Raw genomic sequence first — 56345 nt, 5'->3', positions numbered from 1 at the left:
GCAGCCGAACAGGAAGGCGAACACATAGACGTGCCAGAGCTGCACCAGGCCGGAGACGGTGAGAAGGCCAAGCACCAGCGCCAGCACGCCCATCGTCGCCTGCGTCGCGATCAGGATCCGTCGCTGGTTGAAATGGTCGGCCGCAAATCCTGTCCACGGCATCAGCAGGAGCTGTGGTCCGAACTGGAGCGCCATCACCATGCCCACAGCCGACGCATTGTGCTGCGTGAGCTCGGTGAGAACGAGCCAGTCCTGGGCGGCGCGCTGCATCCACGTCCCGGTATTGGACACCAGCGCGCCGGCGGCCCAGACGCGATAATTGAAGTTCCGTAGTGAGCGAAACGTGCCTGCGGCCGCCACGCTCACGAACCTGTTGGCGTGTTGCCGCCGTGGAACCGGCCGAAGTGTCGCGCGCAAAACAGGCTTAGCAAGAGGGCGCCGAGTCCGAGCGCGGCGACATCGCGCGTGTCCAGCAGCGCGAACTCCCCGACACGACAGACCAGAAGATATCCGACGATGATGTTGAAGAAGCCCCAGAGCACGTTGATTGTTGACGAGGATAACCCTTCTCCTCGTGGCTGCGCGAACGGGCTCTGGAACGGCTCGCCTCTCAGGCCGCTGACGAGATGCGGAATGGCGTTGGCCAGAAAGGCGCCGCCAAAGAAATAGGAAACCAGATGAAGCCAGTTCATGCCTGCGCGCTCCGTGTTGCCAGCAAGTCGATGATCGCTTGCGTCGAGCCGCTCTCGCCGAGCCGCGGAAAGACGTTTGCGATGCTGTAGTCGTGGGCCTCCGGACGCGGATCGGTCATGGCGTCGGTGGCAAGGGTGACATTGAAGCCCGCCTCATAGGCCTGGCGCGCGGTGGACTCGACGCCGGTGCCTGTGGCTACGCCGGCGACCACGACCTGCGTGACGCCGCGCGATCGCAGCTGGTTCTCGAGATCGGTGCTGGCGAATGCGCCCCATGTCCGCTTGGTCACGGTGATATCGGCGAGCTGTCGATCAAGCTCCGGAATGAGAGCGGTCCATCCGTCGGGGAACGGACCGCCGGCACGCGGCCGCTCGGTGCGGCCCGGCGCTCCGCCATCGACGTTGACCAGCACGACCGGCAGGCGGTGTCGCCGGAATGCAGCGGCTAGCGTGCAGGAGCGCTCCACGACGTCGCCCATGGAATGGACGGAAGGTAAGCCGACGATGCCGCGTTGCAGGTCGACGACAATGAGGGCGGTGATCGGGTCGAGCGTCGTGAGAGCCATGATTTACGTCCTTCCGGCAGCCGAATGTTCCGCGCCGCGGATGCAGCGGGGCCGCGTCAATCGTCGACAAGCCGGTTGAGCAAGGAGACGGCGGCGGCCAGCTCATCCTGCTCGCGCAATGAAAGCCGGGCCGAAATGGTGCGCGAGAGCCAATCCTGCCGCGCGGCGCGACCGACCCGGATCCAGTCGCGGCACGCCTTTGTCAGCGACAGAATGGTTTGACGGCCGTCCTCCGGATCGGGGGCGCCGTTGACAAGACCCGCGGCCTGAAGCGCGGCGACCGCGGTGCTCATCGATTGCGGACGCATCTTTTCCGATCGCGCCAGGCTCGACACCGTCGCAGGGCCGTCCTTTTCCAGACGCAGCAAAATGGACACCTGTGAGGGTGTCAGGTCGCCTTGAGTTGCCTGTTCCCGTAGTCGGCGCTTCAGCTTTCCGACCAGCGAACGCAAATCTTCAGCGAGCGCGCCCGCGCGGGCGGACGGGCGTTGGTCCGAAGAATTGATCATGCCGGATCGAATACAGATATGAAGATAAACTGTAAAGATTATCTGTGCAGATGATCTGAACAAAATCGCGTGAATTGAGAATACCGACCGCCGCAATGACGACATGGAGAAGTTGTGCGGGCTCCTGGATCGCTGGGTGATTGTGTGGCATGGCGCCGCATCGCCGTGGGCCGGCTAAAGATGCCGCCTCGCCGGCGATGCGTGATCAGCATCGACAATGTGCAGGCGTGCTTATTTCGCGGAAGTTCCAACTGCGACGTGCTGGTTTCTGCTCATGAAAGCATCGCAACTTGAATGGTTGCCTCGTCATGCGATCGCGACCGCTCTTAGAACGATTCAACACTAGAGCGATTCAAATCCGTCTGTGGTTCTCTTCATTCGCAGCGACTGCTAGATGCGCCAGCTTCAATGCTGTCTCTGACTTGGAAGTGAATCGAAAGTGCGTGCCTCTGTGGATGGCCAGCGCGACCGCTGTCATCGAAATCGTGCCGGCAAGAGCCGTGCAGGTCTTTTCATCGGAGCGGCGGTGCTGCTCGCCGAATACCCCTCCAACAGCACGACCGCGCAGGCGCAATCGGCGCTGCCGCCGGTAACGGTCGATGCGCCGACGCAGCCGCCGAAACCGACGCGCGCATCGGAGCAGTCCCAACGCCGTGCGCAAACAGCTGCACGCCAGCGCAGCCGGAATGCCGCCGCGCCGGCAGCTCCGACGCCGTCGGAACGCGCCGCCGCTGAAGCCGCTGCTCAACAAGCCGCAAAGCTCGGCTATCGCGCGACGCCGAGTTCGACCACGCTACGCTCGGGTGCCTCGCCGCTCAACACCTCGCAAGCCGTCAACGTCGTGCCCGAGCAGGTTCTGAAGGACCAGCTGCCGCGCAACATCGACGATGCGCTCATCAACGTCTCCGGCATCACCCAGACCAACACCCTTGCCGGCAGCCAGGACGCGGTCATCCGCCGCGGATTCGGCGACAACCGAGACGGCTCGATCATGCGCAACGGCATGCCGCTGGTGCAGGGCCGCAGCCTCAATCCCGCAGTCGAAAGCGTCGAGGTGCTGAAGGGGCCCGCTTCGCTGCTCTACGGCATCATGGACCCCGGCGGCATCGTCAACACGATCAGCAAGCGCCCGGAGCTCTATCAGCACGGTTCGGTCACGCTGCTCGGCTCGGCCTTCAGTGCCTCCAAGACTGGTGCCGACGGCTTGCTCGACGTCACTGGTCCGATCGGTGATCAGGGCCTTGCCTATCGCTTCATCGGCTATGGTGTCAGCGAGGATTACTGGCGGAATTTCGGCCGCCACCGCGAGATGTTGGTCGCGCCGTCGCTGGCCTGGTACGGCCAGGACACCACGGTTCAGCTCAACTACGAGCATCGCGAGTTCATCTATCCGTTCGACCGCGGCACGGCGTTCAATCCGGCGACGAAAGCGCCGCTGGCGGTTCCCGCGACGCGCCGGCTCGACGAGCCCTTCAACAACACGTGGGGCACGTCGGACTTGATGCAGGCTTCGGTCGAGCACCGCTTCAACCAGGACTGGAAGCTCTACGCCGGCTACAGCTACAACACCGAAACCTTCAGCGCCAACCAGCTCCGCATCACCGGTATCAACTTCACGACCGGCGCCGAGACGCGCAGCAATGACGGCACGGGAAGCTCGCTCAGCAATGTCAGCTACGGAACGTCCTACATGTCCGGCGGCTTCTGGCTCGGCAACATGCGCAATGACGTGGTGTTCGGCGGCGACGGTCAGTATCGCACGATCTACCGTGACATTTTGATCCGGCAGGCAACTCCCGTCTTCAATGTCTACAATCCCGTCTACGGATTGATCGGGCCGGGGACGACGGCGTCGAACTCCGACAGCGCCCAGACAGACAAGCTCGGTCAGTGGTCGATGTTCTTCCAGGACACGTTGCATCTGACCGAACGCTTCGCGTTGGTCGGCGGCGTGCGCTACATGGACTACGACCAGATCGCCGGGCGCGGGAAGCCCTTCGTCACCAATACCAACGTGTCCCAAGACAAGGTGCTTCCGCTTGGAGGTGCCATCTTCAAGCTCACTGACCAGATCTCGCTTTATGCGAGCTACACCGAATCGCTGAAGCCGAATTCGACCATTGCGCCGATCGGCGTCGTGATCGGCTCGAACGTTGCGCCTGAAGAAGGCGTGTCATACGAGACTGGCGTGAAGTTCGATCTGAACAAGCGCATCTCCGGTACGCTGGCGCTCTACGATCTCGACAAGAAGAACGTGCAGACGACGGTCACCAACAGCGCGAATGTCGTGGAAATCCACACCGTCGGCCGCGCACACTCGCGGGGCGTCGAGTTGGATGTCACCGGCAGGCTCACCGACAGCTGGGCCTTGATCGGCAGCTATGGCTATACCGACGCGCGGGTGACGGCGTCCGAAGATTCGACGCTGCTCGGCAGGAAGCTGCAAAACGTCGCCCTGAACACGGCCTCGCTCTATCTGGTCTATGACTTCGGCACCGCTTTGCCGGGCCAGCTCCGCCTCGGTGGCGGCGCGCGCTATGTCGGCGACCGTCCCGGCGATGCCACCAACACCTTCGTCTTGCCGTCCTACGTGGTCGCCGATATCTTCGCGACCTATGAGACGAAATACGGACAGTTCCCGGTGATCTATCAGTTCAACGTCAAGAATCTGTTCGACACCGTCTACTATCCCTCCGCCGTGAATAATCTGAACGTCGCGATCGGTGACGCGCGGCGTTTCTCGCTGGCGGCCACGGTGAAGTTCTAGGCATGACGGCGCAGCGCAAGGCCATCGCGATCCTGGTCGCGCTGGCGTCTGCCTGTGTCGTGACGGCGAGCCGCGCCGACGAGATTACGCTCTATTCGACCAGGGAGGCTAACCTGGTCGAGCCTGCGATCGCGGCGTTCACGAAAGACAGCGGCATCAAGGTCAAGGTGGTCTTCATCGAAGACAGCCTCGTCAAGCGCCTCGCATCGGAAGGCGAGGCGTCGCCTGCCGATGTTCTGATGACGATAGGGCTCGACAAGACCAGCCAGCTCGCCGGTCGGGGCTTTACCCAGGCCTTCGCATCGCCGCTGCTTGATCAGGCCGTTCCGCCGAACTTGCGCAACGGCAGCGCGCAATGGCTTGCGCTGACCGTCCGCCCGCGCGTCGTGATGGCGCGCCAGGACAGCGCGCTCGCCGCGATCGATTATGAAGACCTCACCGATCCGAAATGGCGTGGCAAGCTCTGCATGCGCGCGGGCCTGCATCAGAACAATGTCGCGCTGGTCGCGGCCTATCTCGTCCATCACGGCGAGGCCGCAACGGAGACTTGGCTCGCCGGCCTGAAGGCCAATCTTGCGCACAAGCCGGCGGGCAAGGACAACGACGTGATCCGCCAGATCGCGCAAGGAGCGTGCGAGATCGGGATTGGTAACATCGTCGCGCTGGCCCAATTGCGTGACGGACGGGAAGGCGCCGACTGGCGCGCCTGGGCCACGGCGGTCAAGGCAGTCCCGACGGTCTTCAAGGGTGGTGGCACACATGCCAATCTCACCGGCGCAGCCATGGCGAAGCGCGCGCCGCATCCGGCGGCCGCGCAAAAACTCCTCGAATTCCTGGTCACGCCGGCTGCGCAGCGGATCTTTGCTGATGCCGAGCTTGAATATCCTGTGCTCGCCACGGCAGAGCGGGCTCCGATTCTCGCCGATATCGGCCCATTTACGCCGGATGCTATGCCGATCGATCAGGTCGCCGCGCAACAGCAGGCGGCGATCGCCCTCATCAAGAAGGTCGGCTTTGATGAGTAGGCTGGGGCACAAGATCAAGGCCGTTCTGCATCAGGTCCACTCCATTGCCGGCCTCGTGCTCGCATTGCTGCTGTCTCTGATCGCTCTCACGGGAACGATCATGAGTTTTGAGGATGAGATCCTCGACCATCTGAATGCCGGGATCATGCAGGTCGCGCCGCGAACGACACCGGCACTGATGCCGGACGAGCTGGTCGCACGGCTGAAGGCCGGCAAGGTCTCCGCCGTCACGCTTTCGAGCGATCCGTCCGCGGCCGTGCATGTTCGCTTCGGTCGCGACGAGCAGGGCGCACGGCCGTCCTCGCTCTATATCGATCCCTACGACGCGCATGTGCTCGGCACGCCGCGAGGCGAGGAGTTTTTTGCGACCGTGCGCAGGCTGCATCGCTGGCTGCTCATTCCCGGCGATGCAAAGGGCTGGGGCCGCCAGATTACCGGTGTTGCCGCGCTCGGCCTGATCGTCATGCTGATCTCGGGCCTCGTGCTGCGCTGGCCGCGCCGCGCAAGCAGCGTGAAGATGTGGCTGAAGCCGAATCTCGGGCTCAGCGGGCGCGGGCTGCATCGCTCTCTGCACGCAGTCCTCGGCACCTGGGTGCTGCCGATCTATCTGGTGATGACGCTGACCGGGCTCTGGTATTCGTTCGACTGGTACAAGGACGGCGTCGTCTGGCTGCTGTCGCGTCCACAGGTGGGCGTAGCGAAGATGCAGCCCAAGGCGCCGCGCGCGGCCGGCGGCCGCGAGACGGTTCAGCCGATCGGATTCGATCGCGCGTGGTCAACCCTCCTGCACGAAGAGGGCAGCCGTTTCTCCCGAGCCTTGCTGACGCTGCCGGCCGGTCCGGGCACGGTGATCCGGATCCGGTCGTGGGGGAAAGACAGCACGCTCGATACCACGCGCGACGAATTCCGCATTGACGCCGTCACCGGTCAGGTGGTCTCTGCGGAGCGCTACGCCGACAAGTCGCTCGGCGAGAAGATCATCGCAAACCTGCTCGATATCCACCGTGGCGCGATCCTTGGCTGGCCCGGCAAGCTTGCGTTCATGATCGCGGCGATGCTGATGCCGCTGTTCGCCGTCACCGGCGTGCTGTTGTACCTGTCGCGCCGCAAACTGCAGCCATCACGCCAGCGCGCACTGCTCAGTGATAATGCCGCCGATCGCGCGGGCGAACGGCAGGTTGCAGCCCTCGGCGATACCAAGGGCGAGCTCGACGGCATTGAGCTGCGGCAGGTCCGCTAGATCGCCTGCGTGGCGCAGCGATTTGCGCTCGCCCAGCCTGATCGGCAGGGCGGCGTAACCGAGGCCGGCCTTGACCGCACCGACCAGCGCGGAGAGGCTTCGCGCTTCGCAGGCGATGGTCCATTCCCGTCCCATCAGGTGCAGGCTGCGCAGCGCCTCGTCGCGATAGGCGCAGCCGTCTGCAAATGCCACCAGCGGAACGGCATCGTTGGATTGGTGTGACGTGGCGATCTTGCCGAACCACGCCATCGGCTCGAACGTGATCGCAGCGTCTGCGGCGTTCGACGGTGCGCGCTTGAAGGCGAGATCGAGCCGGCCGTGATCGATGTCCTCGGCGAGCCGTGCCGATAAATCGGTGCGCACGGATAGCCGTGCCCTGGGGAAGCGCGACCGGATATCGCCGAAAGCCGACGCGAAATCGCGCTCGAGAAAGTCCGCAGGCATGCCGAGCCTGATCCGCTCATCCGAGGTCGGGAAGCAGGTCGCGGCCACGGGCTGAGCCGCAATGCAGCGGGGCGGCTAGCCAAGGCCGCCGCAATCGTTCAAAAGCCATGGCCTGTCCTCGTCTAGGTTCATGCCATGAAGCTTCCGACCGTTACCCCCGCCGATATCCGCCGCGCGCTGCTGTTGCGTGAGGAGATCGCGCTGCTCGATCTCAGATATGAGGCGGCCTTTGCTACCGGACATCCGCTGTTCGCGGCCAACATGGCCGCGAACCGGATCGCGATCGAGGCCGAGGTGAGGCTGCCGCGCAAGGACGTGCCGGTCGTGCTCTATGATGACGGCGAAGGGCTGGTCGTGGCCGGCGCCGAACACTTTGCGACGCTCGGCTACTCCAATGTCCGCGCGCTCGACGGCGGGCTGAAGGCCTGGCGCGCGGCCGGCTATGAGGTGTTCGAGGACGTCAATTCCTATTCAAAAGCGTTCGGCGAGATGGTCGAAGCGCGCCGCCACACACCCTCGCTCAGCGCTGACGAAGTGGCAAAGCTGATCGCGGACAAGGCCAACATCGCCATCCTCGACGTTCGCCGCTTCGATGAATATGCGACCATGAACATCCCGGGCTCGGTCAGCGTGCCCGGTGCGGAGCTGGTGCTGCGGGCAGGGCAGGCCGCGCCCGATCCCGACACCACCATCATTGTCAATTGCGCCGGCCGCACGCGCTCGATCATCGGCACCCAGTCGCTGATCAACGCCGGCGTGCCCAACAAGGTGCGGGCGCTGCGCAACGGCACGATCGGCTGGACGCTGGCGCGGCACGCGCTCGATCACGGCGCCGAGCGGCGCGGCGCGATCGGACCGTTCGAAGGCGGTCCGGCCAATGCTCGCGACGTCGCCTATCGCGCCGGCGTCCGCCATATCGGCGCCAACGAGATGTCGGCACTTGTGGCGCAGACCGATCGCACGCTCTATCGCTTCGACGTGCGCGACGCGGAGGAACATGCCGCCGGTCATCTCCCGGGCTTCCGCCACTATCCCGGCGGCCAGCTCGTCCAGGAGACCGATATGGCAGCACCTGTGCGCGGCGCGCGCATTGTCCTGAGCGACGACAAGGGCGTGCGCGCCGACATGACGGCATCATGGCTCGCGCAGATGGACTGGGAGGTCTATGTGCTGGAAGGCGGTTATGACGGCACGCGCGAGGTCAGCCCGCCGCTTGTCCTGCCGAAGCCCGATCCGGCCCACCGCTACCGCCGTCCCTATGAGGGCACCAATGTCGACGACCGCGCGATGCAGGCCTATCTCGACTGGGAATACGGCCTCGTCGACCAGCTCCGCCACGACGGCACGCACGGGTTCTATGTGATCTGAGTGCGGTGGCGTTAGTGCACCGGAGTTGTACGGAGCGGTCGGGTCGGGCCTTGCCACGCCGCACGAATGGTGGTCGATTTTAACCCGAATCAGTTTGCGTTCTGCCCAGATATCCTGGGTCCCCGGGATCCCGCCGCGACGGACGCAAATGGCTCAAGACGCCGACACGATCGAACGACCAGTTTTGGCGCAGGGCGCCGCCGCAAGCGCCGCGTTTCTGCGCAGCCTGCCGGCGCCGGGACCATCGATGGGGTCTGCCGCCTACGCCGCCCAACGCGAGCGCGCACTCGCCTTCGATCCGCGGCGGCGTGCCAACTACGAAAAATACCTGCGCGCGCGGACTGATCGCAGCATCGTCGACTTTTTGCCGATCAAGCTCGACATCGAGAATGTCAGCCGCTGCAATTTCCGTTGCACGATGTGCCAGGTCAGCGATTGGCACAAAGGCCAGCGCGCCGGCGACATGTCGCTCGAAAGTTTCAAGGTGCTGCTCGACCAGCAATACGGGCTGATCGAAATCAAGCTCCAGGGCATGGGCGAACCCCTGATGCAGGGCGATGCCTATCTCGCCATGCTGCGCCACGCACGCGAGCGCGAGATCTGGGTCCGAACCACCACCAATGCCTCGCTGCTGCATCTCCGCGAAAACTATCGCCGGCTGATCGACGCCGATCCGAACGAAGTGCAGATCTCGATCGACGGCGCCGACGAAGCGACGTTCGAAGGCATCCGGCGCGGCTCGGTGTTTTCTCGGGTCATCGCCAATTGCAAGCTGATCAACGCCTATTCCCGCCAAATCGGCGTTGATCGCACCAAGATGTGGGTGGTGGTGCAGCAGTCCAACCGGCATCAACTGCCTGCTTTCGTCGAGCTCGCCGCCGAAGCCGGCTTCACCAGCCTCGCCTTCTCGCTCGACCTCACCAATTGGGGTCAGGACAAATGGGGTGAGGCGCTACGCGACATCGTCGCCGAGGGTGCCTTCACCGAGGAGCTCTGCGACCGGTTGATGGCGCGGGGGCGTGAGCTCGGGGTGCGCGTGGCGTTCTGGAACGTCACCGACAAATATAATTGGCGCCAGACTGACAAGCTCTGCCCCTGGCCGTTCGAGCGGCTCTATGTCTCCTCCGACATGCGTGTCGTACCCTGCTGCACCATCGCCAATCCCGAGGTTGTCGATCTCGGCAATGCCGAGGATCTCGTCGCGATCTGGCACGGCGAGGCCTACGAGACCTTTCGCAGGGATCACCGCGAGGGCCGCATTCCCGAAGTGTGCAAAGGTTGCTATCGCGACGACGATCGCGCTTAAGTGCCGTCGATCTCACGGCCGTAACGATCGATCAGCGCGCCGATCTCCGATGGCCGGTAGCCGTAGCGCGCGATCGCGTGCGCGCTCGAGAGCGTGAACGATGCGTTGGTCGGGGCGATCTCTTCGATTTTGGCCGATGTGCCGAGCGCTAACGCAAGGCGTTCAATGGTCTCGCGCACCGTCAGCGATCCCGCCGCGCCGAGCACCGCGGCGTCGAAGCCGCCCCAGGCCTCATGCGTCAACACGGTCGCGACGAGCGCGGCCACGTCGTCGATGTGGGCAGCGTTGTTGAAGGGGCGGTCGAGATGGAAGGCGCGCACCGGTTCGCCGGCGCGGAGCCGCGCCGCCACGCTTGCGAGCCAATGCCGATGTGCCCGCGGACCGATGATCCCCGGCAGGCGCAGCGCCAGCGATGAAAAGGCGCCGGCGAGCTCGACGAGCCGATGCTCTACGATGAGCTTGGTTGTGCCATAGGCGTCGGGATCACGCACGGGCGTGGCCTCGTCGACGACGTCCTGCTCGATTTGGCCGTAGTAGGACAGCGACGAGAAGAAGATGAAACGGTTCGTCCGCCAGCGGCGAGCCGCCTCGATCAGCGCAAGGGTCGCATTGATGTTGTCGTGAACCAGCGTTGCGACATCGACGCCCGGGACCGGTGACGTTGCGGCCGTATGCACGACGGCATCGAACGGGCCGGCGAGCTTGCCGGCGTCGATGAGATCGGTCCGGACCAGGTCAAGCCGCGGCGCCTCGCGCAGCGATGCCAGAAAATCCGTATCGCGGCGATAGGTGCCGACGACGTCGTGTCCGCCGCTCGCGAGCCGGCGCGCCACCGCGCTGCCCGAGAAGCCGGAGACGCCGGTCACGAGCACGCGCATCGTCTGCCCTCAGCCGATCGTGGCCAGGATCCGCTCGGGCGATAGGCCGTGCGCCGCGAGCAGATCGTTGGTCGAGCCGTAATTGTGGATGAAGGCGTCTTGCAGCGTGAATGTATCGAGCCGGCAGGTGGCGCGGACATCCCATGCGATCTGCTTCACTTGCGATGCGAGCCCGCCCTGCGGCGCGTGCTCCTCGATCACGACGACATGCGGGTGCTGCCGCAGAGCCTCGGAGATGCCGCCGCGGTCAAGCGGCTTCAGCGTATGCGCCGAGACCAGCGAGACCGAGCGGCCCTGGGCCGCGAGCTTGTCGGCGATATCAGTCGCCATGGCCGTGATCACGCCATAGGTGAGGATGCAGACATCGCTGCCGCGCCTGAGGTAGCGCAGCTTGCCGAACTGCCAGGGCTCGGCTTGCGCCGTCAGCACGGGCTCGCCGGCCTTGCCGATGCGCAAATACACCGGCCCGTTCTTCTGCCGCGCGCACCAGCGTGTGGCCTCGATGCATTCGAGGGGATCGCAGGGCGCTAGCACCTGCATGTTGGGCAGCGCCGACGCAATCGCGATGTCTTCCTGGGTATGGTGCGTGCCGCCCAGCGTCGAATAGATGACGCCTGCGCCCATGCCGACCACGGTCACAGGAAGGTTCTGGTAGCAGAGATCGTCGCGGATCATCTCGAACGGACGATAGAGGCTGAAGGTCGCGATGGTGTAGGCGAAAGGCTGGCAGCCCTTCAGCGCGAGCCCCGCGGCGATACCGATCATGCTCTGCTCGGCGACGCCGACATTGATGAAGCGTTCGGGATATTCGCTGGAGAATTTTGCCATGCTGCCGGCCGGCGAGATGTCGGCGACGACGATGTAGACGTCCGGGTTGGCGGTCGCCTCCGCGTACAGCGTCTCGGAAAAGGTGTTTCTCACGCCTGCGTCTCCAGCTCGCGGATGGCCTGAGCATACTCGTCCTTGTTCGGCGAACGGTAGTGCCAGATCGAGGCGTTCTCCATGTAGCTGACGCCCTTGCCCTTGGTGGTGCGCGCCACCACCATCAGCGGCCGATCGCCCTTGCGCGACGAGACCGCGCGAAAAATCGCCGCGGGATCATGGCCGTCGATCTCAGCGGTCTCCCAGCCGAAGGCCTCGAACTTGGCACCGAGCGGGTAAAGCGAGGGATGCGTTTCGGACGTGCGTCCGAGACTCTGGAAGTCGTTGTTGTCGATGAAGGCGACGATGTTTGTCAATTTCAGTGACGACGCCATCAGCACGGCTTCCCAGGTCGATCCCTCCTGGGTCTCGCCGTCGCTGAGTACGGTATAGATCATCCCGTCGCGGCGCTTGCCGCGTTCGGCGAGCGCCATGCCCACCACCATCGACAGACCGTGGCCCAGCGAGCCGGTCGAGGCCTCGATGCCGGGATTGCCATAGTCCGGATGGACGCCGAGGCGGCCATGCGGCGTGCAATAGGCGTCGAGATCAGCCCGCGTGAGCACGCCGAGATCCTCCAGCACGACATACTGGATCATGCAGCCATGGCCCTTCGACATCAGGAAGGTGTCGGGCGATGACAGCCCGGGCTCGCGCATCAGGCCGTTGTAGATGCCGTCGACGATCTCGGTGCAGGAGTAGGCGCCGCCGATGTGCAGGGCCGAGACGCGCTGCGAGATGTCGAGGATTCGCCTGCGATAGCGCTGGCAGCGCGATTTTGCTGCCTTTGCGTCGAAGCTCGTTGAGCTCATGAAAGCTTCCTCGTCCTACTCGATGATCGTCCAGAAGTAATCGCCGGTATAACCGGCTTTTTGGAACAGCGCGATCCAGCCTTGCGGATAATCGTGGAAGCGGGCGGTGAGAACCCATTCCTCGAAAATCGCCTTCTGCTCCGGCGTGCGATAGGAATCGACCTGCACGAAGGCGCGTCCGCCCGACACGCGCTGGATTTCCTTCAGCGCCTGGAGGCAGCCGTCGCGGTCGAGATTGTGGATGGTGTTGAGCGAGATCGCAGCCTTGAAGCTGTTGTCGGGAAACGGCAGCTCCAGCGCATTGCCGAGATGCAGGCGCCCGATCGTCTCCACCTCGCAACGCATCAGCGCGTAGCGGGAGACATCGAGACCGAACGCCTCGAGCCCCTCGCAGGCGATCATGAAGTCCTTGACTAGAAAGCCCTTGGCGCAGCCGACATCGAGCACGCGGTCACCGGGCTTCAGGGAGAAGTGCTGGATGAAATCCTGCGCCACCGGCACCCAGCGGCCGTCATAGCGGTAGCCGCCATAGCCATATTCGCGCGGGCCATCGAAATAGGCCTCGCCATATTCGCGGGAGATGCGGATATGCTCCTCGGTCTTGGCGGTGGCGCGCGCGGAAAGGTTCCGCTTGCCGCGCGGCAGTTTGGAGAGGAGGTTCACTTCGGCCATAGGAATCGTCCGATCAACAAATGATGCTCTTCACGTCGCTCGCGCACCGAGCGTGCGATAATCGAGCCCGGCCGCGTGCGCGGCGGAGGCATCGAGCACGCGGTAAGGGTCGAGGACAAGTCGCCCGCGCATGATACGCGCAAGATCCGCAGGCGCGATCTCCCGGAACCCCGGCCAGGGCGTCATGATTGCGAGCGCGTCAACGTCGCGCGCGGCGTCGATCGCGCTCGATGCGGCCGTCAGGTTCGGATACGTCGCGGCCGATGCCGGCACCGCCGGGTCGAATGCACGCACCGGCCATGCCTGGAGCTGCGCGATCAGCGCCAGCGCCGGCGAATTCTTCACCGAATGCGTGTTCTCCTTGTAGGCGAGGCCGAGCACGCCGATCTGCGCCTGCGGCGTCCTTGCCAGCAATGCTTCGTGCAGCTCGCGCAGCGCCCAGTTCTTGCGATGCGCGCTGTTGGTAACGATGGCGTGGATCATGCTGGCATCGGTGCCATGCTGTTCCGACAGCCGCATCACGGTAGCAAGGTCGCGCTCGATATTGCCACCGGCGAGCCCAAGCCCCGGCGCGAGATAAGCATACGGGCCAATGCGCGCGTCGAGCTTCAACGCGGGCGCGATCTCCGACCAGTCGGCGCCGACACGCTCGCAGAGCTCGGCGAGCGTGTTGGCCGTGGTGACGGACGCCGCCAGCGCGCAGTTGATGGAGATTTTTGCAAGCTCGGCGCTCTCCAGCCGCATCGGTAGCAGCGGGCAGCCGAAAGCCTCGAGGAAGCCCCGCCAAGCGGCCGGCAATGGCGCGTCCGGATCGAGGCAACCCAGGATGAAGCGTTCAGGTTTCGCCGCGCGCTCGACGGCGCGACCAAACACCAGCGTCTCGACTTGGTAGAGAATGGTGCGGCCGGGTCGCTGCCGTGCGCGGGTGAAGCCCGGCGGCACTTGGCTCAGGACCACGATGGTCGCATCGTCGTGCGTATTGGCGAGCACGATGTCGAGCAGGCTGTCGATGCCGCTGAGATCGCTGACGCCGGCGCCGTCGGTCGGCACGTCCGGTGCGACATAGACCAGGTCGCAGTCGCGCAAACTTGCTGCTTTCGGAGAGAAAGTGATGCGATCGCGATGCGAGCGCAGGAGGTCGCCGAGGCCGGGTTCGCGCACCGGCAGGTCGCCCGCCACGATACGCCCGATCAGGTGCGCATCGGCATCGAAGCCGAGCGTTGCAAAACCCTTGGCTGCTGCGGCGATTGCCGAGCAGAGGCCGAGATGGGTCATTCCGGCATAGCCGACTCGGGGCAGGGTCATGCGCCGCTCCGAGCCTGTGCCTCGTGGCCAAGTCGCGCCAGGGCACGGTGCAGCCAGAGATCATTCGAGAGATCGGTCTGCGTGCGTGTTCCGCACAGTTGCTTAAAATGGGCATATTCGAGCGCCCAGGTCGGATCGTCCTGCACCAGGATCTCGCTGACCTCCGGCGGACGGCCGCTCGGCAGCACCCGGGTGCGGTGAACGAAGCTGCTCGGACCCCATTTGCACAGGGACTCGATGTGGGCGGAGCCGTGTTCGGCGAAGACGTCGCAGGTGAAATGATTGCGCCAGGACAACAGCGTCATCTCGAGCTCGATCTGCGGGCGCCCCTCCGCGGTGATCACCACGTGGTCCGGCGCGCGGTTCTCGAACCGCTCCGCCGAGACGATGCGGAAAGTGTCAGCGATCTCGCCGAACCAGAACCGCGCGGTGTCGAGCAGATGCGAGCCGAGATCGCCGAGCACACCGTCGCCAGCGTCGCGCCAGGCTGAATTACGTACCAGCCGCGCGGTGCCGTTGCCGTAAAACATCCGGCAGCGATAGATGGTGCCGAGCTGCCCCGATCGCAGCAATTCGCGCATCCGCACGAAATGCGGCTCGAAGCGGTGATTGTAGGCGGTGACGCAAAGTGCGCCGGTGCGGCGGGCGAGCGCTTCGAGCGCGCGGAGGTCGTGCTCGCCGTCTGCAAACAGTGGCTTTTCCACCAGCACATGCTTGCCACGCTCCAGCAGATAGCGCAGCAGCTCGATCTTGGGCTGATCCGGCGTGCAGACGATGGCGGCGTCGAAGCGGTCCGCAGGCACGTCTTCGAGGCGGCGCCAGTTCGCTTCCGGCGCGACGGGATCGACGATGCCAATTGCGTCTTCGCCTGCGACCTTGAAGCGCTTGTGGCCCTGAACTCCGTAGCCGACGACGATGACCTTCATCGCGCCCTCAACGGTACTGCGCCTGTCGCTCGAGACGGTCGATCTTGTCGAGAATATCGTTCGGCTCGGTCGGAACGTTGCCCTGGTGCCCGCAGGCGACCGCGGCGGAGAGCGAGCCGAGGACGGCGGCGACGACCGCATTGTTGGTGAGAAACATCGCCGGTGCCGCATAGGCGAGCAGCGCATCGCCGGAGCCGACGGCATCGACGACGTTGTCGGCAAAGCTGTCGATGGCGAAAAAGGAGCGGACGTCCTCGTCGCTCTTCGGCTCGCCGCGGAACGCCATCAGGCCGCGCGGCCCGAGCTTGAGCATCAGCGTCTTGCAGTGCGCCTGGCGGTACAGCTCGGTGCCGAGCGGGCGCACCACCGAATCCTGATCGCCGAGCGCGAATCGCGCCTCGCGCTCATTCGGCGTGATCAGGTCGAAACCCTGGAACTCGAGGATGTTGCCCCAGCGGCTCGCGACCTGCGAATCGGCGACCCGGAATGCGGTCTTCGGGATCGCCTTGACCAGATGCGGAATAGTTTCGCGGTTGAAGATGCCGTGGCGGAAATCGGTGAACACGACAATGTCAGCGGGCACGGACGCGATTCGGTCGACCAGCGTGCGGAGGATGCGCTCGGCGATCGGTCGGTTGTCGACGCGGTCGACCTTGAGCAAGTGATGGCCCGCGGCGACGATGACGTCCTTGTTGGTCGTCGGCCGGTTCGGATCGACGATCGCGTGGAAATCGATGTCAGTGCCGCCGAGGTCGTGCTTGACGAATTCGCCAGTTGCATCGTCGCCGAGCACAGAGGAGAAGGTCACGCGTGTGCCGGCGCAGGCGAGATGTTTTGCGACGATACCGGCGCCGCCGACGAAGTCCTGTTTCTCCTCGAAGCGCACGCTCATGGTCGGCGTTTTGGTGCCGCCGCCGATCACGGCGCAGCGCGTATATGTGTCGACGATGGTGTCGCCGATCACGTGGACGCGCAGATCGTGAAAGCGGTCGAGCACGCCGCGCAAGCTGTTAAAGTCGAGATGCTCGGCATAGAGCAGCGTCAGCAGCTTTTCCGTCGCGATCGAAGGCGGCGCCGTCTCGATGATATGCGAAGACGAGAATACGATGTCACCTGGCGTGAAGATCAGCTCGCCGCCATAGGCCTCGACCGCTTCATTCTCCTCGGCCGTGCGCGGATGCAGCCCGGTTGCCGTGTATTCGTAACCCTTGGCGAAGATGTCGGGCTCGATCAGACGAATGTTGTCGATCGGCGTCGGCTTCGGGTCGATCATGACGTAGTCGACGGCCTCGAGCGCGGCGAGATTGAAGGCGCGGAGTTCCTGCGGAACGAAGGGCCGGAAATTCGCTTTCAGGATATGCGCGTCTGCCGTCAGGCTCGCGATCAGAATGTCGCCCTTGCTCTTGGCGTAGAGCAGATGGCGGACATGGCCGGGATGCACGACGTCGAACGTGCCATGGCACATGATGACCTTGCGCGTGCGGGGCCGGCGGCCGATCAGCGCGGCGATCTCGGCCGCACTCTTCAGCTTGTGGCTCACCATGCGATGGGTCGCATCGTCCATCATGCCGGCGCTCCCTTGGTCGCAAGAGCGTTGAACCACGCCGACGTCGCCGCGGCAATGGAGTCCGGGTTCCACAGCGGCGCATCGCGCCAATAGTCGATCGCGGCGAGGATGCGGCGGACGCCCTCCTCGAAGCTCACCTTCGGCTCCCAGCCGAGCTCGCGGCGGATTTTGGCGATATCCGCAAAGGTGCAGTCCGGCTCGCCCGGGCGCTTGGGGATGTGGATCACGGGGCCGCCGAGCAGCGCCACCAGCTGGTTGACCGATTGCGGATTTCCGGCACCGAGGTTCCAGATTTCGCCCGTGAGCTCGGTTTCGCCGGCGCGCAGGAATGCGTCGGCGACGTCGCTGGCATAGACGAAGTCGCGTGTCTGCGTGCCGTCGCCGACGACCGTGAAGGGCTGGCCGGCCAGCTTCTGCCGCAAGAACACGCCGAACACCGCGCCATAGGCGCCCGAGGTGCGCGAGCGCGTGCCATAGGCGTTGAAAATGCGGATGACATTGACCGGCAGCTTGTAGACGGCGTGCCAGTGCAGCACCGCCTGCTCGCCCTGGTATTTGCTCAGCGCGTACGGATATTGCGGCGAGATCGGATGATCCTCGCGGGTCGGCGTTGTGGCCAGCCCATAGCAGGAGGACGACGCCGCATAGACGAGCTTGCGCACATTGGCCTGCCGTGCGCATTCCAACACCTGCGCGGTGCCCTGCACGTTGACCTGCATGTAGTCGAGCGGCGCCTCGATCGAGGGCACGATGTCGCCGATGCCGGCGAAATGGAACACGCGGGCGACGTCGCGAAACAGCGCGCTGCCAGGCTGCACATCGCGGATGTCGCCACGCTCGAAGGCGAGATCGGAATTGGCGGCATGCGCAGCGAGATTGGCCTCGCTGCCGCCGACGAGATTGTCGATCACCCGCACCCGATAGCCCCGCGCCAGCAACAGCTCGACCGTGTGGCTGCCGATGAAGCCGGCGCCACCCGTCACCAGTGCGATCGGACGCGCGGTCATCTGGCCCCGAGCTTCTTCATGGTGCGGACGTTGTAATACCAGTCGTCGTCAAAGCTGTTCGGCAGGAGTTGGTTGACGAAAGCGCGGGTGAGGTCGCGCATGGCATCCTCGATCGTTCGCGCAGGCGCATAGCCGAGCACGCGGCGGATCTTGTCGGAATTGACGTGGTAGGAGCGATTGTCGTCCGACGGCGTGGTGACGATGCCGATCTCGCGACCGCCGCTCGCCTCGACGACGGATTTCACCATGGTGGCGAGGTCGGCGATCGCGTGGTTCTCGAAGCCGATGTTGAAGGTCTCGCCGTGAATCTTGTCGTGCGGCGCGCTCAGCATCAGCCGATAGGCGTCGACCATGTCCTCGATGTGGAGGTTCGGCCGCATCTGCTTGCCGCCGAACACGGTGATGACACCCTTGTTGACGGCGTGGTTGGTGAGGATGTTGACCGAGAGATCGAGCCGCGTGCGCGGGCTGTAGCCGCAGACCGTGGCCGGCCGCACCGTCACGCAGGTGAAATCGTCCGCCTTGTGCTTCCACAACAGCGGCTCGCACATGCCCTTGAACTTGTTGTAGAGCGTCAGCGGCACCAAAGGATGCTCTTCGGTCACGTTGGGCGCGTCGCTGACACCGTAGACCGAACTCGTGGAGCAATAGACGAAGCGCTTCACGCCCGCCTTGCGCGCCGCGACCACCATCGGCTCGAAGCAGTCGTAGTTGATGGTCTTGGAGAGGTTCTCGTCGAGCTCGAAGCTTGCATCGTTGGAGATGCAGGCGAGATGCAGCACGGCATCATGGCCCTTCAGCTGAGCTGCAAGCTTTGCGGTGTCGCGAATATCGCCCTTGACGACGCGCAGATTCGGATGGTTCGGCAGCCGGCAGCCGAAAAACAGAAGGTCGTAGACGGTGACGCTATGGCCGTCGGCGAGGAGGCGGGGGACCAGGACATGGCCGACATAGCCGGCGCCGCCGGTGACGAGGACGTTCTTGAGCATTGCAAACCGGTGTTGTTAACGATCGATACGGCCGACGACGCGTTTCCTGACCGGCTTGCGCGGCGACAGCTCGTAGCCTGCCGCGAGCGCATCGTTCCGGAACATCGCGACGGTCTCGCGCGAGTAGACGTCGAGGTCCTTGCCGACCAGATCGAACTTCTTCAGGAGGTCGGCGGACAGCGTGATGATGTGGCAGCCGATGGCATCGGCCTGGAACAGGTTGAGCAGTTCGCGCGGGCTGGCCCAGAGCAGTTGTGCCGTCGGGCGATCCGACAGGATCTCGATCGCCTCCGCCATCATCGCGACGGGGTCACGCCCGGTGTCGGCGATGCGCCCGGCGAACACCGAGACGATCGACGGTGTGTCGGGATCGAGGACGTCGCGGACGCGCTCGACCTGGCTCAGGGTGAGAATGGCAGTGACATTGACCTTCACGCCGTCGCGCGCGAGCTGCGCGATGGCCGGGCCGCAGAATTCGCCGCGGGTGGTGGTCACCGGCAGCTTGACGTAGACGTTCGGGCCCCAGGAAGCGATCTCGCGTGCTTCGTGGGCGATGGTGGCGAGGTCGTCGCCCAGCACCTCGAAGCAGATCGGCCGGTCGCGCACCATGCTCAGCGCCGCGCGGCCGAACGTGCGATAGTCACTGACGCCTGCCGCGCGCATCAGCGAGGGGTTGGTCGTAAAGCCCTTGATTCGCGGATCGAGCGACGTGCGCTGGATCGTTGCGAGATCGGCGCCGTCGCCAAAGATCTTGATATTGAGCGCGTCAATGCTCGGTGCGTTCATGTTGCGTAAGCCCCTTCAGCCCGTCGCCTGCTGGATCGTTCCACGGATGTGGTCCAGCCCGGCCAAGTCAAACCCATCTGCTGTCGCGCCGGATGTCCGACGCGAAGAAGACGACTCACGCACTACGCCAAGCTACTCCGCCCGGAGTCCGCATGCCAGCGCCTCACCATTTGGTGGCGCTGCGCTGCAACTTCGGATGCGAGACCAGGCAATGCCAGACCACTGCCTGGAACGCTTCGGCATGCGGCGTGACACGCTGCTCTGCCGCGGTTGGAATCACGACGACGACGTCGCCGGCCTGTTTCGTATAGCCGCCGTCGCGCCCGACGATGCCGAGCACGCGGGCGTCCCGCGCCTTCGCCTCCTTCACCGCCGCGACGATGTTGGGGCTGACATTGCGTTCGAGGTTGCCGCCGCCGACCGAGAGAACCAAAATTGCGTCGCGCGGCCCGATCCGGCTGACCCTCAGCCATTCGACGAACACGCTCGGCCAGCCCTCGTCATTGGTGCGCGCAGAGAGTTCGGAGACGTTGTCGGTCGGCGCGTAGGTCTCGATGCCGCACAGCTTTCGGAAGTCGTTGACGGCGTGGCTCGCATTGGCGGCACTGCCCCCGACGCCGAGGATGAACAGCCGGCCGCCGCGCTCGCGCAAGCCTACCAGCTCGTCGCAGAGCGCCTCGATCTCGCCTGCCGGCAAGGCCTGCGCGATATCGCAGACTTCCCGCAGGTATTGGGCGACGTGTTCCACCTTCGCAACCGGCCTCGTTTGTGCTTCGTCGAGCCCGGTTCGCGGGCCAGCCGGCGAATCACCGTTGACCTGATTATCCCGCCGCGAATCCCGACGCACGGCCGCAACCTGCGCCACCGTAGTCTTACGTGTGTCCGCGTGTTGCTGCTCCATGTCCGTGTTCTGAGTCGATTCGAGGCCGCCGACGATAGGTCCGAGGTAGTTATCAACAGGTCCTGCGCTGCCGCGGCTCCCGCAATGCGATAATCCGTTCCGGTTACCGCAGAAGCTGGTCTTGACCGGTGGCTCGCTTAAGCTGACACGCGTTGATTCCACCACGGGGAACTGGGATTCCCCGCTAACCATCGGATTGTCATGAGCCGCGATCGTGCAGACAGCGTCCCCGCGGAGCCCGCGACCGGTATCACGCCGCTCGCCCACGAGCCCTGGGTCGAGATCGCCGATGGTGCCGCGCTCGCGAACTGGTCGGCGGAGGACGAGATCCGCTACAACCAGCAGAACCGGCAGGGCGAAAAGCTGAGGTTCTTCCGTCAGGTGTTCGATTTCCTGAAGGAGAACGAGATCGCCGGCGACTATCACGAATATGGCTGCCACCGCGCGCGGACCTTCCGCATGGCGCTGACGGAGGCACGGCGCAAGAATCTCAACGACATGGAATTCTGGGCGTTCGACAGCTTTGCCGGGCTGCCCGCGCCGGAAACCGAGACCAGTGTCGGCAAGTGGACGCAAGGTGCGCTCGCGACCTCGGAGCAGGAGTTTCTGCGGCTGATCGGCGAGCACGGCATCTACACCGGGCAGGTGCGTACGGTGAAGGGCCTCTACGGCAACTCGCTGACCTCCGAGCTGAAACAGCAGTTCGCAAGCCGCGGGCGCAAGATCGCACTCGCCACCATCGACTGTGATCTCTACGAATCCGCCATTCCGGTGTTCGATTTCATCGAGCCGCTGCTTCAGGCCGGATCGGTGCTCTATATCGACGATCTCTTCGTCGGCAATCGTGGCAATCCCGCGCGCGGGCTGGCGCGGGCCTTTGTCGAATACCGCCAGCGGTCACACTGGCGCTTCGTTCGCCATCTCGACATCGGCTGGTGGGGACGGTCCTACATCGCATCCGAGACCGAGACGGATCTGATCTGAGCTGCCTTACGGGGCGAACAAGCTTGCGATGGCGCCCGGCGCTTCAGGGTCTGGCGCGCGCAGCGTGTAGACGGGGCCGCGAAATCCCATCGCCGCGATTTTTCGCGCGATCTCGGCATCGTGCAGATAGGCCGCGATGACCAAGGCTGCCATGCCGGCAAGACGTTCTCTGCCCGGCGGCTCGATTGCTATCTTGCCTGCGGGTCCGTAGACGCAGCGTCCGGCGTAGGAGGCGGTGTCATCGAACATTGCGTCGAAACGCGTGCTGTCCTGGTAGAGGCCGAGCAGGGCCTGCGCATAGGCGTTGGCGCCATAGAGTGCGATGGGGCCGTTGATCGCAGCGAGACGCTGCGCTGCCCGCACGCGCCGTTCGGCTAACGCCGCCGCAAATTCCGAGGGCGAGATATCGGACGACGCGCGGGCTTCACGCGCGAGCGGCTTCACCGCACGCAGCAGGAAGCCCATGTCGTGTCCCTGCTTGATGTCGAAGACCTCTTCGATCGCAAACCCGGCGCGTGCGAGGAGCCACTCCATCTCGGCGCGCCGGTAGTAGTGCACGTGCGGATAGTGGAAATCGACGATCGAATGGCGGCGCAAGATGTCGTCGGCGCTCGGCAGTTCGAGATAGGCGATGCCGTCGTCGGCGAGGCTTGCGCGAAGCGCGGCCAGGAACGGCGCGGGCTCCGGCACGTGCTCGATGACCTGGCGACACACCACGGCGTCGAAGCGGCGTCCGGCAATTGTAGGGGCCGGGAACATCGCGCGGTGCAGCGTCACGCCGGTGCCGGCAAAGCGTTCGGCACCGAGCGCGCGGCTGGGTTCGACCAGATCGACGCGCGCCGATCGGCGTGCCAGCGCCAGCGACAGCGCGCCGCCGCCGCCGCCGACCTCGAGCACGGCGGGCCTTTGCTTCAGATGCCGCATGATCAGCGCCGCGGTCTCGTCCACGGCCGCGATCATGCCCGCGCTCACCGGCTCGTTGGTCAGCACCAGCGCGCCATAGAGCTCATCGGCTGCGTCAGCGTCGAAGGCCCGGTTGGAGAGATGTCCGCACTTGGTGCATGTCGCAATGTCCAACTGGCCGAAGCCACTGGCGTGATCGGCGACGCCGGACGGCCGGACCGCGTGCATCGGGCTACGCGCCACCGACCACACCGTTACCGCATCGCCCGATCCGCAGACGACGCAGCGAAGCGGCGTGGCGGCGGGCTCGCTCATCTAGCGCCAGGCCTCGATCGGCACCGGATGGTCGCGGCCGCCTTCTGCAATCTGGCGCGCCATCACCATTGCCTGCTCGATACAGTCGTCGATGTCGAGCCCGTAGCGATAGCTGCCGGCGCGGCCGATCGAATAGACGTGGTCGGGCATCAGCGCGAAATATTTACGCGCGAGCTCCTGCTCGGACAAAAACGGCAGCGGATAGTGCTTGCCGTTGTGCGAGGGGATCTCCATGCCGACGAGGCTCGTCGGCGATTTGTGGTGGGTGAACTGCTTGTATTCGACGAGACGCGTGAACGCCTCGTCATTGGCGTAATAGAGGAAGTAGACGTGCTCGGGGAAGACGTGCTCGGTCGGCAGCACGATCTTGTGGAAGTCGCGGCCGATGAAGGCGAGCTCGCCATGGCAGCGACCGAACGGCTCGTCCGGCGAGATGGTCGAAATGATGACGTCATATGCGTGCTTCTCGCCGCCGAACCAGACTGCGCGCGCCGGCAAATCGTAGCGCTCGATGCGGGTCGACAGCAGCACGCGGGCGCCTTCGGTCGCGACGTCGAAATAGCGATTGTAGCCGTCCTCCGCGTGCGGATAGGCCGACCATGCCGTGTCCCACGCGGCGCGCGAGCCGCTCTTGATGGTGACGCCCTTCGGCGACCAGTTGAACGTGTCGATGCGCTTGTTGTCGTCGACCAGCCACATCTTCTTGTTGTACTTGTCGATCAGCTTGTCATAGAGCGTCTGGCCGACCGAGCCGACCCAATATTCCTCGAGGTTTTTTGCTTCCGCGACGCCGCGCGCCGACTGGCGCTCAGCGGCGATCTTGTCGCGGTCGGGCATCAGCGCGATGTCGTCCTCGTGGATCGGATAGTTGTAGAAGGCGTTGTCGCGCTCGACATAGGTGATGAACTGGTGGTCGGCGCAGGAACGCAGGGGAACGATCGCATCCATGTAATCGTATACGGCGCGGTTCTGGGTCAGGAAGTGGCGTGGGCCGAAGGTGTAGGGATGACCGCCGTACCAGAAGGTGCGCACGCCGGCGCCGAGGAACGGCGCGGCCTCCACAATCGTGACGTCCCATCCGCCCAGCTTGATGAGCTGATGCGTTGCGGCGCAGCCGGCGATGCCGCCGCCGATCACCAGAGCTGTCTTCATCCGTCCCGTCCAGTCCCCACACGAATCGGCAAGTCGCGCCGGTCCAAGTCATGCCGGTATCGGCGAACGGCCGGACCGCGTCAATCGGGCCCGCCGGCTTGTCCGTGTTCCGCCGGGGCCAGGCAGAATGCGACGGCCGCGCCAACGTCGGCAAACATCCGGTCGGGCACGGGCGGGGCCTGGTCCGGATAGCGCTCGACATCGCGGCAGGCAAAGCCGGTGCGCACGCCATAGGTCTTGAGCCCCATGGCGCGACCGGCGCCGATATCGCGCAGGCTGTCGCCGATCAGCACGGAGCGGCCGAGGTCGATGCCAAAATCGGCAATGGCCCTGCGAAACAGCAGCGTTCCGGGCTTGCGGCATTCGCAGGCGATCTGGAAGTCCGGCGCGCCGCCCGGCCTTCCCCGCTCCGGATGGTGCGGGCAGAAATAGATGGCATCGACGAGGCCGCCGTCCTGCGCCAGCAATTCGCGGACCCGTGCGAAAATCGTCTCAAGGCCGGCGAGCGTGACAAAGCCCTTTGCCACCTGGGCGCGGTTGGTGACGATGATCGCGAGATAGCCGGCCTCGTGCGAAGCCCGCACGGCCTCACCCGCGCCTGGGATGAGCCGCACGTCATCCGGCCCCAGCACGCCATGGCCGCCGGGCTCCTCGTTCAGCACGCCGTCGCAGTCGAAGAAGATGGCAGGGCGCATCAGGCGGATTTTCCGGCCGGTTCGGTATGCTTTTAGTGCGTCACCTGGACGGAGCGAAGCGAAAATCCCATATCCAAACCCTATTGTGCTGCGCGTCGTCCGCGGTCTATGAGCTGCGGCAAAGCCGCCATCCATGGAGATTCTATGCCAGCCCCAGGCCAAAGCCCTGAGCGGAGCGCGAAGGCGCTGCTGCTCGAAGGCGTCAATGACAGCGCCGTCGACCTGTTCAAAAGCGCGGGCTTCACCAATGTCGAGCGGCTGACCAAGGCGCTGGACGGCGAGGCGCTGCGGCAGGCGCTCAAGGGCGTGTCGCTGCTCGGCATCCGCTCGCGCACCCAGATCACTGACGACGTACTGGAGGCCGCCGATGGGTTGCTCGCGGTCGGCTGCTTCAGCGTCGGCACCAACCAGGTCGATCTGTTGGCGGCGCGCAAACGCGGCATTCCCGTGTTCAACGCGCCATTCTCCAACACGCGCAGCGTCGCCGAGCTCGTGATCGGCGAGATCGTGATGCTGCTGCGGCAGATTTTTCCCCGCTCGGTGTCGGCTCATGACGGCGGCTGGGACAAGTCCGCGACCGGCAGCCGCGAGGTGCGCGGTCGCACGCTGGGCATCATCGGTTATGGCAATATCGGTTCGCAGCTCTCGACATTGGCCGAAGCGATGGGCATGCGGGTGATCTATTACGACCGCACCGACAAGCTCCGCCACGGCAACACCGAGCCGGTCGATAAGCTGGAGGAACTGTTGGCGCAGAGCGACGTGGTCAGCCTGCACGTGCCGGAAACGCCGGAGACCGCCGGCATGATCGGCGGGGCCGAGCTGCGGGCGATGAAGCCTGGCTCGTTCCTGATCAACAACAGCCGCGGCACCGTGGTCGATCTCGACGCGCTGGCGGCCGCGCTGCGCGACGGTCATCTTGCGGGTGCCGCCATCGACGTGTTTCCGGTCGAGCCGTCCTCGAACGCGGAACGCTTCAAGAGCCCGATGCAGGGCCTCGGCAACGTCATCCTCACGCCGCATGTCGGTGGTTCGACCGAGGAGGCGCAGGAGCGCATCGGCGGCGAGGTGGCGCGCAAGCTGGTCGACTTTTTCATCACCGGTTCCACCATGGGCGCGGTGAATTTCCCCGAAGTGCAGTTGCACTTACGCCCCTCCGGCGCACGCTTCAGCCACGTTCACCGCAACGTGCCGGGCATGCTGCGCCGTCTGAACGAGGTCTTCCTCCAGCGCGACATCAACATCGCCGCGCAATATCTGGAGACCGCGGGCGACCTCGGCTACGTCGTGCTCGATGCCGACCTCGGCGGCCAGGATTCGGCGACGTTGTTGGCGCAAATCCGCGGCCTCGATGGTACGATCGGGGCGCGGCTCGTGTTCGAACACTAAACGGCGAGAGCCCCACGTTCCAGTTGCATTCCGCCGCAAAGGCTCTCTACACTGCGCTGCCGTCTTCGACGCGGATGTGACAAATCGCGTCGAATTTGAGTTTCAGTTGCGTGGGTGCCGCCATGGAACGGGACGCCGTACTGATCGATCTCGCGCTTCAGGGCGGCGGTTCGCACGGCGCCTTTACCTGGGGCGTGCTCGATCGCCTGCTGGAGGAAAAGTGGCTCACCATCGCCGCGATCTCCGGAACCTCCGCAGGCGCGATGAATGCGGCTGTGCTGGCCGATGGCTGGACAGCCGGTGGCGCCGAGGGTGCGCGTGATGCGCTCGAACAATACTGGCGCCGTGTTTCGAAGGCCGCGGCCTTCAGCCCGCTCCAGCGCTCGCCGCTCGACCGGCTGATGGGGCGCTGGACGCTCGATACGTCGCCCTTCTACATCCTTACCGATCTGATGTCGCGCGTACTGTCGCCCTATGATCTCAATCCGACCGGCTACAATCCGCTGAGCAAGGTTCTGGCCGAGAGCATTGATTTCGAGCGCCTCGCGCGCTCGCCAATCAAACTGTTCATCACCGCGACGCGCGTACGCACGGGGCGCGGGCGGATTTTCCGCAACGCCGAGATCACGGCTGATGTGCTGCTGGCATCGGCCTGCCTACCGACCATGTTCCGTGCAATCGAAATCGACGGCGAAGCCTATTGGGATGGCGGCTTTGCCGGCAACCCGACCATCACGCCACTGATCCGCGAGAGCGACGCGCACGACACCATCCTGGTACAGATCAATCCGACCGAGACGCTCGAAGAGCCGCGGACGGCAGCGGAGATTCTCAATCGACTGAACGAGATTTCGTTCAATTCGCCGTTGATGAAAGAGTTGCGCATGATCGCGCTGCTGCGCCAGGCCGCCGACCCCGGCAGCGGCGAAGGCGCGCGCTGGGCGCAGATGCGGACGCACCGCGTCAAGAGCGACATGCTGGCGAAGTTCGGCGCCTCATCCAAGCTCAACGCCGAATGGGAGTTCGTCTCGATGCTGCGCGCCGAAGGACGTCAGGCGGCCGAGACGTTTCTCGACGAGCATGGCGCGGATGTCGGCCAGCGCACGACCGCCGATCTCGACGTTCTCTTGTCGGAGTGCTGAGACGTGGGCCTTCTCGGCATTCTGGTGGGGCTCGGCCTGCTCGTTCTCTTTGCCTTTCGCGGCTGGAGCGTCCTGCTGCTTGCGCCGTTCGCGGCCCTGGTGGCGGCGTGGTTCGGCGGCGAGCCGCTGCTGGCGAACCTGACGCAGGTCTTCATGGTGAACGCGGCGGGATTCCTGGCGCAGTTCTTCCCGATTTTCCTGCTCGGCGCCGTCTTCGGCAAGCTGATGGACGATAGTGGCGCGGTCACGTCGGTTGCCGGCTTCATGGCGAAACGCCTCGGCGAGCGGCGCGTGATCCTGGCGGTCGTGCTGGCCGGTGCCATGGTCACCTATGGCGGCGTCAGCCTGTTCGTCGCGTTCTTCGTCATCGTTCCGATGGCCCGGTCGCTGTTTCGTGCGGCTGCGATTCCGCGCCGGCTGATCCCGGCCGCGATCGTGCTGGGGACGTCGACCTTCACCATGTCGGCGCTGCCGGGCACGCCGTCGATCCAGAATGCGATCCCGATGCCGTTCTTCGGCACGACGCCGTTTGCCGCGCCGGGCCTCGGCATCATCGCCTCCCTAATCATATGTGGTGCGGGATTGTGGTGGCTGCATCGCGCCGAAGGCGCGGCTCGCCGAGCCGGAGAAGGCTATGGCGAAGACGTCGAGGATGGGACGGAGCACGCCGTCGATGACGAACTGGTCCGTGAGCATGCGACGACGGCGCGGGAGTTCGATCCGGCGGAGATCCGGCATGGACGGCGCAGCGAGGCATCTGCTCCGGTAGTGAGTGCCATCCTGCCGCTGGCCGTCGTCGTCGCTGTCAATCTCGCGATGTCGCTCCTGGTGCTGCCGCGGCTCGATGTCTCGTATCTGAGCGAGCAACGCTTCGGCGAGACATCGTTGGCCGCGGTCGCAGGTGTGTGGTCGGTCAGCGTCGCGCTCGGCGCGGCCATCGTCACGACCATCATCCTGAACTGGACCCGGCTTCCCTCTCTGCGGCAGACCATGGACGCCGGAGCCAATGCGTCGGTCCTGCCGGCGTTGAGTGTCGCCAGCCTCGTCGGATTCGGCGCGGTCATCGCGGCACTGCCGGCGTTTGCGACCGTGCGCGACTGGGTGCTCGCGATCGAGGGCGGTCCGCTGGTCTCGCTTGCGGTAGCGACCAACATTCTGGCCGCGCTGACCGGCTCGGCATCCGGCGGCCTGACCATTGCCCTCGACGCGCTCGGCCCGACCTATGTCGAGCTCGCCGCGCGCACCGGCATCGACCTTTCGCTGATGCATCGCGTCGCGGTCATCGGTTCGGGAACGCTGGACATCCTGCCGCACAATGGTGCGGTGGTCAGCCTGCTCGCGATCTGCGGCCTGACCCATCGCGACAGCTATCTTGACATCGTGATGGTGGGCATCGTGACGTCGCTCGTGGCGCTGGTGGCCGTGATCGCCCTGGGCAGCGCGCTCGGATCGTTCTGAACGGAATGACAGCGTGAGCGATTGACGGCAGGGCGAAGGTTGCATTGAATGCGGCCAACTGTAGAACGCAACAAAATCGAGAAAACCGGGTGGAAACGATGGCGCGAATGAGTGCAAGGCTGTGTGCGTTGCTCCTGGGTTCGGCGGCGGCACTGAGTGCGGGTACTTCGTCCGCGGCGACGCTGGCGGAGGACGCCGATACGGCCTGCAAGGGCTTCGTCGGCGGCACTGACGCCGCGAAGATCGATTCCGCGACATTGCAGGCGCCGTCCACGCTCGCCGTTGCCGAGCGCGGGCCGACACCATCGGGGCGCGTCACGCCGGCTAATCCCGCCTTCTGCAAGCTGCTCGGCCATATCGACCCTGCCGATCCCAAGGCGCCGCCGATCAAGTTTCAGGTCAACCTTCCCGTCGAATGGAATGGGCGTTCGGTCCAGTATGGCGGCGGCGGCTTTAACGGCGTGCTGATCACGGGGCTTGGGCTGCCGCCGGCCTATCCCTTCGACAAGCCGTCGCCGCTGGCGCGCGGCTTCGTTACCTACGGCACCGATTCCGGTCATGAGTCCAGGCCGGGCGAACCGCCGCAGCTGTTCGCGCTCAACGACGAAGCCTTCGAGAATTTTGCCCATCGTGCCTACAAGAAGGTGCGCGATGTCGCGGTCGTGCTGATGGAGCGCGCCTACGGCAAGAAGCCAGACAAGATGTACTTCATGGGCTCGTCCGAAGGCGGCCGCGAAGGCCTCACCATGGCGCAGCGCTATCCCGACGATTTCAACGGGATTTTCGCACGCGTGCCCGTCATCAACTGGGTCGGCCTTCAGCACGCCGGCACCCGCTCGGGCCTCGCGACCATGGGCGACGGCTGGATCAATCCGGCGCAGGTGAAGCTCGTCGGCGACGCCGTGCGGGCGGCTTGCGACAAGGCCGATGGCTCCGACGACGCGCTGGTGCAGGATCCCGTCGCCTGCAAGGCGGCGTTCAAGGTCGAGACGCTGCGCTGTGCGGACGGAAAGACGGGCGATCAGTGCCTCAGCGAGGCGCAGATCAAGGCGGTCAACACGCTGCATGCGACCTACAAATTCCCGTTCACGCTTGCCAACGGTCTCGACGATTATCCGGGCTGGGGCGTCTCCGGCGAGGATACGCCGGCGATCGGCCCGACCGGCGGCTGGCTCGCATGGTGGCTCGGCACAGCCCCGCCGGCGCAGCCGCCTGCACCCAACAACGGTATCGCCTGGATCTACGGCGCCGGCGGCATTCAATATGTGTTCGCACGCGATCCCAAGCTCGACGTCACCACCTACAAGGTGGAGGAGCACAAGGCACGGCTGCTTGAAGTCTCGAGTCTGATGGATTCGACCGATCCCGATCTCAGCCGCTTCCGCGCCCGCGGCGGCCGGCTGATCATGCTTGAGCACATGTCGGACTATGCGCAGAGCCCCTATGCCGGCATCCGCTATTTCGAGAGCGTCGAGCGCAAGCTCGGCAAGGCCGAGACCGCGGAGTTCGCGCGGCTCTACACCGCGCCCGGCGTCGACCATGTCGGCTCCGGCGCGCCGGCCAATATCGACATGCTGAGCGCGTTGGTCGACTGGGTCGAGAAGGGCAAGGCGCCCGGTGATTTGGAGGTCACCGAGCAGAGGCTCGAGGCGCCATCGTTTGCGGTGTTGCGCGCAATGCCGCTGTGCCGCTGGCCGGCCTGGCCGCATTACAAGGCGGGCCCGGTGGCGGAGGCGGCAAGCTTTGCTTGCGCGCCGTAGCGAACGGCGCGCAACTCCGGCGAGGCGTCACCCCGCTGCCATCGCCTGTGCGCCTCCCAGCAATCGCGCATTGAGCCGGCCGCCGGAGAACAGCATGTCGTCGAGGGCTTCGTCGATATCGGCGGAGATGACGGAGTTGCCGCCATCGCGTGCGAGGCTCGCCTGCGCCAGCCGTCGCATCAATTCCTTGATGAATGCGCAACTCGTACCGTCACTGCGCCGGGCCGCCTCGGCGACCACCGCGTCCTCGATTGGCAGTCCTTTGCCGTAGAGCCGGACCAGCTTGCCGCGGCCCGTCTCATCAGGAAGCGGCACTTCGATGGCTTGGTCGATGCGGCCGGGGCGACCGGCGAGGGCGCCTTCGAGATCTTCCGGCCGGTTGGTGGTCAGGACGAACAGGATGTCCGCATCCTCCTTCAGCCCATCCATTTCGTTGAGCAATTTGTTCAGCATGGATTCCTCGCACGGTCCCATGTGATCGCGATCGCGAGCAATGAGATCGACATCCTCGATCACCACCATCGAGGGCTGAAGCAGTCGCGCCAGGCTCATATAGGCACCGAGAAGGCCGATCTGCTCGGCGGTGATGATCAGCGTCGTATGTCCGGGCAGATGCGTTGCGAGGTAGCGGATCGTGTGGGTCTTGCCGGTGCCGGGCGGTCCGTACAGCAAAATGCCCTTGCGCGTCGACTGGCCGAGCCGGCGCAGCTGATCGCGGATGCCGACAAAATTCAACACGTTGCGATCGAGCAACCGAAGGGTCTGCTCCGGCAGGATCACCTCGTCCCGTGCAACCGGCGGCAAACGGTGCACGGTGATGCCGCGCGAACGGCCGCGATAGTCGCTGTCGGCATCAAGCGAGAGGATCTTGCCGCGATAGGTCCGCGCAGCCTGTACGGCCTCTTCCAGCTCACTAAAGCATTGCTGGACGAGCGCCGCGCCTGCGGAACCTGACGGCACCAGGATCTCGATCCGAATTCCCGGCTCGCGGCTGTACTCGCGGTGCGCGCAGAGCAAAACCGCATAGCGAAGACCATCGTGCTCGCACAGCCATAGTCCGTTATCCAGACACTTGACCGGGCTCTTCTCGCCGACGTCGACGTCGGAATATTGCAGCGGGGCAATCGGGAGCGCATAGCGGCCCTCCTTGAGGAGCCGCGACACCGATAGCGTTTCATAGCGCTGCTCCTCGTTCAGCCCGAACAATCTGACGGCCTTGCCGAAGAGCCGGTCGACCGCGGCCTGGACGTCGACCCGCATATGGCCCGGAAACTGCCGGATCGTGGTGACAAGCTTGCTGCGCGGGACCTTGGTAAAGTGCCAGTCCATTACGTCGCAGGCAAAATCGAACTCTTCTTCCGCTTCATCGGCCTTGTCATCTGCCGCGCGCATGCAGTCGCTGCACAGCCAGATCGTACGGCTTCCGATCCGTACGTCCATCCGGCCTTCGGGCTTGCCGCAGAGCTCGCAGGGCGTCTTGATCGCCTCGAGCGTGATCCGAAGGCTGTGACCTTGCAGGGAAACGCGTTGCTGCGCCGATGTGAACAAAGCTTCCGCGACGGATTGCGGATAGGGCCCGCAGACCGCCTTTTCTTTCTGCTCGATCTGAGTGATCAGCGCAGCCGCTTCGCGTTCCGACTTGCCGAAAACCTGACGGAGCAAATCGATGACGAACTGATCCGGAGTGTCGTCGTCATTGTGAATGACGAGTTGGGCCGGCTCGTTCTCACCACGCGTACTCATCACGACATGCTCCATGGCAATCTAAGATTGAATGGAACATATAGGGAACATAGAATAATGCGGCCGTCAAGTGTGGCGGCCGCATTAAATTGGCGATCGGCTCTCGACCCCTTTAGTGCGCGCCACCCCCGCCGGCCGCCTTGACGCGCCGCGTCAGCAGCACCGCGATCGCGGCGAGCACCAGCACCACGCCGATCACCGCAAACGTGTCGGAATAGCCCATCACCAGCGCCTGACGCTTGACGGTCTTGCCGAGCGCGATGATGGCCTGCTCACGCGCGGCGTTGGGGTCGGGCACGCCATGGGCCATGAAATAGTCCGTCAGCTGCGCGATGCGGGTGCGGACTTCTTCGCGGCCGAGCGTGATGGAATGGCCGATGATGTTGGAGTGGAACTGCTCGCGCTTGGTGACGATGGTTGCGAGCACCGCGGTGCCGATGGCGCCGCCGAGGTTACGCATCATGTTGGAGATGCCGGAAGCCGCGGGCGCATCCTGCGGCGCGACGCTGCCGAGGCTCAGCGCAGAGAGCGGCGCCAGGGTGAGCGCCTGGCCGATCGCACGCACGACATTGGGGACGAAGAACTGATCGCCGGAATAGTCGAGCGACATCATGATGTTCATGAAGGAGCTCGCGGCGAACAGCAGCAGGCCGATCGTTGCGATATAGCGCGCGTCGAACCGCTGCATCAGCTTCGGCACCAGCGGAATCAGCAGGAGCTGCGGCAGCCCGGTCCATGCCAGCACATTGCCGATCTGCTCGGCATTGTAGCCCTGGACCTGGCCGAGATAGGCCGGCAGCAGATAGACCGAGCCGAACAACGCAAAGCCGAGGAAGACCGCGGCGAGCGTGCCGACGCCGAAATTCCATTGCGTCAGCAGGCGCAGGCGCAGCAGCGGCTTCTCCACCACGAGCTCATTATAGATGAACAGCGACAGGCTGATCGTGGCGATAATGGCTAGACGCACGATGAAGGGCGAGCCGAACCAGTCGTCCTTGTTGCCTTCCTCGAGCACGGCCTGGAGCGACGCGAGGCCAACCGCCATCGTCGCAATGCCGAACCAGTCGCCTTCGCGCAGCAGCCCGAGATTCATCGGCTGGCGCTCCAGCGTGAAGAACAGGATGGTCACCATGATCGCGGTCGGCAGCACATTGACGAAGAAGATCGTTTGCCAGCCGTAATTCTCGGTGAGATAGCCGCCGATGGTCGGGCCGATCGCCGGCGCAAAGGTCACGGCGAGCGAGAACATGGCAAGGCCGATCGGCTGCTGGCCTTTCGGCAGCTTGGTGAAGACCAGCGTGAAGGCCATCGGGATCAGTACGCCGCCGAAGAAGCCCTGGAGGCCGCGCATCGCGATCATCGAGGGCAGGTCGTGGGTGAAGGCGCAGGCGACGGAGAATGCCGCGAACAGCGTCGCGAAGCTCAGCATGATGTTGCGGAAGGAAAACATCCGCGACAAATAGTCGGTCAGCGGAATCACGATGATCTCGCCGATCAGATACGACGTCGAGATCCAGGATCCGTTGTCGACACCGGTGCCGATGCCGCCTTCGATGTTGAGCAGCGAGGCGTTGGTGATCTGGATGTTGAGGATCGCCATGAAGGCGCCGATCATTGCCGCGAATACCGCGATCCAGATCGTTGCGCTCGCCCGGTTGGGATCGGCGGCGGTGCGCTCAGGCGTCGCGGCCGGCGTTGCGGGTGCTGGCGTCGAGATTGAGAGGCTGTTTGACATGGCACGACCCTCCGGAAACAAGCTTGGCTTTCGATGTTGTTTGGGGCGTCGTTGCCGCTTGCGCGGTCGGCGCTGAACGGGTTGCGATGGTCGGAATCACGGACATGCCGGGCCGCAGCTCGATCGCAGGCGCGGTCTCGGCATCCAGCGCGATCTTCACAGGAATGCGCTGCACGACCTTGGTGAAATTGCCGGTGGCGTTGTCCGGCGGCAGCAGGGCGAATTCCTGGCCGCTGGCCGGCGCGATGGAATCGACGTGGCCGTGCACCAAATGGCCCGGGAACGTGTCGACCTCGATCTCGACCTCTTGCCCGGCGCGGACGTGGGTGAGCTGGGTCTCCTTGAAATTGGCCACCACATAGGCGCCCTCAGCCGGCACGATCGACATCAATTGCGTTCCGGCCTGCACATATTGGCCGACGCGGAGCGTGCGGTTGCCGACGACGCCGTCGATCGGGGAGACGATCGTCGAGTAGCCGAGATTGAGCTCGGCCTGATGCTGGAGCGCGGCCGCGCGAGCGGCGGCGGCCTTGGCCTGCGTGATCTCGGCCTTCAGGAGCTCGACCTGCTTGAGGGCTGAGGCGAGATTGGCGGTGTCGCGCTGGATCGCGGCCTCTGCACCGGCGTTGCGCGCCTGTGCTTGCTGCGCGTTCTGCACGCTGCCGTAGCCTGTTGCCGCAAGGTCGGTGTAACGCTTGTTCTCCTGCTGGGCGAACATCTGCGTGGCATTGTCGACATCGATGGTCGCTTTGGCCGCGGCGATCACGGTGTCCTGAACATCGAGCTGGGCCTGTTTGCTCGTCACCGTTGCATTCGCAGCGGCGACATCGGCCTTGGCCTGATCGAGAGCGACCCTGAAGTCGCGGTCGTCGATCCGGGCCAGCACCTGGCCTGCCTTCACATGCTCGTTATCGCCGACCAAAACGCGGTCGAGATAGCCGCTGACCTTCGGCGCGATGGTGGTGTTGTCGGCCTTCACATAGGCGTCATCGGTGGAGACTAGGAAGCGGCCGACCGTCCAATAGTCGTAGCCGTACCAGCTTGCGCCGGCCAGCGCGGCAGCCGCCACACCCACCAGCAACAGATTGCGAAGGCTGAGCTTTTGACGGCGGGCCGGGGATGGCACGGCGGGCAGGACGCCTTCCGGCGGCAACGTGGGAACCACGGTGGATTCGGTCTTGGGCGGGGCGGTGTGCACGGTCATGGCCGGCTCCCTGAATTAGGAAACTTGATAATTTCCAAAATAGGATTAGCTTCGGGACTGTCAATAGAATGACAGGCATCATGTAAAGACATGGCTCAGGCAAAATCTTCGATGGCAGAATCTTCAACGGCCAAATCTTCAACGGAATGCCGCCCGCGCGGGCGGCCGCCAGTGCGCAGCGACGAGGAGACGAAGCGGATCGTGTTCGACGCCGCGCGACACGCCTTCGCCGTCGATGGCTATGCCGCGACCAGCACCGAAGAGCTGGCGCGCGGTGCTGGTATCTCGACCAAGACGCTCTATCGCCTGTTTCCGGGCAAGGCTGCGCTGTTCGAAGCGATGTGCGCTGATCGACTCGAGCGGCTTCTGTCCGCCGTCGATCTCCAGGCCAGCGGCGAGGTCGATATCGAAACGGGACTGCGCGCTGCGCTGCTCGCCTGCGCCGATCTGGCGCTCGATCCGGAAGTCGTCGCTTTGCAGCGCATGGTGCTCCAGGAATCGGCCGCGTTCCCAGATCTCGCTGCGAACTTCTACAAGAACGGCATTTCCCGCACCGCCATTGCGCTGGCGCGATGGCTCCGCGCCCAGGTGAAGAAGAAGCTGATCGTGATCGACGACGTCGACGAGGCCGCCGGCATGCTGATCGGCATGGTCGCCTCGGCGCCGCAACGTGCGGCGATCTATGGTGGCATGCCGCTGCCGTCGCGCAAGGACATCGAGGGACGCGTGCGAACCTGCGCGGCCCTGTTCCTGGACGGCTGTCGCGCCGCATCGGCCTAGCGGTAGCCCTTTGACAAACCTCGTCACCTCCGTTATCTATTTCGCATGCGAAATAAAGAGACCGCGGCGAGGCATCACCGGCTGATCTACCTGCTGAGCGTCGCGCAGCGGCGGTTGCAGCGCTGGATGGCGGCGCGGCCTGAGAATGAGGTGACGCCGGCGCAGGCGGGGCTGCTGTTCATCCTCGGCAAGCAGGACGGCATCTTGATGGGCGAGGCGGGTGCCGCGCTTGATCTTGGGCCGGCCGGCATTTCCGGCCTCGTCGACCGCACCGCAGCCGCAAAGCTGGTCGAGCGGCGCGCGGATAGCGAGGACGGACGTGCTTGGCGCGTCTGGCTGACGTCGAAAGGCCGCACTGCACTCGCGCAAGCGAAGGCGGGCGCTGCCGAGGTCAATGCGGCGTTGACGGAAGGATTTACCGGCGCGGAGATCGATATTGTCGCGCGCTGGCTGACGAGCATTCAGGATAAATTCCCAAGAGGAGAGACCAATGACTGAGCATGTCCGGATCGAGAACAACGGCGGAATTCTCACCCTTACGCTGGCGCGTCCCGACAAGAAGAACGCGTTGACGGATGCGATGTATGGCAAGCTTGCCGACACCATCGAATCCGCCGAGCTCGATGCGTCCGTCCGCGTCATCCTGATCCGCGGCGAGGGCGACATGTTCACGGCCGGCAACGACGTCGGCGAGTTCGCGGCTGTCGCGGCGGGCAAGTCGGAAGGGAGCCGTAACGTCGTGCGCTTCCTCCAGTCGCTGGCGCGCAGCACCCGGCCACTGGTGGCAGCCGTGCAGGGCCGCGCCGTCGGCGTCGGCACCACGATGCTCTTGCATTGCGACCTCGTCGTGCTCGCCGACAACGCCCAATTGTCGACGCCGTTCGTCAGCCTCGCGCTGGTGCCGGAAGCTGCCTCCAGCCTGCTGATGCCGGCACGCATCGGCTATGCCCGCGCTTACGAGATGTTTGCGCTCGGCGAAACCGTGCCGGCCAAGTCTGCGCTGGAATGGGGGCTCGCCAACAGGGTCGTGCCGCTCGACAAGCTCGATGCCGAGGCGCTTGCGCTCGCCCAACGTCTCGCCCGCCAGCCGGCCGGCGCGCTCACCGCCACCAAGCGGCTGATGCGCAATGGCGAGGCGCTGGTTGCGCAGATGAATGCGGAAGGCGAGCACTTTGCGCAGCGTCTACGTACTGCCGAGGCGCGCGAGGCCTTCACGGCGTTTGCCGAGCGCCGTCCGCCGGATTTCACCAAGGTCGCGTGATGCCGTAACCTACTAAAAGCATTGGCAAATCTGGAATTCTTGCCAATTCGATTAAAGCCTTAACGGAACATTGGCATGTCGCTGTGCAAGGTGGCCTCTCGCGAAGAGTAGGCCCCGTGACTCATGGCAATGTTTAAGAAATCGGTAAGCTCGCTTCTCCTGACGCTGATGGCCCTGCTGGCGGCCGGTGCGCTGGCCTCTACGGCAATCCAGATGGTCGGGGCTTTCGGCCGCTACAGCGACAGTCTTGAAACTGCGCGACTTGCCGCTGCTGACAAGTCGATCTTCCAGGGCGTGCTCGCACTGCGCAACAATCGCGGTGACGCCCAGAGCGCGCTGCTCGGCGAGGATGACGCGCGAGCGAAACTCGAAGCGGCGGAGAAGGCCGAACTGGCCGGTTATGAGGCTGTCGGTGCGGCCCTCGCCACTGTCGATTTCGCTCGACGCGACGAGTTCGCGAGCACGCTGAAGCAGCGCTGGACTGAAGCCGCGCCGCAATTCCAACTGTTTTATGATGAGGCCAAGCGCCCGCGCGCCGAGCGCAAGATGGAGCGCACCGGCGCCTGGTATGATGCCGTCACGAAGGTGATAGATACGGCCAACCTTGCTTCCACCGCGGTCTCGAACCGCGCCTGGATGAACGATCCCTTCATCGCGCGCATGATCCAGGTCCGCCGCCTCGCCTGGCAGGTGCGCGACCGCTACGGCATCCAATGCTCGACGCTGCGTCCGAACGTCAACACCAGCAAGCCGCTCGACGAGGCCCAGAAGCAGACCCTGGCGAACTGGAACGGAGTCATTGCTGCGGGCTGGTCCGGCATGGACGACCTGCTGGCCGCGCCCGACGTGGCTGCGGACATGGTCACCGCCGCAAAGGACGCGCGGGCCAAGACCGACGGCGTACTCAAGCAGATCGGCGATCTCACCAAGAATCTTGACGGCAGCGGCAAGCCAGCGATGGCCGCCGCGGAGTGGAACGTGCTGTGCCAGTCGCCATTCGCCTTCATCGTCGCAGTCGCCACCAAGGCGCTCGATCAGTCGATCGCGCGCGCCGAGACGGTGCAGGCGAAGGCGCTCACCAACCTCGTCGTGCAATCGCTCGCCTTCCTGATGGCGCTCGCCGTGACCTTGGCTGGTGTGTACGTGGTGCGCAATCGCCTGATGCGCCCGGTCCGTGCCATCCTCGACGCCATCGCCCGGATCGGTGCGCGCGACTACGCAACGCCGGTTCCGCAATCCAGATATCCTGACGAGTTCGGCACCATGGCCGCCGCGCTGGAAAGCCTGCGCGAGAGTGCCGCGACCGCGGAGCGTCTGGGCCAGGAGCGCGAATCGCAGCAGGCGCTGCAACTCGCGCGTTCCGGCACCGTGGATGACGCGTGCCGCAGTTTTGACGACACCGTGCAGGCGGTCATCCACAGCGTTGTCGCGTCGGCCAAGGAGCTCGATGCGACCGCGACCGACGTGCGCACGCTGGTCTCGGAGTCGACCAGCCAGACCGCGGCGGTCTCCAACGCGGCCGAGCAGGCCACCAACAATCTCGAGACCATCGCGGCCGCGACCGAGGAACTCTCTGCCTCCGTCGGCGAAATCTCCGCGCAGGTGCAGTCCAGCGCGCGCGAGGCCCGCGAAGCTGTATCGCAGGCCGCGCAGACCAACGCCACCGTCGAGATACTCGACCAAACGGCGAGCCGCATCGGCGAGGTCGTGAAGATGATCAACGCCATCGCCGGCCAGACCAATTTGCTGGCGCTGAATGCCACCATCGAGGCCGCCCGCGCCGGCGAAGCCGGTCGCGGCTTTGCCGTCGTTGCCGGCGAGGTCAAGAGCCTCGCGTCGCAGACGGCAACAGCGACGGAAGAAATCTCCCGGCAGGTCGCCGAGATCCAGGGCGCTACGGGCCAGGCTGTCGCCGCCATCCGCTCCATCGGCGGTTCGATCAGCGGTATCGACGAGAAGATGACGGCGATTGCGGCGGCCGTGGAACAGCAGCGCGCGGCCACCACCGAGATATCGCGCAACTTCCAGCAGGCCGCCCAAGGCACCCGCGAGGTCACCGATACCATCGGTAGCGTCGCCAAGCTCAACCAGGAGACCGGCAACGCCGGCACGGTGCTGTCCCAGTCCGTGAAGAAGATGTCGGCCGATGCCGACCGCCTCCGCGTCGCGGTCGAGGGCTTCCTCGGCGCGGTGAAGACCGCATAACTCCCACATTCTCTGTTCCAACGGCGCATGGATCGGCATTGCCGCCGATCCATGCGCCGAGTACATCTGTGACGTCGGGCGCGTGCGGCGACAGACAAGTTCATCAGGGACGGAGAGTTCGATGCCGGTGACGCCCCACAACAAGGCCCAGCGCCCCTATCGCGGCGTGTTCCCGGTCGTGCCCACCATCTTCGACGAGCGCGGCGAGCTCGACCTCGACGGACAGCGTCGCTGCGTCGATTTCATGATCGATGCCGGCTCGCACGGCCTCTGTATCCTCGCGAACTTTTCCGAGCAATTCGTGCTCACCGATGCCGAGCGCGAGACCGTGATGCATGCGGTGCTGGAGCATGTGTCGGGCCGGGTGCCTGTGATCGTCACCACCACCCATTTCAGCTCGGCCGTGTGCGCGGCGCGCAGCCAGCAGGCTGAAGCTGCGGGCGCCGCCATGGTCATGGTCATGCCGCCGTATCATGGCGCGACCTTCCGGGTGCCTGAAAAAGGCGTCGTCGAATTCTTCAAGGTGCTCTCGGGCGCGATCAATATTCCCATCATGATCCAGGATGCGCCGGTCGCCGGCACGCCGCTGTCGGTCGAGCTGCTGGCGCGGCTGTCGCACGAATTCTCCAACATCCGCTATTTCAAGATCGAGGTGCCCGGCGCAGCCGCAAAGCTGCGAAGCCTGATCGAGGCGGGTGGCAAGGACATCGAAGGCCCCTGGGACGGCGAGGAAGCGATCACGCTGCTCGCCGATCTCGACGCCGGCGCGACCGGTGCGATGACGGGCGGCGGCTATCCCGACGGCATCCGCCAGATCATCGATCCCTATTTCGCAGGCCGACGCGAGGAGGCGAAGGCCGCCTATGAGCGCTGGCTGCCGCTGATCAACTACGAGAACCGCCAGTGCGGCCTGATCGCCTGCAAGGTCATGATGCAGGCCGGCGGCGTGATTAAGTCGGACACCGTGCGGCACCCGCTGCAGTCACTGCATCCGGCAACGCGCGCGGGGTTGCTGGAGCTCGCGAAGGAGCGCGATGCGCTGGCGTTGCGGTGGGGGAAGTAGAGTCACACACTCCGCAGCCGTAGGGTGGGCAAAGCGAAGCGTGCCCACCAACTTGTCAGCCGAAAAGAGTGGTGGGCACGGCGCTCCGCGCCTTTGCTCACCCTACGAAGGTGGGGCCAACGTCCACTCGCCGATGATGCGAAACCGCGCCTTGGCATCATCCTGCTTGAACAGCGCGATACGGTCGACGGCCAGCGTATCGAGACCGAGCCGCGCAAACCGCCTGCGCAGCATCTCCAGAATCGGCGCCCGCCGCTCCGCGTCCAGCCGGCCCGTCAGCGTCATGTGAAAGCGGAATTCTTCCATCACGTAAGGGTAGCCCCAGCGATCGAGATAGTCGCGTTGCCGCGCGCTGAGCTTCTCGGGCTTGCGCCGCGCGCGGTCCTCCGCGCTCAGGGGGGCGCGGAAGGAATCGAAATCGCGGACGCAATCGGCAGCGAGCTGCTGGAGATCGCCGACCGGCGCGGCCGGAATGACGGCGATGAAGCCGCTGATGGAATCGACGACCGGGCGGATCAGCGGAATCGTCCGCGCCTGGCCGGCGAATGTCGCGCAGGCCGCCATAAGTTCGGCTTCGGTCTTGCCTGGCGCCAGCGCCATCGGCGCCTTCAGCGTGGCGTGAAAGCCGTATTTGCGGGGATCGGCGGTGATGTCGCGCCAGTCCGGCGCCGTGCGCAGCGGCTCGTCCGGAAATGGCATCTCATTGCCGGTGTGGGCGTCGTAGCCGAGCAATTCCGCGCCGAAGTGCGAGAGCGCGCTGTCGGCGTCGGCCGCGAAATAGACCGCGTAGCGAGGAAAACCTGTCATCACCTCAGCATAACCAATTTATGCCGCGGCGACAGTCTCGCGCGACGTCGCCGCCGCGCCAAGCAACCGCGTCGCATCGGTCAGATGCACGAGCCGACCTGCCGCAATCACCGCAACGAGCCGCGGCCGCAGCGGAATGCTATCATCGACCAGCAGGATATCGGCCCGACGCCCCAGAGCGAGCACGCCGCGATCGGTCAGGCCGGTGGCTTGCGCGGGTGCCGCCGAGACCAGCTTCCAGGCCTCCGTCAGCGGCAGCACGCCGTCGGCGGCGAGCCTGAAGGCGGCAAGCAGCGGCGCGGGATAGTAGTAGTCCGAGGCCAGCACCGAGCAGAGCCCTTTTGCGATCATGTCCGACGCCCTGGTCCAGCCGGTGTGGCTGCCGCCGCGCAGGACGTTCGGCGCGCCGTAGACGATAGCGTCGCCGGCGTTTGCCGCTTCCCGCGCCGTCTCCTCGTTGATCGGAAACTCGGCAAGCGTCACGCCGAGGCTGCGAAAACCCTGGCGCATCGCCGGTGTCGCATCGTCATGCGAGAGCATGCGCACCTCGGCCGCGCGGGCAGCAGCAGCGAGCCGGGCGATCGAAGCCGGAACATCGGCGGCGCGCGACACGATGTGCGCCACCAGCGTGTCGAAATCCTCGCTCGACAGCCCGGTGCGCTCCACCATGCGGTTGCGCTTGCGCGGCTTGGCCATGTCGCCGATGGTGCCGTCCATATGGTCGTTGAAGGCGAACAGGTCGACGCGGCCCTCGGCCAGCCACTGGCTGATCTCGTCCTCGGCATCGAGATTGTAGGTCTCGTGCCGCAGGTGGAAGCGGGTGTCGGCTGCGAATTGCGGGCGCTGCCGCTCGATCGCCTCCAGCAGGCGCCGGGCATTGTCGCCGCTGCGAAGGCCCGGCTCCCACGACCAGGTCGTGGCGTGAAACACCGTGGTGATGCCGTTGCTGATGACCTGACGATCCGTGTCGGCGAGCGCGACGTCGATCGGGAAGTCGACGCCGGCGCGGGGCATCATCTGCCGCTCGAAGGCGTCGCCATGCAGATCGACGATGCCGGGCAAGACCAGCAGGTTGCGGGCATCGATCGCCAGCCGCGCGCGAGTGCGAGACGTATCGATTTGCGCAATGTCCGTTCCGGATACGGCGATTGAGGTTTCGACGAGCTCGGAGCCGATCAGGGCCCGGCCGCCTTCAAGGAAAATGTCTGTCACGCGACCGCGCTTCGTTTGCTGGCAGAGGAATGTGCCCCTGCTTCGTATGTCGTCAGGAAATCTTCAATCGTGAGCTTGCGGAAATCGGGCAGTGCTGCACGCAATTTGTCGTGATCCCAGTCCCACCAGGCCAGCTTCGCAAGCCGTCCCGCAACCTCTTCCGAGAACCGCCGCCGCACGATCCGCGCCGGATTGCCGGCGACGATGGTGTAGGCCGGCACGTCCTTGGTGACGATGGCGCCGGCGGCGATCACTGCGCCGGTGCCGATATTGCGGCCGGGCAGCAGGATCGCGCCGTGGCCGATCCAGACGTCATGGCCGATATGGACGTGATGCTGGCGCCGCCAGTCGAAGAAGTCGGTGTCGTCGCTCTCACCCGGGAAATAGGCGCTGGAGCGATAGGTGAAATGCGCCTGCGTGGCGCGGTGCATCGGATGATTGCCGGGATTGATGCGCGTCATCGCCGCGATCGAGCAAAATTTTCCGATGGTCGTGTAGGTGATCTGCGCATCGTTCACGACGTAGGAGTAATCGCCCATCGTCACTTCGTTCAGGATCGTGCGCGCGCCGACCTCGGTATAGGCCCCGAGCCGGGTCTCATGCAGCTTCGCGGAAGGGTCGATGGTCGGTTGGACCGAAAGCGCTTTGGCGGCCATGGTGTAATCCAAAAGACTGAGGCAGGCGGTTCTCTTCGAGCGGCTTGATGACAACGTCATGACGGCGCGATGACAGGGGATGAGGTGTGTAGCATCGCCGCACCGCAGCGTGCGTGTCACACAAGTGTCAAGCGCCGGCGTTAGCGGTTGGTCCCAGCTACTCTGGAGCCCTGCATGCTGGTGGTTGAAGGTCTGACGTGCCGCTTCGGCGCAAAAGCCGCGGTGGACGACGCTTCGTTTCAAATCTCTCTCGGCGGCTTCGTCGGCGTGATCGGGCGTTCCGGCGCCGGCAAGTCGACCATGCTGCGCATGATCAATCGCCTCGCGACGCCGACGCAGGGCCGCATCCTGTTCGACGGCGTCGACGTCACCGCGCTACGCGGCAAGGAGCTGCGGCAGTGGCGGGCGCGGTCGGCGATGATCTTCCAGCAATTCAACCTGGTCGGCCGGCTCGATGTGCTGACCAACGTGCTGATGGGCCGCCTTGCCAAGATGCCAACCTGGCGCTCGCTGTCGCAGACCTGGCCTGAGCAGGACAAGGCGATGGCGATGTCTGCGCTCGAACAGTTCGACATCGCCTCGCTCGCCGCCCAGCGTGCCGATCAGCTCTCCGGCGGTCAGCAGCAGCGCGTGGCGATCGCGCGCGCGCTGGTCCAGCAACCCGACATCATCCTCGCCGACGAGCCGATCGCCTCGCTCGATCCGCGCAATACCAAGATCGTGATGGATGCGCTGCTGCGCATCAACAAGCATTTCGGCATCACCGTGATCTGCAATTTGCACTCGCTCGATCTGGCGCGCAGCTATTGCGACCGCCTGATCGGCATGTCGGCCGGCCGTGTGGTGTTCGACGGCGCGCCGGCGGCGCTGACCGATCTCGTTGCACGTGAGCTCTACGATCTCGAAGCCACCGACGTCATGGGTGGCACGCCTGCGCCGGTGCCCGAAGGTATCCCGGCGCTCGGCACCGCCGCGGCCGCTTGAGCCGCATCAGTATTTTCAGTTTTGCGTCAACCGATCCCAACCGATGAAGAAGGTATCATGATCACTCGCAGATTAGTCCTCGCCGGCGCAGCCGCGCTCGCCTTCACCGCCTCCGCTTCCGCCGAAGACTGGAAAGCCAAATATCCCGAACTGACCTTCGCGGTCATTCCGGCGGAAAACGCCTCGGGCGTGACCGAGCGCTGGGCGCCGTTCATGAGCTATCTCTCCAAGGAATTGGGCGTGAAGGTCACGCTGCGCGTCGCCAACGACTACGCTGCTGTCATCGAAGGCCAGCGCGCCGGCAACATCCACATTGCGAGCTATGGCTCGGCCTCGTTCGCGCGCGCCCGCTTGACCGGCGTCAAGACCGACGCCTTTGCCAACGACATCAACGCCGACGGCTCGACCGGCTACTACTCGGTGTTCTTCGTCAAGGCCAGCAGCCCCTACAAGAGCATCGATCAGCTCAAGGGCAAGAACCTCGGCCTCGTCGACCCGAACTCGACCTCCGGCAACAACGTGCCGCGCTTCGAGCTCGACAAGATGGGCATCGCGGACGCCGACACCTATTTCGGCAAGGTCGTCTTCACCGGCAGCCATGAGAACGCAATCCTGGCGCTGGCGCAGGGCACGGTCGACGTTGCGGCCAACCAGTGGACCAACGATGACGATTCGACGTTGGCGCAGATGCTGACCAAGAACATGCTGAAGAATGCAGACGGCTCGCCGATGAAGAAGGACGATTTCCGCATCATCCACAAGTCGGCGCCGATCATCAATGGCCCCTACGCCTATAACTCCGACCTGCCGGAAGATGCCAAGGCGGCGATCGCGAAGGCGTTCTTCGACGCGCCGGCCAAGGACAAGGCGGCCTTCGATCGCCTCCAAGACGGCCAAAAGAAGGGTTTTCATCCCGCCACCACCAAGGACTGGGATGGCACGATCGAGCTGATCAAGTTCGTCGATGCGCTGCGTAAGAAGAAGGCGTCCTGAGTTTTGGGACGACGCACGGGAGCCGGGTCATGGACCCGGCTCTTTCTCTTTTGACGGACCACGTTCCATTCAATGACGGTTGCGGTTTCGATCCTCCCCGAGCAACAGCTCGCAGCGCTGAACGCCGCTTATAACCAGGCGGTCGCGCGCAAGCGGCTGCGCCTTCTGCTTGGGGTCGCGCTGTTTGTCGCAGCGCTGGTTCTCGCCGCGATCGGTGCGGAAGTGAACCTGCGGACCCTGTTCACCTACTTCGGCAACTTCCTCAGCTATTTCGACCGCATCTTCACGCTCGACAACGGCCAGCGCGTTTGGACCGATGTCGGCGAATGGCTGTGGGGCTGGCGCAAATGGCTGAAGATGCTGGGCGAGACCTTGTTGATCAGCTACGTCGGCACGCTGACCGGAGCGGTGTTCGCCTTCGCCCTCAACTTCTTCGCGGCTGAAAACACCTCGCCCGGGCCATGGCTGCGCTTCGTGGTGCGGCGCCTGCTCGAATTCGCCCGCACCGTCCCCGGCATCGTGTTTGCGCTGATCTTTGTCATCGCCTTCGGCCTCGGGCCGATGGCCGGCGTGCTCGCGATCGCGATCCACTCCACGGGCACGCTTGGAAAACTGTTTTCCGAGATCGTCGAGAACGCCGACATGAAGCCGGTCGAAGGTATTCGCTCGACCGGCGCAAGCTGGCTTTCCTGCATGCGCTTCGCCATCGTGCCGCAGGTGACCGCAGGCTACGCCAGCTATGCGCTGCTGCGCTTCGAGATCAATGTCCGCGAGGCCTCCGTCATGGGCTTCGTCGGCGCCGGCGGTATCGGCCAGGAACTCGTCGTTGCCATCCGAAAATTCTACTATTCGGACGTCAGCGCTATCCTGCTCATGATCATTGTCACCGTCTTCATCATCGACATCTCGACCGGCTGGCTGCGTGGCCGCCTGTTCGGCAAGGAGGCGCGGACGTGACGGGGCCGCAGGAGGTCGATACCGCGCAGATCCGCGCGCGCTATCCCGATGTGTTCGACCGCCCGGCCTCGGCGCGGCTTGCGACCCCGGCAATGATTGTCGCGGCGCTCGGCATTTTCATCTACGGCCTGGTCGATCTCGATTTCTCTCCGTCGCGCTTCATCGCCGGTCTCAGCCAGCTTGGCTGGATCAGCATGATGATGATCCCGCCCGATCCCGGCTCTTCCCTGCCGATCTATCTGAAGGCGCTCGGCGAAACCCTGTCCATCGCGCTGCTCGGCACCACGCTGGCCGCAATATTCGCGCTGCCGGTCAGTCTGCTCGCGGCGCGCAATGTCGTCCCGAACATCCTGCGCTTCCCCGTGCGCCGCTTCCTCGATTCGATCCGCGGCGTCGATACGCTGATCTGGGCGCTGGTGTGGATCAACGTGGTCGGGCTCGGCCCGTTCGCCGGCGTGCTCGCCATCGCCGTGTCGGATTTCGGCGCCTTCGGCAAGCTGTTCTCCGAGGCGATCGAGGGCGCCGACCAGAAACAGGTCGAGGGCATCCGCGCGTCCGGCGGCAGCGCCTTGCATGAGATCCGTTTCGGCCTGTTGCCGCAGGTGCTGCCAGTGATCGCGGGCCAGGTGCTCTATTTCATCGAATCCAACACCCGCTCGGCCACCATCATCGGCATCGTCGGCGCCGGCGGCATCGGCCTTCAGCTCGCAGAGCAGATCCGCGTGCTGGAATGGCAGAAAGTGTCGTTCCTGATCCTGATGATTCTGGTCGCGGTCGCTGCGATCGATTTCATTTCGAGCAAGCTGCGCTTTGCGATTATCGGGCGGCGGGCGGTGGCGTAATCGCCGGTGCCGTAGGGTGGGCAAAGCGAAGCGTGCCCACCATTTTTACGAACGCTTGGAAAGATGGTGGGCACGGCGCAAGAGCGCCTTTGCCCACCCTACGAGTCCGGATTCGTGGAGAGAGCGCTCCCCTACGGCTCCACCAGAAACTCCACCCGCTCCGCCACAAACCGCGAATGCTTGGTCACCAGCGGCTTGCCGTCGAGATCGAGATCGGTGGCGTCGACCACCAGGATCGGCCGTCCCAGCGGCAGATCGAGTCGCGCGGCGTCGGTGGCGTCGACGATGCCGGCGGTGATCCGGGTCGCGCCGCGGCGATAGTCGCGGACGCCGTAATGCTCGAGCATCTTTGTCATCGAGCGCGTCGCCGCGAATACGACTCCCGCATTCGGAAACAGTTCTGCCGACAGCCAGGTGGTGGACACACAGATCGGCGTGCGGTCGGCGAGGCGAATGGCCTCGATCCGGACTAGTGGCGCGCCGATCTTCAAGCCCAGCTCCCGCGCGAGTTCGCGGGTCGCGACGTCTTCGGACGCCTCGATCAACTGGCCCCGCGGCTCGCGGCCGCCGGCGCCGACGATCTCGGAGAAGCGCGTGCGCGAGCGCAGCGGATAGGCGAGTTTCTGCGCCTCGACATAAGTTCCGCTGCCGCGCTCGGCGCGTACCAGGCCGCGCTCGGCAAGGGCTGCGAGCGCACGCCGCACGGTGTGGCGGTTCACCCGATAGGTTTCGGCGATCTCCATCTCGCCCGGAAGCTTGTCGCCTGCGGCGAAGCGACCGTCGGCGATGCCGCGCTCGATGCCGTCGGCAACGAGGCGCCACAGCGCGACGCCTGAAGAGGCGGTGTCCTGCATGCTCATGTTGCCGGTCAGCCTAGCCCGAAAATCACACCTTTGTCACGAAACAGTCATGGCGCTTCCGTATCAAGTTGTCTATTATCATAGACAACTTGAATTCGACAAGGTCGGTGGTTTCGGTGACCCAGCACACTACCCAGCAAGCCCAGCGCAAGGCCGCCATGGCCGTGCTGGCGCACGCGGAGGCGGGCGAGATCGCCGCTCGCCTCCGCGCGATTCCCCTGCCTGGCCATCAGGATCTGCGCGAGCCGGAAAACGGCCTGGTGATGCTGCGCGGCCGGGTCGGCGGCGACGGCGCGCCGTTCAACCTCGGCGAGGCCACGATGTCGCGCGCGGCGGTGCGGCTTGCGAGCGGCGAAGTCGGCTTCGGCTACACCCTCGGGCGCGACGGTGAGAAGGCGCGGCTCATTGCGCTGTGCGATGCGCTGGTGCAGTCGCAGGATTTTGGCGCGACCGTCGAACGCGATGTAATCGCACCGTTGCGCGAGCAGCTTATGATTCGGCGCAAGCAGGCGGCCGAAGAGACCGCTGCGACGAAGGTTGATTTCTACACCATGGTGCGCGGTGAGGGGTGAGGCCATGACCACGATTGCGGAACTGCCGCCCGGTTTCGTCGACAAGGTGTTGTCGGCGCAATCGACCTTTCGCTCAGTCATGGACGCGATGGCGCGACCGGGCTCGGTCCAGCGCATTGTGCCTATGGCGGGAACGCCTGACACGATGATGCGCGGCACGGCTGCGATCGCGCTGACGCTGTTCGACCACGATACGCCGCTCTGGCTCGATGCGCGGATGTCGGAAAGTTCCGACGTCGTGAAATGGCTGAAATTCCACACCGGCGCACCAGTCATCCAGGATTCCTCGATCGCGAGCTTCGCGCTGATCAGCGATGGCGCCTCGCTTCCGGCGCTGGAGCGCTTCGCGCTCGGCACCAGCGAATATCCGGATCGTTCGACCACGGTGATCATTCAGGTCGAGAGCCTGGACCGAGGACGGAGCTTTGAGCTGCGCGGCCCCGGCATCGACGGTGTCGCGACGCTCCAGGCAACCATCAAGCCGGCCGATCTGTTCGAGCGGCTGCGTATGAACGAGGCGCTGTTCCCACGCGGTATCGATTTGGTTCTGGTCGCCGATGACGCCGTGGTTGCGATCCCGCGCACCACGCGCGTCGTGAGCAAGGGAAGCTGAAGCATGTATGTCGCAGTCAAAGGCGGCGAACGCGCCATCGAGAACGCCCATCGCTTGCTCGCCAATGCGCGGCGCGGCGACCAGAGCGTTCCGGAAGTCTCGCTCGACCAGATTTCGGAGCAGCTTGGCCTCGCCGTGGATCGTGTCATGAGCGAGGGCTCGCTCTATGATCGCGAGCTTGCAGCACTCGCGATCAAGCAGGCGCGCGGCGATCTGATCGAAGCGATCTTCCTGGTCCGCGCCTTCCGCGCCACATTGCCGCGCTTCGGCGCCAGCGAGCCGGTCGATACCGGCGCGATGCGGGTGCAGCGGCGGGTGTCGTCGACCTTCAAGGACATCCCCGGCGGCCAGATCCTCGGGCCGACCTTCGACTACACGCATCGGCTGCTTGATCCCGCGCTCGCCGAAGGTTTTGTGCCTGAAGTGCCGGCAACGGGCGAGGCCTCGACGGCGCCGACGCCGCGCGTGACCGATATCCTGGGCCGCGATGGGTTGATTGAATCCTCGCCGCAAGCCGAAGACGGCGCCAGCGTCGGCGATCTGACCCGCGAGCCGCTGAATTTTCCGGCGGACCGCGACCTGCGCCTGCAAAATCTCGCGCGCGGTGACGAAGGGTTTCTGCTGGCGATGGGCTATTCCACCCAGCGCGGCTATGGCCGAAACCATCCCTTCGCCGGCGAGATCCGCTTCGGCGAGGTCGAGGTCGAATTCGCCGCGGAAGACGTCGGCTTTGCCGTGCCGCTCGGCTCCATCGAGCTCACCGAATGCCAGATGGTCAACCAGTTCAAGGGTTCTGCGACGGAAGCGCCGTGCTTCACCCGCGGCTATGGCTTGGCCTTCGGCCAGAGCGAGCGCAAGACCATGTCGATGGCGCTGGTCGATCGTGCGCTGCGGGCCCGCGAGCTAGGGGAAGAGGTCGGAGCCCCGGCGCAAGATGAAGAATTCATAATGTCGCATTCGGACAACGTCCAGGCGACGGGCTTCGTCGAGCACTTGAAGCTGCCGCATTATGTCGACTTCCAGTCCGAGCTCGGCCTCCTGCGCAAGCTGCGCAAGGAATTTGCCGATGCCAATGCGCCTGATGCTATGAAGGAGGCCGCGGAATGAACGCGCCCGCCTACAATTTCGCCTATCTCGACGAACAGACCAAACGGATGATCCGCCGCGCGATCCTCAAGGCGATCGCGATCCCCGGCTATCAGGTGCCGTTCGCCAGCCGCGAAATGCCGATGCCCTATGGCTGGGGCACCGGCGGCGTGCAGGTCACCGCGGCGATCCTCGGGCCCCAGGACGTGCTGAAGGTGATCGACCAGGGCTCCGACGACACCACCAACGCAATCTCGATCCGCAAATTCTTCGCCAAGACCGCTGGCGTTGCCACAACGACGGCGACGGAAGATGCAACCGTAATCCAGACCCGTCACCGCATCCCGGAGACGGCGCTGCACGAAAACCAGGTGCTGGTCTATCAGGTCCCGATCCCGGAGCCGCTGCGCTTCCTCGAGCCGCGCGAGACCGAGACGCGGCGGATGCATGCGCTCGCCGAATACGGCCTGATGCATGTGAAGCTTTATGAGGACATCGCGCGCTTCGGCCACATCGCGACGGCCTACGCCTATCCGGTGAAGGTCAACGCGCGCTATGTGATGGATCCGTCGCCGACGCCGAAATTCGACAATCCCAAGATGGACAATTGCCCGGCGCTGCAATTGTTCGGCGCGGGACGTGAGAAGCGCATCTATGCGATCCCGCCCTACACGCAGGTGGTGTCGCTCGATTTCGAGGATCACCCGTTCGAGCCTTATCGCTTCAACGCGCCTTGCGCGCTCTGTGCGGCAGAAAATTCCTATCTCGACGAAATCGTCACCGACGACAAGGGCGGGCGCATGTTCGTCTGCTCGGATACGGACTTTTGCGAAGGCCGCCAGGCCGCCGGCCATCACGGCAGCCTGAGCGCTGCGCCGTATAAGGACAAGGCGCAGGAGAAGTCGAATGGCTGATCAGAACGCGCTTGAGCACGACGAGCCCTTGCTGGTCGCAAAATCCCTCAGCAAGTCCTACGGCCGCATCGCCGCGTGCCGCGACGTGTCCTTCTCGCTCTATCCCGGCGAGGTGCTGGCGATCGTCGGTGAATCCGGGTCGGGCAAGTCGACGCTGCTCCAGCTCCTGTCCGGCCAGCTCGCCGCCAGCGGCGGGCATGTGTCCTATCGGATGCGCGACGGCGTCACCCGCGATCTCGCCACGCTCGGCGAAGCCGAGCGGCGCTTCCTGTTCCGCACTGATTGGGGTTTTGTGCATCAGGACCCCGCGCAGGGCCTGCGCATGGCGGTCTCGGCCGGCGCCAATGTCGGTGAGCGGCTGATGGCGGTTGGCTGGAATCACTACGGCCGCATCCGCGACACCGCGTCCGACTGGCTCACCCGTGTCGAGATCGACGTCGCGCGCATCGACGATGCGCCGCGCACCTATTCCGGCGGCATGCGCCAGCGCCTCCAGATCGCGCGCAACCTCGTCACCGAGCCGCGGCTGGTGTTCATGGACGAGCCGACCGGCGGCCTCGACGTGTCTGTGCAGGCACGCCTGCTCGACCTCCTGCGCAGCCTCGTCGCCGAGCTGAATCTCGCCGTCATCATCGTGACGCATGATCTCGCGGTCGCGCGGTTGCTGTCGCATCGCGTGATGGTGATGAAGGGTGGCCGCGTCATCGAGACCGGCCTCACCGACCAGGTGCTCGACGATCCCCGCGAGCCCTATACGCAACTCCTCGTTTCCTCGATCCTGCCGCCATAAGTCTTCCAAGATGAGCCTTCCAATGACCGCCATGATCGATATCACTGACGCCAAGAAGACCTTTACGATGCACCTGCAAGGCGGCATCGAATTGCCGGTGGTGAGCGGCGTGACCTTTCACGTCGACCCGGGCGAATGCGTTGTGCTGTCCGGGCCGTCCGGTGCCGGCAAATCGTCGATCCTGAAAATGATCTTCGGCAATTACCGCTGCGACTCCGGCCGCATCGGCATCCGCCACCGCGGCGAGGTGATCGATCTGGCCACTGCCGAGCCGCGGCAGGTCCTCAATGTCCGCCGCGCTACCATCGGCTATGTGAGCCAGTTCCTGCGCGCGGTGCCGCGGGTTGCGACCGTCGACGTCGTCGCGGAGCCCTTGATCGTGAACGGAATGGCTCGAGCCGACGCGCAAGCGCGTGCGGGAGAGCTTCTGCATCGTCTCAACATCCCCGAGCGGCTGTGGCAGCTTCCGCCCGCGACGTTCTCCGGCGGCGAGCAGCAGCGCGTCAACATCGCGCGCGGCTTCATCTCGGAGTTGCCGATCCTGCTGCTCGACGAGCCGACCGCCTCGCTCGATGCCGCGAACCGCGCTGTCGTGGTCGAGCTGATCGCCGAGAAGAAGCGCCAGGGCGTTGCCATGGTCGCGATCGTCCATGACGACGAGATCCGCCATCTGATTGCCGATCGCATCGTCGACGTCACCAGCTTTGCCGCCGCGGCCTGAAGGAAGAGAACGATATGAAGCCGAAGGACACCGTGATCGCCAACGCCAGGATCGTGCTGGCTGACCGGGTGATCGAGCAGGGCTGGCTTGCTCTCGCGGATGGACGCATCGCCGAGATCGGTGAGGGCAGGGCGCCCGCGGGCGCCGACGACGCCGGCGGCGATTTGATCATGCCGGGCCTGATCGAGCTCCATACCGATCATCTCGAAGCGCATTACGTGCCGCGGCCAAAGGTGTTCTGGAATCCGGTCGCAGCCGTCATCTCCTATGACGGCCAGCTCGCCACATCGGGCATCACCACCGTGTTCGATTCGCTTCGGGTCTGGCGCGAGGACGGCGCCGAGGAGGTCGATGGTCGTGCCGGCGTGCTCGCCGCGGCGATCACGACTGCGCGTGATGGCGATCTGCTGCGCGCCGACCACTTCCTGCATCTGCGCTGCGAGATCCCGATGCCGAGCGTGGTCGAGGAGGCCAAGGAGCTGATCGACCGTCCCGACGTGCGGCTGATGTCGCTGATGGACCACACGCCCGGCCAGCGTCAGTTCCGCGATGAAGGCAAGCTCCGCGATTATTATCGTGGCAAGGGTGGCGGCAAGACCGACGCCGAGCTCGACGAATTGTTCGCAAAACGCTTCGAGTATCAGAAGGCCTATGCCGAGACCAACATGCGCCAGATCGTTGCGCTGGCGCATCAGTACAAAATTCCGCTCGCCAGCCACGACGACACCACTGAGGAGAATGTCGTGGATGCGGTGCGCGACGGCGTTTCGGTGGCGGAATTCCCAACCACGTTAGAGGCTGCGCGCGGCCTGCACCACGCCGGCATTGGCATCCTGATGGGCGCGCCCAACGTCGTGCGCGGCGGCTCGCATTCCGGCAATATCGCCGCGGTCGATCTCGCCCGCGAGGGCCTGCTCGACATCCTGTCGTCGGACTACATCCCGTCCAGCCTCCTGATGGCCGCGCTGCAATTGCCGGAGCACGTGCCCGCAATCAGCCTGCCGGCAGCGGTTCGTACCGTGACGAAAGCGCCCGCCGAGGCGGTGGGCCTGTCCGATCGCGGCGAGATCGCGGTCGGCAAGCGCGCCGATTTGATCCGCGTGCATGTCGCGGGCAGCGTTCCCGTCGTTCGCAGCGTCTGGCGCGAAGGGGGCCGTGTCGCATGAGCGAGACCGTCACGACGGCAGCGGAGCAGGCGGGCGCGATTGGGCCCGGTCGGCTTGTGCTCGTGGTCGGCCCGAGCGGTGCCGGCAAGGACACGCTGCTGCGTCTGGCGCAGGCGGCCTGTGTCGATGATCACGATGTCGTCTTCCCGCGCCGTGTCGTGACGCGCGAATCCTCCGCTGACGAAGACAATGTCGCGCTCGGTCCCGACGAATTCCGTCGCGCGCGCGAGCAGGGCGAGTTCGCCATGTCCTGGGACGCGCACGGGCACTCCTATGCCCTGCCGCTCGACATCAACGACGACATCCGCGCCGGCCGCGCCGTCGTCGTCAACGTCTCGCGCACCGTGATTGCCGCGCTGCGCGAGGCCTATGCCAACGTCGTCGTGGTCGCGATCACGGCGCCGCCGGACGTGCTGGCGCAGCGGCTTGCCGCGCGCGCCCGTCACAGCGATGGCAATATCACAGAGCGCCTCGCGCGCAGCGTCGATGACACCGCTGCGCAGGCCGATGTCACTATCCTCAACGCCGGCAGCGCGGACTATCACGGCCGCCAGCTTGTGCGCGTAATCAGGAATGAATGCTGGCGCGACTAGCCCGGCACAACCAGGAGAGGGCGGAATGACGGTGATCAAGACGGTCGAAGAGCTAGAGGCCATCTACGGCGCCGTCGGTGACGCCTCGACCGTGAAAGTCGCTGACCACGTTACCCCGCTCTACCGCATCTTCATCGAGAAGGCGCCATTTGCAGCGCTTGCCACCATCGGGCCGGAGGGCATCGATTGCTCGCCGCGCGGCGATCTCCCTGGCTTCGTGCGCATCCATGATCGGCGGACCCTGATGCTGCCGGATCGCCGCGGCAACAACCGGGTCGATTCGTTGCGCAACATCGTGCGCGATCCCCGCGTGTCGTTGATGTTCCTGATCCCCGGCTCCGGCAACGCCGTTCGCGCCAATGGCCGTGCCCATCTCTCGGTCGATCCGGATCTGTTGGCTTCGTTCAAGGTCGAGGGCAAGGCGCCGCGCAGCGTCATGGTGATGAATGTGGAAGAAATCTACTTCCAGTGCGCCCGCGCCATCGTCCGCTCCGATCTCTGGAATCCGGACAAGCGCATCGACCCGAAGGCGCTGCCGACGCCGGGTCAGATCCTCGCCGAGATGAGCCAGAACACGGTCGGTGGCGACGAGTACGACCGCGTCTGGCCCGAGCGCGCAGCCGCGACGATGTGGTGAGCGTTTTCTTCCCTCTCCCCTTGTGGGAGAGGGTGGCTCGCCGCGTTAGCGGCGAGACGGGTGAGGGGTCTCTATCCTCCCGAAAAGCGTTGCGCGTGGAGAGAACCCCTCATCCGGCGCTTTGCGCCACCTTCTCCCGCAAGGGGAGAAGGAAGATCGCTGTCCAGACCGGATAGATAGGTAACACAGTAGACCGGATGGATAGGTGACAGTTCTCTGTCGGCTGGGAGGATCAGCCGATGCCTTGGCGAGAGAGCTGCGCAATGGACCAGCGGGTTAACTTCATCGCGGATCAGCGAAGCGGATTGTGGACGATGACGGAGCTGTGCGACCGCTACGAGATTAGTCGCAAGACCGGTTACAAATGGTTGGACCGCTACCGGTTGGAAGGGGCTGGAGGGCTTGCGGATCGCTCGCACGCCGTGCGGGTGCATGGGCGAGCGACGCCGCAGCACATCGTGGATGCGATTGTGGGACTCCGGCTTGAGCGGCCGAGCTGGGGACCGCGCAAGATCGTAAGCAAGCTTGAGGCTCACCAAGGGGATATCGATTGGCCGTCGGCCTCGACGGCAGGCCAGATTCTCAAACGAGCGGGACTGGTTAGTAGCCGTCGGGCTCGGCGACGTGCGCCACCGCGTGTGGGTCAACTGACGGTGCCTCAGCATGCCAACCATGTATGGGCCCTCGATCACAAGGGCTGGATTCGTCTGGGCGACGGCTCTCGCGTTGAACCCTTCACGGTGACCGATGGCTTCAGCCGTTATTTGATTAGTTTGGCAGCGACGGGCAGCACGCAATATGCCGAGTGCCAACCGCCGCTGGAGCGGGCGTTTCGCGAGTACGGCTTGCCGCAGATCATCCGCTCCGACAACGGCTCGCCGTTCGCCTCGACTGGGACCACGGGTCTGACGGCGCTGTCGGTATGGTGGATCAAGCTTGGCATCCGCCATGAACGGATTGATCCTGGCTATCCGCAGCAGAACGGCCGACACGAGCGTTTTCACCTCACGCTTCTGGAAGCCATGCGGCCACCGCCGCCAACCCAGGCCGCGCAGGCCCGTCGCTTCGCGGCATTTGTGCGCGATTACAACGAAGAACGGCCGCACGAGTCGCTTGGCCAGCACCCACCTGCGAGCGTCTATCAGCCTTCGGCTCGTGCGATGCCAAGGCGGCTTCCCGAGCCGGATTATCCAGCCGAAGCCGCGGTGCGCCAGGTCCGCTCCAACGGCGAGATCAAATGGCGTGGTGACCTCATCCACATCTGCAGCGCTCTCGACGGTGAAGCGGTTGCCGTCGAGGAAACCGAGGACGGATCCTGGCAAGTGCGCTTCTTCGACGTGCCGATCGGCATCATCGACCAGAAAACACGCAAGCTGCGGCGCTGCGCTAGCGCAGCGCCGCAGCCGACCAAATCATGAACCAGTGTCACCCATCCATCCGGTCTGTTCTGTTACCCATCCATCCGCTGGACA

General features: G+C 64.7%; 55 protein-coding genes (1 of these 55 running past the window's edge). 29 read left to right on the top strand and 26 right to left on the bottom strand.

The features are described from left to right. The 4 genes in view from UP06_RS07940 to UP06_RS07925 are tightly spaced (at most 56 nt apart) and all read right to left on the bottom strand, a layout consistent with a single transcriptional unit that may run on beyond the window. A protein-coding gene (locus UP06_RS07940) for an MFS transporter (RefSeq protein WP_045001902.1) crosses the window boundary here: on the bottom strand, positions 1–366 show its 5' end (the start). 864 nt of this gene lie to the left of the window's left edge; the window shows 366 of its 1230 coding nt (coding positions 1–366); it begins with the start codon at positions 364–366; its stop codon lies beyond the left edge, outside the window. Continuing rightward, the gene (locus tag UP06_RS07935) at positions 363–692 is read right to left on the bottom strand and encodes a hypothetical protein (RefSeq protein ID WP_045001900.1); all 330 of its coding nucleotides are present in this window, start codon (positions 690–692) and stop codon (positions 363–365) included. Before UP06_RS07935 ends, UP06_RS07940 begins: the two co-directional genes overlap by 4 nt. Further along, positions 689–1258, bottom strand: a complete 570-nt coding sequence (locus tag UP06_RS07930) for an isochorismatase family protein (protein ID WP_045001899.1) — start codon at positions 1256–1258, stop codon at positions 689–691. Before UP06_RS07930 ends, UP06_RS07935 begins: the two co-directional genes overlap by 4 nt. Positions 1259–1314: 56 nt before the next feature. After that, positions 1315–1767 carry a MarR family winged helix-turn-helix transcriptional regulator gene (locus UP06_RS07925; protein WP_045001898.1) on the bottom strand — a complete coding sequence of 151 codons (453 nt, stop codon included), beginning with the start codon at positions 1765–1767 and terminating at the stop codon, positions 1315–1317. A gap of 439 nt (positions 1768–2206) precedes the next feature. Between UP06_RS07925 and UP06_RS07920 the strand changes: the two genes are divergently transcribed. From UP06_RS07920 to UP06_RS07910, 3 genes are read left to right on the top strand one after another with little or no spacing between them, the layout of a single operon-like run. Continuing rightward, positions 2207–4534, top strand: coding sequence for a TonB-dependent siderophore receptor (locus UP06_RS07920; RefSeq protein WP_045001897.1), 2328 nt, complete (start codon positions 2207–2209; stop codon positions 4532–4534). Between the two features lie 2 nt (positions 4535–4536). Then, positions 4537–5559 carry an extracellular solute-binding protein gene (locus tag UP06_RS07915; protein WP_045001896.1) on the top strand — a complete coding sequence of 341 codons (1023 nt, stop codon included), beginning with the start codon at positions 4537–4539 and terminating at the stop codon, positions 5557–5559. After that, entirely contained in the window at positions 5552–6799 is a 1248-nt protein-coding gene (locus UP06_RS07910; RefSeq protein WP_197087140.1) for a PepSY-associated TM helix domain-containing protein, read from the top strand. Before UP06_RS07915 ends, UP06_RS07910 begins: the two co-directional genes overlap by 8 nt. Here UP06_RS07910 and UP06_RS07905 read toward each other — a convergent pair. Continuing rightward, positions 6680–7291 carry a LysR substrate-binding domain-containing protein gene (locus UP06_RS07905; protein WP_045001895.1) on the bottom strand — a complete coding sequence of 204 codons (612 nt, stop codon included), beginning with the start codon at positions 7289–7291 and terminating at the stop codon, positions 6680–6682. The genes UP06_RS07910 and UP06_RS07905 overlap by 120 nt on opposite strands. An 87-nt stretch (positions 7292–7378) precedes the next feature. Between UP06_RS07905 and UP06_RS07900 the strand changes: the two genes are divergently transcribed. Both UP06_RS07900 and UP06_RS07895 read left to right on the top strand, forming a co-directional pair. Further along, positions 7379–8611, top strand: a complete 1233-nt coding sequence (locus tag UP06_RS07900; protein WP_045001893.1) for a rhodanese-like domain-containing protein — start codon at positions 7379–7381, stop codon at positions 8609–8611. 148 nt (positions 8612–8759) lie between these two features. Further along, positions 8760–9917 carry a radical SAM protein gene (locus UP06_RS07895; protein ID WP_045001891.1) on the top strand — a complete coding sequence of 386 codons (1158 nt, stop codon included), beginning with the start codon at positions 8760–8762 and terminating at the stop codon, positions 9915–9917. Here the strand turns inward: UP06_RS07895 and UP06_RS07890 are convergent. The 11 genes from UP06_RS07890 to UP06_RS07840 form a co-directional block, all read right to left on the bottom strand. Beyond that, a complete protein-coding gene (locus tag UP06_RS07890) occupies positions 9914–10795 on the bottom strand; it encodes an NAD-dependent epimerase/dehydratase family protein (RefSeq protein WP_045001890.1) in 882 nt (293 codons plus the stop codon). The genes UP06_RS07895 and UP06_RS07890 overlap by 4 nt on opposite strands. A gap of 9 nt (positions 10796–10804) precedes the next feature. After that, entirely contained in the window at positions 10805–11716 is a 912-nt protein-coding gene (locus UP06_RS07885) for a transketolase family protein (RefSeq protein ID WP_045001889.1), read from the bottom strand. Beyond that, positions 11713–12528, bottom strand: a complete 816-nt coding sequence (locus UP06_RS07880) for a transketolase (RefSeq protein WP_045001887.1) — start codon at positions 12526–12528, stop codon at positions 11713–11715. Before UP06_RS07880 ends, UP06_RS07885 begins: the two co-directional genes overlap by 4 nt. Before the next feature lie 15 nt (positions 12529–12543). Further along, on the bottom strand, positions 12544–13200 hold the full coding sequence (locus UP06_RS07875) for a class I SAM-dependent methyltransferase (RefSeq protein ID WP_045001886.1): 657 nt from the start codon (positions 13198–13200) through the stop codon (positions 12544–12546). Between the two features lie 30 nt (positions 13201–13230). Then, entirely contained in the window at positions 13231–14505 is a 1275-nt protein-coding gene (locus UP06_RS07870) for a nucleotide sugar dehydrogenase (protein WP_045001884.1), read from the bottom strand. Continuing rightward, entirely contained in the window at positions 14502–15431 is a 930-nt protein-coding gene (locus UP06_RS07865) for a Gfo/Idh/MocA family protein (RefSeq protein ID WP_045001882.1), read from the bottom strand. Before UP06_RS07865 ends, UP06_RS07870 begins: the two co-directional genes overlap by 4 nt. A 7-nt stretch (positions 15432–15438) precedes the next feature. Beyond that, complete coding sequence (locus UP06_RS07860) at positions 15439–16998, bottom strand: PfkB family carbohydrate kinase (RefSeq protein ID WP_045001881.1); 1560 nt, start codon at positions 16996–16998, stop codon at positions 15439–15441. Beyond that, positions 16995–18005 carry an NAD-dependent epimerase/dehydratase family protein gene (locus tag UP06_RS07855; protein ID WP_045001879.1) on the bottom strand — a complete coding sequence of 337 codons (1011 nt, stop codon included), beginning with the start codon at positions 18003–18005 and terminating at the stop codon, positions 16995–16997. The genes UP06_RS07860 and UP06_RS07855 overlap by 4 nt, the downstream gene beginning before the upstream one ends. Then, positions 18002–18994: an NAD-dependent epimerase/dehydratase family protein gene (locus UP06_RS07850; RefSeq protein ID WP_045001878.1), complete on the bottom strand. Its 993-nt coding sequence runs from the start codon at positions 18992–18994 to the stop codon at positions 18002–18004. Before UP06_RS07850 ends, UP06_RS07855 begins: the two co-directional genes overlap by 4 nt. Before the next feature lie 15 nt (positions 18995–19009). Next, a complete protein-coding gene (locus UP06_RS07845) occupies positions 19010–19780 on the bottom strand; it encodes a transaldolase (protein WP_045001877.1) in 771 nt (256 codons plus the stop codon). Between the two features lie 163 nt (positions 19781–19943). Continuing rightward, a complete protein-coding gene (locus UP06_RS07840; protein ID WP_045001963.1) occupies positions 19944–20528 on the bottom strand; it encodes an SIS domain-containing protein in 585 nt (194 codons plus the stop codon). Positions 20529–20882: 354 nt separating this feature from the next. On the opposite strand from UP06_RS07840, the gene UP06_RS07835 reads away from it, so the two are divergent. Further along, a complete protein-coding gene (locus UP06_RS07835; protein ID WP_045001876.1) occupies positions 20883–21665 on the top strand; it encodes a TylF/MycF/NovP-related O-methyltransferase in 783 nt (260 codons plus the stop codon). A gap of 6 nt (positions 21666–21671) precedes the next feature. Here UP06_RS07835 and UP06_RS07830 read toward each other — a convergent pair whose 3' ends face one another. The 3 genes from UP06_RS07830 to UP06_RS07820 form a co-directional block, all read right to left on the bottom strand. After that, the gene (locus tag UP06_RS07830) at positions 21672–22883 is read right to left on the bottom strand and encodes a class I SAM-dependent methyltransferase (RefSeq protein ID WP_045001874.1); all 1212 of its coding nucleotides are present in this window, start codon (positions 22881–22883) and stop codon (positions 21672–21674) included. Then, positions 22884–24035, bottom strand: a complete 1152-nt coding sequence (locus tag UP06_RS07825) for a UDP-galactopyranose mutase (RefSeq protein WP_045001873.1) — start codon at positions 24033–24035, stop codon at positions 22884–22886. 80 nt (positions 24036–24115) lie between these two features. Beyond that, complete coding sequence (locus UP06_RS07820) at positions 24116–24730, bottom strand: D-glycero-alpha-D-manno-heptose-1,7-bisphosphate 7-phosphatase (protein ID WP_050031584.1); 615 nt, start codon at positions 24728–24730, stop codon at positions 24116–24118. 144 nt (positions 24731–24874) lie between these two features. On the opposite strand from UP06_RS07820, the gene serA reads away from it, so the two are divergent. From serA to UP06_RS07800, 4 genes are all read left to right on the top strand, one after another. After that, positions 24875–26119 carry a phosphoglycerate dehydrogenase gene (gene serA / locus UP06_RS07815; RefSeq protein ID WP_045001871.1) on the top strand — a complete coding sequence of 415 codons (1245 nt, stop codon included), beginning with the start codon at positions 24875–24877 and terminating at the stop codon, positions 26117–26119. A 122-nt stretch (positions 26120–26241) separates the two neighbouring features. Then, positions 26242–27261, top strand: a complete 1020-nt coding sequence (locus UP06_RS07810; RefSeq protein WP_045001869.1) for a patatin-like phospholipase family protein — start codon at positions 26242–26244, stop codon at positions 27259–27261. A gap of 3 nt (positions 27262–27264) precedes the next feature. Continuing rightward, positions 27265–28719 carry a GntP family permease gene (locus UP06_RS07805; protein WP_045001867.1) on the top strand — a complete coding sequence of 485 codons (1455 nt, stop codon included), beginning with the start codon at positions 27265–27267 and terminating at the stop codon, positions 28717–28719. Positions 28720–28817: 98 nt separating this feature from the next. Then, a complete protein-coding gene (locus tag UP06_RS07800; protein ID WP_045001865.1) occupies positions 28818–30479 on the top strand; it encodes a tannase/feruloyl esterase family alpha/beta hydrolase in 1662 nt (553 codons plus the stop codon). Positions 30480–30506: 27 nt separating this feature from the next. Here the strand turns inward: UP06_RS07800 and UP06_RS07795 are convergent, their stop codons facing one another. From UP06_RS07795 to UP06_RS07785, 3 genes are all read right to left on the bottom strand, one after another. Next, positions 30507–32222 carry an ATP-dependent Clp protease adaptor ClpS gene (locus UP06_RS07795; RefSeq protein ID WP_045001961.1) on the bottom strand — a complete coding sequence of 572 codons (1716 nt, stop codon included), beginning with the start codon at positions 32220–32222 and terminating at the stop codon, positions 30507–30509. Positions 32223–32334: 112 nt separating this feature from the next. Beyond that, entirely contained in the window at positions 32335–33957 is a 1623-nt protein-coding gene (locus tag UP06_RS07790; protein ID WP_045001863.1) for an MDR family MFS transporter, read from the bottom strand. Beyond that, positions 33899–35161: an HlyD family secretion protein gene (locus UP06_RS07785; RefSeq protein ID WP_045001862.1), complete on the bottom strand. Its 1263-nt coding sequence runs from the start codon at positions 35159–35161 to the stop codon at positions 33899–33901. Before UP06_RS07785 ends, UP06_RS07790 begins: the two co-directional genes overlap by 59 nt. Before the next feature lie 171 nt (positions 35162–35332). On the opposite strand from UP06_RS07785, the gene UP06_RS07780 reads away from it, so the two are divergent. The 5 genes from UP06_RS07780 (at position 35333) to UP06_RS07760 (ending at position 40470) form a co-directional block, all read left to right on the top strand. Next, positions 35333–35941: a TetR/AcrR family transcriptional regulator gene (locus tag UP06_RS07780; RefSeq protein ID WP_349509924.1), complete on the top strand. Its 609-nt coding sequence runs from the start codon at positions 35333–35335 to the stop codon at positions 35939–35941. 45 nt (positions 35942–35986) lie between these two features. After that, positions 35987–36439, top strand: a complete 453-nt coding sequence (locus UP06_RS07775) for a MarR family winged helix-turn-helix transcriptional regulator (protein ID WP_045001859.1) — start codon at positions 35987–35989, stop codon at positions 36437–36439. Continuing rightward, a complete protein-coding gene (locus tag UP06_RS07770; RefSeq protein ID WP_045001858.1) occupies positions 36432–37202 on the top strand; it encodes an enoyl-CoA hydratase in 771 nt (256 codons plus the stop codon). The genes UP06_RS07775 and UP06_RS07770 overlap by 8 nt, the downstream gene beginning before the upstream one ends. Before the next feature lie 123 nt (positions 37203–37325). Then, a complete protein-coding gene (locus tag UP06_RS07765; RefSeq protein WP_045001856.1) occupies positions 37326–39407 on the top strand; it encodes a methyl-accepting chemotaxis protein in 2082 nt (693 codons plus the stop codon). A 121-nt stretch (positions 39408–39528) separates the two neighbouring features. Continuing rightward, entirely contained in the window at positions 39529–40470 is a 942-nt protein-coding gene (locus UP06_RS07760) for a dihydrodipicolinate synthase family protein (RefSeq protein ID WP_045001855.1), read from the top strand. A 102-nt stretch (positions 40471–40572) separates the two neighbouring features. Here UP06_RS07760 and UP06_RS07755 read toward each other — a convergent pair whose 3' ends face one another. Genes UP06_RS07755 through UP06_RS07745 form a run of 3 tightly spaced genes read right to left on the bottom strand, consistent with a single transcriptional unit; the run spans position 40573 to position 43145 of the window. Further along, positions 40573–41277, bottom strand: a complete 705-nt coding sequence (locus UP06_RS07755) for a DUF1045 domain-containing protein (protein ID WP_045001852.1) — start codon at positions 41275–41277, stop codon at positions 40573–40575. Positions 41278–41295: 18 nt separating this feature from the next. Further along, entirely contained in the window at positions 41296–42489 is a 1194-nt protein-coding gene (locus UP06_RS07750; RefSeq protein WP_045001851.1) for an alpha-D-ribose 1-methylphosphonate 5-triphosphate diphosphatase, read from the bottom strand. Then, a complete protein-coding gene (locus UP06_RS07745) occupies positions 42486–43145 on the bottom strand; it encodes an LbetaH domain-containing protein (RefSeq protein ID WP_045001960.1) in 660 nt (219 codons plus the stop codon). The genes UP06_RS07750 and UP06_RS07745 overlap by 4 nt, the downstream gene beginning before the upstream one ends. A 174-nt stretch (positions 43146–43319) precedes the next feature. Between UP06_RS07745 and phnC the strand changes: the two genes are divergently transcribed. From phnC to phnE (UP06_RS07725), 4 genes are all read left to right on the top strand, one after another. Further along, positions 43320–44129, top strand: a complete 810-nt coding sequence (gene phnC, locus UP06_RS07740; RefSeq protein ID WP_045001850.1) for a phosphonate ABC transporter ATP-binding protein — start codon at positions 43320–43322, stop codon at positions 44127–44129. 57 nt (positions 44130–44186) lie between these two features. Then, positions 44187–45122 carry a phosphonate ABC transporter substrate-binding protein gene (gene phnD / locus UP06_RS07735; RefSeq protein ID WP_045001849.1) on the top strand — a complete coding sequence of 312 codons (936 nt, stop codon included), beginning with the start codon at positions 44187–44189 and terminating at the stop codon, positions 45120–45122. A gap of 72 nt (positions 45123–45194) precedes the next feature. Continuing rightward, positions 45195–46079, top strand: a complete 885-nt coding sequence (gene phnE / locus UP06_RS07730) for a phosphonate ABC transporter, permease protein PhnE (protein WP_045001848.1) — start codon at positions 45195–45197, stop codon at positions 46077–46079. After that, positions 46076–46921, top strand: coding sequence for a phosphonate ABC transporter, permease protein PhnE (gene phnE, locus UP06_RS07725; protein WP_045001847.1), 846 nt, complete (start codon positions 46076–46078; stop codon positions 46919–46921). The genes phnE (UP06_RS07730) and phnE (UP06_RS07725) overlap by 4 nt, the downstream gene beginning before the upstream one ends. A gap of 131 nt (positions 46922–47052) precedes the next feature. Here the strand turns inward: phnE (UP06_RS07725) and phnF are convergent, their stop codons facing one another. After that, entirely contained in the window at positions 47053–47781 is a 729-nt protein-coding gene (gene phnF / locus UP06_RS07720) for a phosphonate metabolism transcriptional regulator PhnF (RefSeq protein ID WP_045001846.1), read from the bottom strand. 158 nt (positions 47782–47939) lie between these two features. On the opposite strand from phnF, the gene phnG reads away from it, so the two are divergent. The 10 genes from phnG (at position 47940) to UP06_RS07670 (ending at position 56291) form a co-directional block, all read left to right on the top strand. Next, positions 47940–48353, top strand: coding sequence for a phosphonate C-P lyase system protein PhnG (phnG, locus tag UP06_RS07715; protein ID WP_045001845.1), 414 nt, complete (start codon positions 47940–47942; stop codon positions 48351–48353). 4 nt (positions 48354–48357) lie between these two features. Next, entirely contained in the window at positions 48358–48966 is a 609-nt protein-coding gene (phnH, locus tag UP06_RS07710; RefSeq protein ID WP_045001844.1) for a phosphonate C-P lyase system protein PhnH, read from the top strand. A gap of 3 nt (positions 48967–48969) precedes the next feature. Continuing rightward, positions 48970–50073, top strand: coding sequence for a carbon-phosphorus lyase complex subunit (locus tag UP06_RS07705; RefSeq protein WP_045001843.1), 1104 nt, complete (start codon positions 48970–48972; stop codon positions 50071–50073). Continuing rightward, a complete protein-coding gene (locus UP06_RS07700; protein ID WP_045001842.1) occupies positions 50070–50966 on the top strand; it encodes an alpha-D-ribose 1-methylphosphonate 5-phosphate C-P-lyase PhnJ in 897 nt (298 codons plus the stop codon). The genes UP06_RS07705 and UP06_RS07700 overlap by 4 nt, the downstream gene beginning before the upstream one ends. Next, positions 50959–51756 carry a phosphonate C-P lyase system protein PhnK gene (phnK, locus tag UP06_RS07695; RefSeq protein WP_045001841.1) on the top strand — a complete coding sequence of 266 codons (798 nt, stop codon included), beginning with the start codon at positions 50959–50961 and terminating at the stop codon, positions 51754–51756. The genes UP06_RS07700 and phnK overlap by 8 nt, the downstream gene beginning before the upstream one ends. Before the next feature lie 22 nt (positions 51757–51778). Continuing rightward, a complete protein-coding gene (gene phnL / locus UP06_RS07690) occupies positions 51779–52477 on the top strand; it encodes a phosphonate C-P lyase system protein PhnL (protein WP_045001840.1) in 699 nt (232 codons plus the stop codon). A 14-nt stretch (positions 52478–52491) separates the two neighbouring features. Beyond that, positions 52492–53643 (top strand): alpha-D-ribose 1-methylphosphonate 5-triphosphate diphosphatase, encoded by a 1152-nt coding sequence (locus UP06_RS07685; protein WP_045001839.1) that lies wholly within the window; start codon positions 52492–52494, stop codon positions 53641–53643. Continuing rightward, on the top strand, positions 53640–54236 hold the full coding sequence (gene phnN / locus UP06_RS07680) for a phosphonate metabolism protein/1,5-bisphosphokinase (PRPP-forming) PhnN (protein ID WP_045001838.1): 597 nt from the start codon (positions 53640–53642) through the stop codon (positions 54234–54236). The genes UP06_RS07685 and phnN overlap by 4 nt, the downstream gene beginning before the upstream one ends. 25 nt (positions 54237–54261) lie before the next feature. Continuing rightward, positions 54262–54873: a pyridoxamine 5'-phosphate oxidase family protein gene (locus UP06_RS07675; RefSeq protein WP_045001836.1), complete on the top strand. Its 612-nt coding sequence runs from the start codon at positions 54262–54264 to the stop codon at positions 54871–54873. 263 nt (positions 54874–55136) lie between these two features. Beyond that, positions 55137–56291 carry an integrase core domain-containing protein gene (locus UP06_RS07670; protein WP_063778857.1) on the top strand — a complete coding sequence of 385 codons (1155 nt, stop codon included), beginning with the start codon at positions 55137–55139 and terminating at the stop codon, positions 56289–56291. Positions 56292–56345 lie beyond the last annotated feature (54 nt).

The sequence above is a fragment of the Bradyrhizobium sp. LTSP857 genome (assembly GCF_000938285.1).
GTDB lineage: Bacteria > Pseudomonadota > Alphaproteobacteria > Rhizobiales > Xanthobacteraceae > Bradyrhizobium.
The sequence above is the reverse complement of the archived record's forward strand: the minus strand, read 5'-3'. Positions and strand labels throughout refer to the sequence as shown.

Bases quoted from the DNA above. Each gene is read 5' to 3' on its own strand.
- UP06_RS07760 (WP_045001855.1), top strand. From the start codon at position 39,529: ATGCCGGTGACGCCCCACAACAAGGCCCAGCGCCCCTATCGCGGCGTG.
- UP06_RS07870 (WP_045001884.1), bottom strand. From the start codon at position 14,505: ATGACCCTGCCCCGAGTCGGCTATGCCGGAATGACCCATCTCGGCCTC.
- UP06_RS07855 (WP_045001879.1), bottom strand. From the start codon at position 18,005: ATGACCGCGCGTCCGATCGCACTGGTGACGGGTGGCGCCGGCTTCATC.
- UP06_RS07925 (WP_045001898.1), bottom strand. From the start codon at position 1,767: ATGATCAATTCTTCGGACCAACGCCCGTCCGCCCGCGCGGGCGCGCTC.
- UP06_RS07770 (WP_045001858.1), top strand. From the start codon at position 36,432: ATGACTGAGCATGTCCGGATCGAGAACAACGGCGGAATTCTCACCCTT.
- phnG (WP_045001845.1), top strand. From the start codon at position 47,940: ATGGCCGTGCTGGCGCACGCGGAGGCGGGCGAGATCGCCGCTCGCCTC.
- phnD (WP_045001849.1), top strand. From the start codon at position 44,187: ATGATCACTCGCAGATTAGTCCTCGCCGGCGCAGCCGCGCTCGCCTTC.
- UP06_RS07685 (WP_045001839.1), top strand. From the start codon at position 52,492: ATGAAGCCGAAGGACACCGTGATCGCCAACGCCAGGATCGTGCTGGCT.
- phnC (WP_045001850.1), top strand. From the start codon at position 43,320: ATGCTGGTGGTTGAAGGTCTGACGTGCCGCTTCGGCGCAAAAGCCGCG.
- serA (WP_045001871.1), top strand. From the start codon at position 24,875: ATGCCAGCCCCAGGCCAAAGCCCTGAGCGGAGCGCGAAGGCGCTGCTG.
- UP06_RS07860 (WP_045001881.1), bottom strand. From the start codon at position 16,998: ATGATGGACGATGCGACCCATCGCATGGTGAGCCACAAGCTGAAGAGT.
- UP06_RS07810 (WP_045001869.1), top strand. From the start codon at position 26,242: ATGGAACGGGACGCCGTACTGATCGATCTCGCGCTTCAGGGCGGCGGT.
- phnL (WP_045001840.1), top strand. From the start codon at position 51,779: ATGACCGCCATGATCGATATCACTGACGCCAAGAAGACCTTTACGATG.
- phnH (WP_045001844.1), top strand. From the start codon at position 48,358: ATGACCACGATTGCGGAACTGCCGCCCGGTTTCGTCGACAAGGTGTTG.
- UP06_RS07830 (WP_045001874.1), bottom strand. From the start codon at position 22,883: ATGAGCGAGCCCGCCGCCACGCCGCTTCGCTGCGTCGTCTGCGGATCG.
- UP06_RS07820 (WP_050031584.1), bottom strand. From the start codon at position 24,730: ATGCGCCCTGCCATCTTCTTCGACTGCGACGGCGTGCTGAACGAGGAG.
- UP06_RS07910 (WP_197087140.1), top strand. From the start codon at position 5,552: ATGAGTAGGCTGGGGCACAAGATCAAGGCCGTTCTGCATCAGGTCCAC.
- UP06_RS07705 (WP_045001843.1), top strand. From the start codon at position 48,970: ATGTATGTCGCAGTCAAAGGCGGCGAACGCGCCATCGAGAACGCCCAT.
- UP06_RS07915 (WP_045001896.1), top strand. From the start codon at position 4,537: ATGACGGCGCAGCGCAAGGCCATCGCGATCCTGGTCGCGCTGGCGTCT.
- UP06_RS07755 (WP_045001852.1), bottom strand. From the start codon at position 41,277: ATGACAGGTTTTCCTCGCTACGCGGTCTATTTCGCGGCCGACGCCGAC.
- UP06_RS07900 (WP_045001893.1), top strand. From the start codon at position 7,379: ATGAAGCTTCCGACCGTTACCCCCGCCGATATCCGCCGCGCGCTGCTG.
- UP06_RS07790 (WP_045001863.1), bottom strand. From the start codon at position 33,957: ATGTCAAACAGCCTCTCAATCTCGACGCCAGCACCCGCAACGCCGGCC.
- UP06_RS07795 (WP_045001961.1), bottom strand. From the start codon at position 32,222: ATGAGTACGCGTGGTGAGAACGAGCCGGCCCAACTCGTCATTCACAAT.
- UP06_RS07845 (WP_045001877.1), bottom strand. From the start codon at position 19,780: ATGAACGCACCGAGCATTGACGCGCTCAATATCAAGATCTTTGGCGAC.
- UP06_RS07835 (WP_045001876.1), top strand. From the start codon at position 20,883: ATGAGCCGCGATCGTGCAGACAGCGTCCCCGCGGAGCCCGCGACCGGT.
- UP06_RS07700 (WP_045001842.1), top strand. From the start codon at position 50,070: ATGAACGCGCCCGCCTACAATTTCGCCTATCTCGACGAACAGACCAAA.
- UP06_RS07825 (WP_045001873.1), bottom strand. From the start codon at position 24,035: ATGAAGACAGCTCTGGTGATCGGCGGCGGCATCGCCGGCTGCGCCGCA.
- UP06_RS07850 (WP_045001878.1), bottom strand. From the start codon at position 18,994: ATGCTCAAGAACGTCCTCGTCACCGGCGGCGCCGGCTATGTCGGCCAT.
- UP06_RS07895 (WP_045001891.1), top strand. From the start codon at position 8,760: ATGGCTCAAGACGCCGACACGATCGAACGACCAGTTTTGGCGCAGGGC.
- UP06_RS07930 (WP_045001899.1), bottom strand. From the start codon at position 1,258: ATGGCTCTCACGACGCTCGACCCGATCACCGCCCTCATTGTCGTCGAC.
- UP06_RS07865 (WP_045001882.1), bottom strand. From the start codon at position 15,431: ATGAAGGTCATCGTCGTCGGCTACGGAGTTCAGGGCCACAAGCGCTTC.
- UP06_RS07785 (WP_045001862.1), bottom strand. From the start codon at position 35,161: ATGACCGTGCACACCGCCCCGCCCAAGACCGAATCCACCGTGGTTCCC.
- UP06_RS07880 (WP_045001887.1), bottom strand. From the start codon at position 12,528: ATGAGCTCAACGAGCTTCGACGCAAAGGCAGCAAAATCGCGCTGCCAG.
- UP06_RS07670 (WP_063778857.1), top strand. From the start codon at position 55,137: ATGGACCAGCGGGTTAACTTCATCGCGGATCAGCGAAGCGGATTGTGG.
- phnF (WP_045001846.1), bottom strand. From the start codon at position 47,781: ATGAGCATGCAGGACACCGCCTCTTCAGGCGTCGCGCTGTGGCGCCTC.
- UP06_RS07800 (WP_045001865.1), top strand. From the start codon at position 28,818: ATGGCGCGAATGAGTGCAAGGCTGTGTGCGTTGCTCCTGGGTTCGGCG.
- UP06_RS07745 (WP_045001960.1), bottom strand. From the start codon at position 43,145: ATGGCCGCCAAAGCGCTTTCGGTCCAACCGACCATCGACCCTTCCGCG.
- UP06_RS07775 (WP_045001859.1), top strand. From the start codon at position 35,987: ATGCGAAATAAAGAGACCGCGGCGAGGCATCACCGGCTGATCTACCTG.
- UP06_RS07890 (WP_045001890.1), bottom strand. From the start codon at position 10,795: ATGCGCGTGCTCGTGACCGGCGTCTCCGGCTTCTCGGGCAGCGCGGTG.
- UP06_RS07935 (WP_045001900.1), bottom strand. From the start codon at position 692: ATGAACTGGCTTCATCTGGTTTCCTATTTCTTTGGCGGCGCCTTTCTG.
- UP06_RS07765 (WP_045001856.1), top strand. From the start codon at position 37,326: ATGGCAATGTTTAAGAAATCGGTAAGCTCGCTTCTCCTGACGCTGATG.
- phnN (WP_045001838.1), top strand. From the start codon at position 53,640: ATGAGCGAGACCGTCACGACGGCAGCGGAGCAGGCGGGCGCGATTGGG.
- phnE (WP_045001848.1), top strand. From the start codon at position 45,195: ATGACGGTTGCGGTTTCGATCCTCCCCGAGCAACAGCTCGCAGCGCTG.
- UP06_RS07875 (WP_045001886.1), bottom strand. From the start codon at position 13,200: ATGGCCGAAGTGAACCTCCTCTCCAAACTGCCGCGCGGCAAGCGGAAC.
- UP06_RS07675 (WP_045001836.1), top strand. From the start codon at position 54,262: ATGACGGTGATCAAGACGGTCGAAGAGCTAGAGGCCATCTACGGCGCC.
- phnK (WP_045001841.1), top strand. From the start codon at position 50,959: ATGGCTGATCAGAACGCGCTTGAGCACGACGAGCCCTTGCTGGTCGCA.